This window comes from Vibrio sp. MM46, assembly GCF_027587135.1.
GTDB classification, from domain to species: Bacteria; Pseudomonadota; Gammaproteobacteria; order Enterobacterales; family Vibrionaceae; genus Vibrio; species Vibrio harveyi.
Genome location: NZ_JAPPTO010000005.1, coordinates 172,220 through 229,890 on the forward strand (window position 1 = coordinate 172,220; position 57,671 = coordinate 229,890).

52 protein-coding genes and 1 riboswitch (2 of these 53 running past the window's edge) are annotated in these 57,671 nt (G+C 44.2%); of the genes, 30 read left to right on the forward strand and 22 right to left on the reverse strand.

The genetic code is table 11. From position 1 onward, the window contains the following. The 4 genes from citX to OH459_RS07885 form a co-directional block, all read left to right on the forward strand. On the forward strand, positions 1-394 hold the 3' portion of the coding sequence (citX, locus tag OH459_RS07870; RefSeq protein WP_009702086.1) for a citrate lyase holo-[acyl-carrier protein] synthase. It extends 143 nt beyond the left edge of the window; 394 of the gene's 537 nt are visible here — the last part of the coding sequence; its start codon lies beyond the left edge, outside the window; its stop codon occupies positions 392-394. Further along, positions 375-1,334, forward strand: a complete 960-nt coding sequence (citG, locus tag OH459_RS07875; protein ID WP_269986303.1) for a triphosphoribosyl-dephospho-CoA synthase CitG — start codon at positions 375-377, stop codon at positions 1,332-1,334. Before citX ends, citG begins: the two co-directional genes overlap by 20 nt. Before the next feature lie 18 nt (positions 1,335-1,352). After that, a complete protein-coding gene (locus OH459_RS07880) occupies positions 1,353-2,180 on the forward strand; it encodes a DUF5718 family protein (RefSeq protein WP_269986304.1) in 828 nt (275 codons plus the stop codon). A 478-nt stretch (positions 2,181-2,658) separates the two neighbouring features. Then, a complete protein-coding gene (locus OH459_RS07885) occupies positions 2,659-4,170 on the forward strand; it encodes a lytic polysaccharide monooxygenase (protein WP_026000338.1) in 1,512 nt (503 codons plus the stop codon). Positions 4,171-4,446: 276 nt separating this feature from the next. On the opposite strand, the gene OH459_RS07890 is transcribed toward OH459_RS07885, so the two are convergent. Continuing rightward, positions 4,447-4,653 (reverse strand): hypothetical protein, encoded by a 207-nt coding sequence (locus tag OH459_RS07890; RefSeq protein WP_005446094.1) that lies wholly within the window; start codon positions 4,651-4,653, stop codon positions 4,447-4,449. 272 nt (positions 4,654-4,925) lie between these two features. On the opposite strand from OH459_RS07890, the gene OH459_RS07895 reads away from it, so the two are divergent. Continuing rightward, positions 4,926-6,446 carry a DUF1254 domain-containing protein gene (locus OH459_RS07895; RefSeq protein ID WP_050908338.1) on the forward strand — a complete coding sequence of 507 codons (1,521 nt, stop codon included), beginning with the start codon at positions 4,926-4,928 and terminating at the stop codon, positions 6,444-6,446. A gap of 131 nt (positions 6,447-6,577) precedes the next feature. Here OH459_RS07895 and OH459_RS07900 read toward each other — a convergent pair whose 3' ends face one another. After that, positions 6,578-7,489 (reverse strand): LysR family transcriptional regulator, encoded by a 912-nt coding sequence (locus OH459_RS07900; RefSeq protein ID WP_005446091.1) that lies wholly within the window; start codon positions 7,487-7,489, stop codon positions 6,578-6,580. Between the two features lie 342 nt (positions 7,490-7,831). On the opposite strand from OH459_RS07900, the gene OH459_RS07905 reads away from it, so the two are divergent. Continuing rightward, positions 7,832-7,969, forward strand: coding sequence for a hypothetical protein (locus OH459_RS07905; protein ID WP_005446090.1), 138 nt, complete (start codon positions 7,832-7,834; stop codon positions 7,967-7,969). Positions 7,970-8,032: 63 nt separating this feature from the next. Here the strand turns inward: OH459_RS07905 and OH459_RS07910 are convergent, their stop codons facing one another. Next, the gene (locus tag OH459_RS07910; protein WP_050902266.1) at positions 8,033-9,796 is read right to left on the reverse strand and encodes a sigma-54-dependent Fis family transcriptional regulator; all 1,764 of its coding nucleotides are present in this window, start codon (positions 9,794-9,796) and stop codon (positions 8,033-8,035) included. A 247-nt stretch (positions 9,797-10,043) separates the two neighbouring features. Between OH459_RS07910 and exaC the strand changes: the two genes are divergently transcribed. Then, positions 10,044-11,564, forward strand: coding sequence for an acetaldehyde dehydrogenase ExaC (gene exaC, locus OH459_RS07915; RefSeq protein ID WP_009697454.1), 1,521 nt, complete (start codon positions 10,044-10,046; stop codon positions 11,562-11,564). A gap of 263 nt (positions 11,565-11,827) precedes the next feature. Here the strand turns inward: exaC and OH459_RS07920 are convergent, their stop codons facing one another. After that, positions 11,828-13,204, reverse strand: a complete 1,377-nt coding sequence (locus tag OH459_RS07920; protein WP_005446084.1) for an alanine/glycine:cation symporter family protein — start codon at positions 13,202-13,204, stop codon at positions 11,828-11,830. 121 nt (positions 13,205-13,325) lie between these two features. Further along, positions 13,326-13,427, reverse strand: a riboswitch (glycine riboswitch). Between the two features lie 529 nt (positions 13,428-13,956). On the opposite strand from OH459_RS07920, the gene OH459_RS07925 reads away from it, so the two are divergent. Further along, complete coding sequence (locus tag OH459_RS07925) at positions 13,957-14,115, forward strand: hypothetical protein (RefSeq protein WP_269986305.1); 159 nt, start codon at positions 13,957-13,959, stop codon at positions 14,113-14,115. Positions 14,116-14,146: 31 nt separating this feature from the next. Continuing rightward, on the forward strand, positions 14,147-14,881 hold the full coding sequence (locus OH459_RS07930; protein WP_009702107.1) for a hypothetical protein: 735 nt from the start codon (positions 14,147-14,149) through the stop codon (positions 14,879-14,881). A gap of 113 nt (positions 14,882-14,994) precedes the next feature. Here the strand turns inward: OH459_RS07930 and OH459_RS07935 are convergent, their stop codons facing one another. Both OH459_RS07935 and OH459_RS07940 read right to left on the reverse strand, forming a co-directional pair. Beyond that, positions 14,995-15,378: a hypothetical protein gene (locus OH459_RS07935; RefSeq protein WP_005446079.1), complete on the reverse strand. Its 384-nt coding sequence runs from the start codon at positions 15,376-15,378 to the stop codon at positions 14,995-14,997. 246 nt (positions 15,379-15,624) lie between these two features. Beyond that, positions 15,625-16,401: an AraC family transcriptional regulator gene (locus OH459_RS07940; RefSeq protein ID WP_053052823.1), complete on the reverse strand. Its 777-nt coding sequence runs from the start codon at positions 16,399-16,401 to the stop codon at positions 15,625-15,627. Positions 16,402-16,502: 101 nt separating this feature from the next. Between OH459_RS07940 and OH459_RS07945 the strand changes: the two genes are divergently transcribed. Further along, positions 16,503-17,687 (forward strand): MFS transporter, encoded by a 1,185-nt coding sequence (locus tag OH459_RS07945; protein ID WP_269986307.1) that lies wholly within the window; start codon positions 16,503-16,505, stop codon positions 17,685-17,687. A gap of 49 nt (positions 17,688-17,736) precedes the next feature. On the opposite strand, the gene OH459_RS07950 is transcribed toward OH459_RS07945, so the two are convergent. After that, positions 17,737-17,877 carry a hypothetical protein gene (locus OH459_RS07950; protein WP_155243578.1) on the reverse strand — a complete coding sequence of 47 codons (141 nt, stop codon included), beginning with the start codon at positions 17,875-17,877 and terminating at the stop codon, positions 17,737-17,739. 69 nt (positions 17,878-17,946) lie between these two features. Here OH459_RS07950 and OH459_RS07955 point away from each other — a divergent pair, with 69 nt between their 5' ends. Then, the gene (locus OH459_RS07955; protein WP_269986310.1) at positions 17,947-19,608 is read left to right on the forward strand and encodes an SgrR family transcriptional regulator; all 1,662 of its coding nucleotides are present in this window, start codon (positions 17,947-17,949) and stop codon (positions 19,606-19,608) included. A 99-nt stretch (positions 19,609-19,707) separates the two neighbouring features. Here OH459_RS07955 and OH459_RS07960 read toward each other — a convergent pair whose 3' ends face one another. Continuing rightward, on the reverse strand, positions 19,708-21,645 hold the full coding sequence (locus tag OH459_RS07960) for an LTA synthase family protein (RefSeq protein WP_005446071.1): 1,938 nt from the start codon (positions 21,643-21,645) through the stop codon (positions 19,708-19,710). Positions 21,646-22,062: 417 nt separating this feature from the next. On the opposite strand from OH459_RS07960, the gene OH459_RS07965 reads away from it, so the two are divergent. Further along, the gene (locus OH459_RS07965; protein WP_269986311.1) at positions 22,063-23,157 is read left to right on the forward strand and encodes a hypothetical protein; all 1,095 of its coding nucleotides are present in this window, start codon (positions 22,063-22,065) and stop codon (positions 23,155-23,157) included. Then, positions 23,154-25,058, forward strand: a complete 1,905-nt coding sequence (locus OH459_RS07970) for a DUF3857 domain-containing protein (protein ID WP_269986312.1) — start codon at positions 23,154-23,156, stop codon at positions 25,056-25,058. Before OH459_RS07965 ends, OH459_RS07970 begins: the two co-directional genes overlap by 4 nt. A gap of 41 nt (positions 25,059-25,099) precedes the next feature. Here OH459_RS07970 and OH459_RS07975 read toward each other — a convergent pair whose 3' ends face one another. Then, a complete protein-coding gene (locus tag OH459_RS07975; RefSeq protein ID WP_005446066.1) occupies positions 25,100-26,503 on the reverse strand; it encodes an MATE family efflux transporter in 1,404 nt (467 codons plus the stop codon). A gap of 372 nt (positions 26,504-26,875) precedes the next feature. Here OH459_RS07975 and OH459_RS07980 point away from each other — a divergent pair, with 372 nt between their 5' ends. The 7 genes from OH459_RS07980 to OH459_RS08010 all read left to right on the forward strand — a co-directional run bounded on the left by OH459_RS07980 (position 26,876) and on the right by OH459_RS08010 (position 35,475). Beyond that, the gene (locus tag OH459_RS07980; protein ID WP_009703074.1) at positions 26,876-28,756 is read left to right on the forward strand and encodes a DUF294 nucleotidyltransferase-like domain-containing protein; all 1,881 of its coding nucleotides are present in this window, start codon (positions 26,876-26,878) and stop codon (positions 28,754-28,756) included. Further along, positions 28,753-29,502 (forward strand): 3'-5' exonuclease, encoded by a 750-nt coding sequence (locus tag OH459_RS07985; RefSeq protein WP_069218099.1) that lies wholly within the window; start codon positions 28,753-28,755, stop codon positions 29,500-29,502. The genes OH459_RS07980 and OH459_RS07985 overlap by 4 nt, the downstream gene beginning before the upstream one ends. Positions 29,503-29,727: 225 nt before the next feature. Next, positions 29,728-31,392 carry a BCCT family transporter gene (locus OH459_RS07990; protein ID WP_005446060.1) on the forward strand — a complete coding sequence of 555 codons (1,665 nt, stop codon included), beginning with the start codon at positions 29,728-29,730 and terminating at the stop codon, positions 31,390-31,392. A gap of 344 nt (positions 31,393-31,736) precedes the next feature. After that, on the forward strand, positions 31,737-32,270 hold the full coding sequence (gene ectA / locus OH459_RS07995) for a diaminobutyrate acetyltransferase (RefSeq protein ID WP_026000336.1): 534 nt from the start codon (positions 31,737-31,739) through the stop codon (positions 32,268-32,270). Between the two features lie 33 nt (positions 32,271-32,303). Further along, entirely contained in the window at positions 32,304-33,569 is a 1,266-nt protein-coding gene (ectB, locus tag OH459_RS08000) for a diaminobutyrate--2-oxoglutarate transaminase (RefSeq protein ID WP_269986314.1), read from the forward strand. Between the two features lie 14 nt (positions 33,570-33,583). Next, positions 33,584-33,970, forward strand: a complete 387-nt coding sequence (locus OH459_RS08005; RefSeq protein ID WP_005446054.1) for an ectoine synthase — start codon at positions 33,584-33,586, stop codon at positions 33,968-33,970. A gap of 80 nt (positions 33,971-34,050) precedes the next feature. Continuing rightward, positions 34,051-35,475, forward strand: coding sequence for an aspartate kinase (locus OH459_RS08010; RefSeq protein WP_009697467.1), 1,425 nt, complete (start codon positions 34,051-34,053; stop codon positions 35,473-35,475). 57 nt (positions 35,476-35,532) lie between these two features. Here OH459_RS08010 and OH459_RS08015 read toward each other — a convergent pair whose 3' ends face one another. Both OH459_RS08015 and OH459_RS08020 read right to left on the reverse strand, forming a co-directional pair. Beyond that, positions 35,533-35,868, reverse strand: a complete 336-nt coding sequence (locus OH459_RS08015; protein ID WP_005446050.1) for a hypothetical protein — start codon at positions 35,866-35,868, stop codon at positions 35,533-35,535. A gap of 424 nt (positions 35,869-36,292) precedes the next feature. After that, positions 36,293-37,279, reverse strand: coding sequence for a cytochrome-c peroxidase (locus tag OH459_RS08020; protein WP_017818076.1), 987 nt, complete (start codon positions 37,277-37,279; stop codon positions 36,293-36,295). A gap of 661 nt (positions 37,280-37,940) precedes the next feature. On the opposite strand from OH459_RS08020, the gene OH459_RS08025 reads away from it, so the two are divergent. Beyond that, positions 37,941-39,533, forward strand: a complete 1,593-nt coding sequence (locus tag OH459_RS08025) for a S8 family peptidase (RefSeq protein WP_269986315.1) — start codon at positions 37,941-37,943, stop codon at positions 39,531-39,533. A 102-nt stretch (positions 39,534-39,635) separates the two neighbouring features. Here the strand turns inward: OH459_RS08025 and OH459_RS08030 are convergent, their stop codons facing one another. Next, entirely contained in the window at positions 39,636-40,520 is an 885-nt protein-coding gene (locus OH459_RS08030; RefSeq protein WP_269986316.1) for a LysR family transcriptional regulator, read from the reverse strand. A 193-nt stretch (positions 40,521-40,713) separates the two neighbouring features. Here OH459_RS08030 and OH459_RS08035 point away from each other — a divergent pair, with 193 nt between their 5' ends. Together OH459_RS08035 and OH459_RS08040 are read left to right on the forward strand one after the other, a co-directional pair. Next, positions 40,714-41,610: an SDR family oxidoreductase gene (locus OH459_RS08035; protein ID WP_050939718.1), complete on the forward strand. Its 897-nt coding sequence runs from the start codon at positions 40,714-40,716 to the stop codon at positions 41,608-41,610. A 263-nt stretch (positions 41,611-41,873) separates the two neighbouring features. Next, positions 41,874-43,040: a hypothetical protein gene (locus OH459_RS08040; protein ID WP_269986317.1), complete on the forward strand. Its 1,167-nt coding sequence runs from the start codon at positions 41,874-41,876 to the stop codon at positions 43,038-43,040. A 133-nt stretch (positions 43,041-43,173) separates the two neighbouring features. Here the strand turns inward: OH459_RS08040 and OH459_RS08045 are convergent, their stop codons facing one another. Continuing rightward, positions 43,174-43,782, reverse strand: coding sequence for a LysE family translocator (locus tag OH459_RS08045; protein WP_045489164.1), 609 nt, complete (start codon positions 43,780-43,782; stop codon positions 43,174-43,176). A gap of 161 nt (positions 43,783-43,943) precedes the next feature. On the opposite strand from OH459_RS08045, the gene OH459_RS08050 reads away from it, so the two are divergent. Together OH459_RS08050 and OH459_RS08055 are read left to right on the forward strand one after the other, a co-directional pair. After that, on the forward strand, positions 43,944-45,302 hold the full coding sequence (locus OH459_RS08050) for an aminotransferase-like domain-containing protein (protein ID WP_009697474.1): 1,359 nt from the start codon (positions 43,944-43,946) through the stop codon (positions 45,300-45,302). A 127-nt stretch (positions 45,303-45,429) separates the two neighbouring features. After that, positions 45,430-45,945 carry a hypothetical protein gene (locus OH459_RS08055; RefSeq protein WP_269986318.1) on the forward strand — a complete coding sequence of 172 codons (516 nt, stop codon included), beginning with the start codon at positions 45,430-45,432 and terminating at the stop codon, positions 45,943-45,945. 89 nt (positions 45,946-46,034) lie between these two features. On the opposite strand, the gene OH459_RS08060 is transcribed toward OH459_RS08055, so the two are convergent. Beyond that, positions 46,035-46,955, reverse strand: coding sequence for a LysR family transcriptional regulator (locus tag OH459_RS08060; RefSeq protein WP_049535959.1), 921 nt, complete (start codon positions 46,953-46,955; stop codon positions 46,035-46,037). 148 nt (positions 46,956-47,103) lie between these two features. Here OH459_RS08060 and OH459_RS08065 point away from each other — a divergent pair, with 148 nt between their 5' ends. Next, the gene (locus OH459_RS08065) at positions 47,104-47,346 is read left to right on the forward strand and encodes a hypothetical protein (RefSeq protein ID WP_005446034.1); all 243 of its coding nucleotides are present in this window, start codon (positions 47,104-47,106) and stop codon (positions 47,344-47,346) included. 40 nt (positions 47,347-47,386) lie between these two features. Then, positions 47,387-47,938 (forward strand): carboxymuconolactone decarboxylase family protein, encoded by a 552-nt coding sequence (locus OH459_RS08070; protein WP_269986320.1) that lies wholly within the window; start codon positions 47,387-47,389, stop codon positions 47,936-47,938. Between the two features lie 80 nt (positions 47,939-48,018). Here OH459_RS08070 and OH459_RS08075 read toward each other — a convergent pair whose 3' ends face one another. The 3 genes from OH459_RS08075 to OH459_RS08085 form a co-directional block, all read right to left on the reverse strand. Continuing rightward, entirely contained in the window at positions 48,019-48,540 is a 522-nt protein-coding gene (locus OH459_RS08075) for a YgjV family protein (protein WP_017818086.1), read from the reverse strand. A gap of 98 nt (positions 48,541-48,638) precedes the next feature. Beyond that, positions 48,639-49,205 carry a Crp/Fnr family transcriptional regulator gene (locus OH459_RS08080; RefSeq protein ID WP_269986322.1) on the reverse strand — a complete coding sequence of 189 codons (567 nt, stop codon included), beginning with the start codon at positions 49,203-49,205 and terminating at the stop codon, positions 48,639-48,641. 77 nt (positions 49,206-49,282) lie between these two features. After that, positions 49,283-50,656, reverse strand: coding sequence for an MATE family efflux transporter (locus OH459_RS08085; protein ID WP_269986324.1), 1,374 nt, complete (start codon positions 50,654-50,656; stop codon positions 49,283-49,285). 272 nt (positions 50,657-50,928) lie between these two features. Between OH459_RS08085 and msrP the strand changes: the two genes are divergently transcribed. From msrP to OH459_RS08100, 3 genes are all read left to right on the forward strand, one after another. Continuing rightward, positions 50,929-51,933, forward strand: a complete 1,005-nt coding sequence (msrP, locus tag OH459_RS08090) for a protein-methionine-sulfoxide reductase catalytic subunit MsrP (protein ID WP_005446028.1) — start codon at positions 50,929-50,931, stop codon at positions 51,931-51,933. Further along, a complete protein-coding gene (msrQ, locus tag OH459_RS08095) occupies positions 51,930-52,547 on the forward strand; it encodes a protein-methionine-sulfoxide reductase heme-binding subunit MsrQ (RefSeq protein ID WP_038897895.1) in 618 nt (205 codons plus the stop codon). Before msrP ends, msrQ begins: the two co-directional genes overlap by 4 nt. A gap of 416 nt (positions 52,548-52,963) precedes the next feature. Continuing rightward, a complete protein-coding gene (locus tag OH459_RS08100) occupies positions 52,964-54,472 on the forward strand; it encodes a DUF3360 domain-containing protein (RefSeq protein WP_258455491.1) in 1,509 nt (502 codons plus the stop codon). Between the two features lie 124 nt (positions 54,473-54,596). On the opposite strand, the gene OH459_RS08105 is transcribed toward OH459_RS08100, so the two are convergent. The 5 genes from OH459_RS08105 to OH459_RS08125 all read right to left on the reverse strand — a co-directional run. Next, entirely contained in the window at positions 54,597-54,926 is a 330-nt protein-coding gene (locus OH459_RS08105; RefSeq protein ID WP_009697480.1) for a c-type cytochrome, read from the reverse strand. Between the two features lie 2 nt (positions 54,927-54,928). Continuing rightward, positions 54,929-55,405 carry a TlpA family protein disulfide reductase gene (locus tag OH459_RS08110; protein WP_009697481.1) on the reverse strand — a complete coding sequence of 159 codons (477 nt, stop codon included), beginning with the start codon at positions 55,403-55,405 and terminating at the stop codon, positions 54,929-54,931. Then, a complete protein-coding gene (locus OH459_RS08115; RefSeq protein WP_269986327.1) occupies positions 55,398-55,967 on the reverse strand; it encodes an SCO family protein in 570 nt (189 codons plus the stop codon). Before OH459_RS08115 ends, OH459_RS08110 begins: the two co-directional genes overlap by 8 nt. 11 nt (positions 55,968-55,978) lie before the next feature. Beyond that, positions 55,979-57,073: a YncE family protein gene (locus OH459_RS08120; protein WP_009697483.1), complete on the reverse strand. Its 1,095-nt coding sequence runs from the start codon at positions 57,071-57,073 to the stop codon at positions 55,979-55,981. Between the two features lie 110 nt (positions 57,074-57,183). Next, positions 57,184-57,671, reverse strand: partial view of an Lcl domain-containing protein gene (locus OH459_RS08125; RefSeq protein ID WP_269986328.1) — the 3' end only. 1,171 nt of this gene lie beyond the right edge of the window; only the last 488 of its 1,659 coding nucleotides appear in the window; its start codon lies beyond the right edge, outside the window; the stop codon is at positions 57,184-57,186.

Below are 57,671 nucleotides of genomic sequence, written 5' to 3' on the forward strand. Positions count from 1 at the left end.
AATGACGGAGTGCACGGAGCGAATCTTCGAACAGGGTGTGCAAGCGATTCAAGCCACTTGTCTCGAAAAAGGCTGGTCAATGGCAGGACGACAATTGCTGCGACAAGTCACAGGTCCAGAGGCAATTTTTGCGGTCCAAGCACCGAATGCCATGGCGCTCAAACGAGCCATGATTGAGATAGAGAATAACCATCGTCTCGGTCGGTTAATGGATTTAGATGTGATTGATGTCGATGGAAAGATCATCTCAAGAAAAGGGCAAGGGATGACGCGAAGAAAATGCCTTATTTGCGAACAAGATGCCGTGATTTGCGCGCGCTCGCGTAAACATGATCTTCAAACCTTGGTTTCTCACATAGAGTCGATGGTGTGTTATGACGAATGTTGCTCTTAAACTGTTGCTCGACCAAAATATCGAGCGTGTTCCAAGCGTTACGCATCGCTCTGCTGTAAAGGTGAATCTGTTCTCTTTGGTTTCTGAGTTAGCGTATCACGCGATGTTGGTGGAAGTGCACTTGTCCCCAAAACCGGGGCTTGTTGACCTTATTAGCAACGGTGCTCACTCAGATATGAATGTGCCGCTGTTTGAAGCCAGCGCGAGTGCAATTCGTCCTTTTCTCAATGGCTTTCTTAACGCTGGTCTTGCGCATTCAACGCACTCGGCAGAGACATTACTGGATGTGTTGCGTCCGGTTGGAATTCAAGCTGAACGCGCAATGTTTGCCGCGACTGGTGGTGTGAATACGCACAAAGGGATGATCTTTGGACTTGGACTGGTATGTGGCGCGATCGGCTGGTTAAAAGGCAAAGGCATTGCGGTCGATTCTTTGCACATTAGCCAAGTTATCAAGCGCAGCTGTGCGTTAATGGTATTTCAAGAGCTGAAAAATACCGACTCTAAAAAGGAAACTCATGGTGAGCGGCTGTATCGAGAATTTGGTTTAACTGGAGCAAGAGGTGAGGCGGCGTCTGGCTATCAAACGGTCATGACTTACAGTTTGCCTGCATACCAACAAGCGCTGTATGAAGGCGCGTCCGCAGAACAAGCATTATGGCAAGTGTTGCTCACGCTAATGGTGCACAATCAAGATACCAACGTGGTATCTCGTGGTGGGATGCATGGTTTGCGTTATGTGCAGAACATAGCATCGAAGCTTATTGAGAGTGGTGGTTGGCATAATCCAAACCTTGAAGAGCAGCTACTGGATTTTGACCGCCAGCTTATTGAAAAAAACCTTAGTCCGGGCGGCAGCGCTGATTTGCTCGCGCTGACTTGGTTGCTGGCAGAAATTGATGATTTAACGAGACATATCATCGCGAATAACGACGAATAATTAGGAACAAGTAAACGTATGCACAATTTTGAAGATGCGATGATCTTAGGTATCGCGGGAAACTTTGCAGGTCACCTGCAACAAGCTGGTGAGGCTGATGACTTTGCTCTCTACGGAGATGTGAACGCTAATAAGCCCCAAGCATTGTTCCCCATTTATGTGCCTTTTATCGAACATCCGTATTTGTCGACATATCCAATAAGTGCCGATACGACCAAGTTGCCAAATGATATTTTGAACTTACAAATTGAACCAGAGCTCGCTCTGATCTGTGATGTTACTTATGAAGGTGGTCAGGTCTTACAGCTCACGCCGACGCATTTTGGCGCATTTAATGATTGTTCGGTTCGACGCCCTGATGCGAATAAAATCAGTGAGAAGAAAAATTGGGGTGCAGCGTCAAAAGGCTTGGCATCCCAGCTTATTGAACTAGAACGACTCACTCCTGATAGCGATATCGGCAGATTTAGAATCGCGAGCTTTCATAAGCGAGGAGAGCAGGTATTCGCCTACGGGGAAGATTGCGCGGTAAACGAATACTCCTATTTCTATGCGGATCTGCTGGATTGGATACGTGATCAGATGAATCATCAAGTGGATCGTGGTCCGATGGAAAACATTCACGCATTACTCAAACAAGCAAATCTCCCAAGCCAGCTAGTGGTCGCAGTGGGTGCAACGCGCTACACCGAATATGGTGAGCAGAATTTCTTGGAAAGAGGTGATGAAAGTGTGGTTGTTGTGTATGACAGTCACCTATACCAACCAAAAGATGTGCTCGGCATGGTACAGAAGGCGCAGTATGAAGCGACAGGCTTTTCTTATGTGAGTCAAAAAGTGCTTTGAGTTTAAGTCAATAGAGAACAAAAAAGCCCGCAAATTAGCGGGCTTTTTAATGTCTTATTCGCTGGGTGAAATAAAAGGAGTGATATATATCTAGTGTTTATATTAGTGTTTGTCTTATTGATGTTTAATGTATTTTGTTCAAGTTTTAAAAGTGGACAGTGAATCACAGATTCGTTAAGTGCATTTAATGTTTATTATAAGTTTGTTTAATAACGTAATTACTCTAATTATAAATATGTTTTGAAGTTTTATAGCTTTATAAGTTGATGAAAAATAGGGTTATATTGCTTTGGTGATAATTCAGTTAGTTAATGTCAGGGTATTTAAAATTGTGATGTTAATTCCTATCAATAACCTCAAAACTTTCATTGATAAAATTTACGTATATTCTTTTTAACTGTTTCCAGATTAAAACTATAAACACGCAATAGGTGACAGTGGTTATAAAGTATCCGCTGTGGCTGACTTGCATAATAAAATGGTAGAGAGTGAAAAAGTGAAAGCAAATAAAAACATTCTTAAAGCAGCAGTAGGTATGGCAATGCTATCTGGCTTGCCAACAGCAGCCAATGCTCATGGCTGGTCAGAGTTTCCTAGTGCACGTCAAAACACGTGTTACGAGCAAGGCGGAATTTGGTCTGGTAACCCACCAAATGCAGCCTGTGCTCAAGCAAAAGAAATTTCTGGTACCTATCCGTTTGTTCAGCGCAACGAATACGCGAAGAACATTACTGATTACAACAATATGGCAGCAGTGAAAGCGGCGATTCCAGATGGTACGTTGTGTTACGCAAATGACCCTCAGAAAAAGGGCATGGGCGCACCACACACCGCGTGGACTCGCACAGAGCTAAATACGGGTACATTCGAATTTGTATTTAATGCGACGGCACCACATAACCCGTCTTTTTGGGAGTTTTACCTAACCAAACCAAATGCAGACCTAAGCAAAGCGTTGGCGTGGAGCGATCTTGATTTGATTCAAACCGAAGGTAATGTCCCAGTTGAAGGTGGTAAATACCGCATGAATGTGACCATCCCTTCTGATCGTTCAGGCGACGCGATTCTTTTTGTGCGCTGGCAGCGTAACGATGCGGCGGGTGAAGGCTTCTACAACTGTTCTGACATCACTATTGTGGGCGGCGAAACGCCTCCACCAGAGCCAACACCTCAACCAGATCTCGTGAAAGGTGAGCTATACATCCCAGTTAATTTTGTTGGTCCAGACCTTGGTGATACGGTTAAGTATGACATCATCAATAAATACGGAGATGTTGCACGTAGCTTCGATATTGAAGTGAATTCATCGAACATCAACGACTGGCAACGTCTATTGGCGTCAGAGATCAATGGTTGGCACGAAGAGTTCAAAGATGGAGCGGTGTTCATTGGTGATTGGCATGAAGAAATGTCTCATTACATGTACTTCCAAAACGATCCATCACGCAACTTCTTTAACTCGAAAGATGGTCGAGCGTCGGGTGTGATTTCAGTGATTGATGGTGATGACGGTAATGTTGAACCATTGGCAGGTGACATCTACGAGTTAGTGAAGAGCGACAAAGTAGTTAGCGCTGGGGACAAAGTGGTGATTTCTACCAGCGAAGCTGCGAACTTAACTCAAACTCAAGGCTCTTCTGTGAGTATTCAAAATAACGGCACTGCGTCGATTGTCGTTGATACTCGTGCGATTACGCAGAATGAGACCTTGTCGTTTGTTGCGAACGCAGTAAACAGCGAACGTGCAGAGACATTTACGTTTGAAGTGATTGTCGACGATGGTGGTGTAGACCCTGAGCCAACGCCAGATCCTGATCCAACACCAGACCCAAGCGATGACGCATGGGATTCAGCAAAAACTTACCTAGGTGGTGAAGTTGTCGCGTATGCTGACCAAAATTGGAAAGCACAATGGTGGATTAAAGGTGGTGATAACCCACAAGCGGCTTACCAAAAAGATAAGTGGGGCGTTTGGCGTCCAGCTAACTAATCATTGGTTGTAGCCAAATGGAATTGGCTAAGGCAAGCATGAAAGCCACTGTTTTGAGTTAAAGACAGTGGCTTTTTTACGTCGTTCATAAACTGACGGGGTAAGTGAGGTGATATCACCAAATGCAAATATGGGCAGAAAATCGTCCCTATCCCAAGTAACCTCGCCCTGAATTCTGGATCTTGAAGTCACTTGGGAATAAATAAAGACAATAGGCTGAAACGAACGGACAGAGTGATATTAGTGCTATGTAAGAGCTTGAAACTCAAAGAGCGCCTAAGCGCTCTTTTCTTTTGTACTGCCTTTTGGGTGATGACCGAATTTGTCATTCAAGTAGAGCAGTCCGCTGACGAAGAGTGCCACGACGGAAACCGTGAAGAGGGCATACATACTTAATACCCAAGCGAATGTGGCAGTCAGAAAGGCAATGAAGGAAAACATTCTGCTGAATGACATTACATGACCAAGTTTGTTACTTTTCATAACGCCTCCCAAAGCTTAGTGGGTAGAACCAGAGTGCTTTCACTCCGCATTCGTATTGTCTCTCTTCTAGGGGGAATTTACCCAAAAAACAGGCTAAATATTTCTCAAAAAAGATTAAATATTGACCTGGTAGACAGTTTTTTATTTGTGATTTTATATGAGTTTCATTGCTCATTGTCTATGCCAACATTTTTGATTCTGCTGAACGTCAAAATTGATTCCCATCTTTGGCTACAGTTAATGCATCCCCATTGACAAAGCAGGAAACTCTTATGTTCAAGACTCAACTTAAACGTGTCGTTGTTATCACTAGCCTACTGGTTTCATCATCTGTTCTGGCAAGCACGAATGCGTACAATACAGATATTCCTACCAGTATCATGACACCTGATAAGGTTGAAACCAGCATTGGTACTTTGAATTTCAAGGATGGCGTACCAAGCCAGAAGACGATGGATACGCTATACAACAACCTCGATACCATGCGAGCAACAGAAGTGTTTATGAACGCGATTCCTATGGCATCCCTGGAAGCGTTAAGAGTCGGGCATGAGAAAATGGGGTTAACCACATCCAATCAGGTGATGCTGTTTGATGATCTGATGGATTCGAATCCGCTGTTCTTAACCGGAAATACAGATACGGTATACGCGTCCGCATTTCTCGATCTCGAGCGTGATGGTCCAACGGTGGTCGAAATCCCACCGGGTATGGGACCAACGACCGTCAATGATGCATTCTTTCGTTTTGTGACGGACATGGGCGTTGTAGGACCAGATAAAGGTGAGGGTGGCAAATACCTTATTTTGCCTCCGAACTATGAAGGTCCAGTGCCAGAGGGGTATCACGTTTCTCAATCAACAAGTTACGTGAACTGGTTTATTGCTCGTGGTTTTTTGAAAGACGGTAAAACAGACGCGGCGGTGAATTCATACCATAGTGGTTTAAAGATTTATCCATTATCTAAGAAAGGTGAGCCGCCGAAGATGGAATTCATCTCTGGTAGTGGTAAATCGTTTAATACCATTCATGCAAATGATGAGCACTTTTACGATGAAATCAAAACGGTGATCGACAAAGAACCGATTGAGTTTATCGACCCAGAAATGCGTGGACTGATAGCGACCATCGGCATACAAAAAGGTAAGCCGTTTGCCCCAGATGCACGAATGCAGAGCATATTGGAAGATGGTGCAGCAATAGGTAATGCAACCGCACGAGCGTTGATGTTTAATCCTCGTACCCAGAACGCTTACATTTGGGATGATCGTAATTGGAAGACAGCGTTCATTGGTAATGATTACCAATGGCTGATTGAAGAAGGCAACGGTGGTCGCAACCTAGATGCGCGCACTTATTTCTTCTATATGGCGACGGTTAATACGCCGGCAATGGCGCTCAAAATGGTTGGTAAAGGTTCTAAGTACGCAATCGTTGATAAATCTGCTCAGGGAGAGTTCTTTGATGGCAGCAAAAACTACAAGCTGACCATTCCTGCGAATGTTCCTGCGAAGAACTTCTGGTCAGTTGTGGCTTACGATACACAAACGCGTTCGGAATTACAGACCAGTCAACCTTTCCCGAGTAAGAACGACAAACGCGACGACATGATGACAAATGCAGATGGCTCGATTGATTTGTATTTTGGTCCGAAAGCACCAAAAGGCAAAGAAGCAAACTGGATTGAGACTGTGCCGAACAAAGGTTGGTTCACTATCTTGCGTGTCTACGGTCCATTAGAACCTTGGTATGACGGCTCGTGGAAGCCTAGTGATATCACGGAAGTGAAGTAAGATAATTGAAGAGGCAACCGGTCAATTGATAGACCGGTTGCTTGTTTTTGGCTTGTTCTTATGGCTCTGTTGCGGCTTTGTCTGGTCTTGTTTGAGGGATTGTTTATTTGCGACGACAAGTGATAGTCGTTCTAATTTGTTTCTTGCAGTGCTTGTTTAATAAAGGCTTCTACCTGAGCAATGATCGGGTGCTGGTAGAATGCTCGGTGATATTGAACGCCCACATCAAACATCATTGGTTTAGCATTCAGCCTTAACGGCAATCGGAGAACGTCCTCTGGTAGGGCATCATCGTTAATGTGCATCCCGACAAATACATACGGGCTGACTTTTACGCAATCAAGCGCTGCCGCCATAGAAGAGACCGTTAGTTTCTGTTCCAAATTTACCCCAGTGAGTTTTCGCATTCGTTCATAGTACGCACTGACATCAAGAGAGCCCATAGACACGCGCACCGTCTCGAGGTTTTCAATGTCACTTAGCTCTAGCTCGTTATGTTGGCTAAGTGGGTGTTGATCATTCACGTACGCAAAGATGGGAACAGAAGCAACTTTGCGCTCAACCATTCTCTCATTGAGCTCATTTGGAAAACCGCCAATTCCAATGACGACGGCCCCTCGTTTTGGGTTTTCGATACTTTCTATCGACCAATCAATAAATGAAATCTTCGGCTTTTGATCTTCCGTTGTAAGGGCGGAGACTAAGGGGGTCGTCAACATGCCAGATAACGGATTAATGATGCTGAATATGTACTCATTGGCTTGCTGATTTGCATTGAAGCTTTGCGCCAGCTGGGGGATTTGCTCTAGGCGTTCTAATGGTTCGCTGATGACTTCACACAGCTGTTGGCAAAGCAGGGTTGGGGTATAAATGCCTTTTTCTGCATTGAAGAGTTCGTTATCAAATCTTTGACGACATTCAGCCAATTGTCGTGTGAATGTCGCTTTGCTAATGTCGAGGGTATGACACACTTTCGCCTGCGATTTTTGCTGGCTGAGTAGATAAAGAAAGCGATACAAATTCAAATCAATAGTATTTTTCACGAGCTCAGTACCTGAGGTTATTGAGCTTTAAGTATCGGTGTCTCTCATCCTCTGTTCCAATAAAATTTAAAACAATTTTTCCTTTTGTGACATGGGGTTAGCTTGTAAGAGTATGATGTGCTCAATCGGAAGGCGAAACTAAGATTGCGTAAAAGGTGAAAAACAGTACTAGGTAAGCCCTTGAACTCATCCTATAATTAGGTTGCATATGGAGGATGTTTGATGGTCAAACATCCTCTATTTTTTGAAACCTACAACAAGGATCCGGCATAAGTTGTTTTTGCTGGTGTTGTTTACATTTACCAAGAAGGTGATTTAACACTAATAATTGAGGTTCTTACGATGACTCTTAACAAGTACTTTGTTTTCATTCCGACTGATATGGATCAGGAAACGCACAAGGAACAGAAAGTGATATCTGAAACGGAAACTCAACGTCAGGCTTTAGTAAAACAGGCGCAGCAAGAAGGCGGACTGTAAGGCTAGGTTTCAAAATAAGAAGAGCACCCGAAGCGGTGCTCTTTTTTTATCTCTGAACATCTATCACTTGAGCATCCCAAGGCTTTTAAGCTTGCGATAAATGGTATTGCGGCTTAATCCCAACATGCGTGAGGTTTTGCTGATATTACCTTGGTTCGCTTGATAAGTTTTTACCAGCTTATCTTCGACAGTCGAACGCATATCTTTGGTTTTCGGCACGCTAACGTCTTCAATCATACTGGTATGACTAAGCTTCTTAGCAAGATGATTTGGCACATGGCTAAGTTCTAGTTGCGGCTCTCCTTGCGCCATCAATGAAGAGACTTTGATTAAGCTATCGAGTTCTCGCAGATTGCCAGGCCACACGTAAGTCATCATCAATGAAAGAAGGTGGGGACAAATGGTCTGTTCCGAATCAGAATGGCGTCGATGAATGTTCTCAATCAGTGCTTGCTTATCATTGCGCTCTTCAAAGCGAGGTAGTTCGACGATAAGTCCGTTGAGGCGGTAGTAAAGATCCTGACGAAATGCGCCTTGTTCAATCAACAACTCTAAGTCTTTGTGTGTTGCGGCGATGATTTGTGTATCAACTTGGATGGTTTGGTTTGAACCAACAGGAAGTACGGTTTTGTCTTGTAGTACGTGGAGTAGGCGGCTTTGCGCTTCTAGAGGCAAATCTGCAATCTCATCTAAGAACAAGATGCCGTTGTGCGCTTGGCGGATTTTACCTTGGTATCCTTTGCTGTTTGCACCAGTAAATGCGCCTGCAACATAACCAAACAGTTCAGATTCAACCAAGTCTTTGGGTAATGCCCCACAGTTAACTGATACCAAAGGACCACTCTTACGTTGGCTGTTTTTGTGTAACGCTTTGACGAATTCGTTTTTCCCTACACCGGTTTCTCCAAGAATAAGTAAGCTAATGTCTTTGTCGATAACGCGATTTGCTTGTTGCCAACAATGCTCGACCGTGGTGTCGCCATAATGAAGATCGTTGGATGCAGAAAGAGAGCGGGAAGACGTTTTACTCTCTGACAGAGGTTGAGTTTTAAACACCAGTGATTGACGGCTTAGCGAATTATCGAGTATCGAATCCAGAGATTGTCCAATCACATTCGGTTGATCAAGCAATTGCGAGGCGACTTGGTTATGCGCAAGGATTTGCCCTTCCTCATTGGCGATGATAATGCCTTGCCACCCACTGCTGAGTAACCCTTTTTCGCATGCTAAATCGACTCGAATATGTCCTTGAGGGATTTGATTGAGGAGTTGGTTTTCGACTTGCTGAACCATATTCTGGACCAGTACTTGCGTTGAGAAATCGTGCTTTTTCTCTTCGCTGGTAATGTCCAACACGCCCATTAAGTGACCCAAATGATCAAAGATTGGACTTGCTGAGCAACTGATAAAGCGATGATGTTGAATAAAGTGCTGATCACCAATAACAGACACCGGTTTGGCTTCTACTAAAGCAGTGCCAATGGCGTTGGTGCCTTTCAGTTTTTCTTGCCAGCACGCGCCAGAACTGAGCGCAATTTCGGTCAGTTTTTCTCGGAATTTAGGTTGCCCCCAGCTACCGATGATCACGCCATCCGCATCGGTCAGTATTAACCGACTGTCGCTGTGCGCAAACAACTGATTAAACAAAGGCAGGGCAAACCGCTTCACGGCATCGATTAAGAAGTTAAGCTGGTGGCGTCTGTCCTGCAGAAACGCAGAAGTGACGCGAATATCGTCAGGTCGACGTCGCTGTTTTAAACCCGCTTGTTCACTTCTGTCCCATGAAGTAGAAAGCCAGTTGTTGTTGGTAATGTGTTGAAGTTCCATGACTGTACCATTTTGTCACAGTGAGGGTGTGCCATTTTGGAACACTTGAACACTGGTGTTCACACCATACATCCGCTCAAACGTCACTCACTTAGTTTGTTATCGCTTGGTAATCATAGTTTTACATTTAATTAACAACAAGACGTGTATTGTTGGCATGTGACTTGAGTAATGAAGTGACAACATCGCTGAGTTGAACACTCGGTTGTTTAAAACAAAAAACTGAACGAGAACAAAAGGAAGAGTTATGATCTATGCACAGCCAGGTAGTGAAAATGCCGTCGTGAGTTTTAAATCACATTACGACAACTACATCGGTGGCGAATGGGTGAAACCGAGGGGTGGGGAGTACTTCGATAATACGTCACCAATCAATGGTCAAGCGTATTGTAAGGTTGCTCGTTCTAGCGAGGCAGACATCAACCTTGCATTGGATGCAGCGCACAATGTAAGAGCAAAATGGGCCAAAACCAGCGTTACTGAGCGTGCCAACATTCTACTGAAAATAGCAGACCGCATTGAACAAAACCTTGAAGAACTTGCGGTAGCAGAGACATGGGAAAATGGTAAACCTGTGCGCGAAACACTGGCGGCGGATCTTCCTTTAGTGGTCGACCATTTCCGTTACTTCGCAGGCTGTATCCGTGCTCAAGAAGGCAGTGCGGCTGAGCTTGATGAACACACTGCAAGCTACCATTTCCCTGAACCAATTGGCGTTGTAGGACAGATCATTCCTTGGAATTTTCCAATGTTGATGGCGGCGTGGAAGCTTGCTCCTGCGTTGGCTGCTGGCTGTTGTGTGGTGCTCAAACCTGCCGAACAAACGCCAACTTCGATTCTCGTTCTGATGGAAAAGATTGGTGATCTCTTGCCAGCAGGCGTGGTGAACGTGGTCAACGGTTTTGGCTCAGAAGCAGGGCAAGCACTAGCAACCAGTAACCGAATTGCAAAGCTGGCATTCACGGGCTCAACCGAAGTAGGTAACCATATCTTAAAATGCGCAGCAGAGAATCTCATTCCATCAACCGTTGAGCTTGGTGGTAAGTCTCCGAATATCTACTTCCCAGATGTGTTTGATCATGAAGATGAATACCTAGATAAGTGTATTGAAGGCACGCTGCTTGCGTTCTTTAACCAAGGAGAGGTGTGTACCTGTCCATCACGTGTCTTGGTACATGAATCTGTGTACGACAAGTTTATTGCCAAGGTTGCGGAGCGCGCGAAGACCATTAAACAAGGTAACCCATTAGATACTGACACTCAGGTGGGGGCACAGGCATCGCAAGAGCAATTCGATAAGATCCTGAGCTACCTAGAAATCGGACGCCAAGAAGGGGCCAAAGTCGTGTTTGGTGGTGATGTGGCGAAACAGGAAAACGACTTGGAGCAAGGCTACTATATTCAACCGACTTTGTTACAAGGTCACAATAAGATGCGCGTATTCCAAGAAGAGATCTTTGGTCCGGTCATTGCTGTGACTACTTTTAAAGACGAAGCAGAGGCGCTAGCGATTGCCAATGACACGGAATATGGTTTGGGTGCTGGTGTGTGGACGCGCGACCAAAACCTTGCTTACCGCATGGGGCGTAATATCGAAGCAGGGCGCATTTGGATTAACTGCTATCACGCGTATCCTGCACATGCTGCGTTCGGAGGCTACAAAAAATCAGGCATTGGTCGAGAAACCCATAAGATGATGCTCGATCACTACCAGAACACGAAGAACCTATTAATCAGCTACGACGTCAATCCGCTAGGCTTTTTCTAAAGCGAAGGTATCGCAGTAAAATGTAATATACCCAAGTAACCTCGAGATGCTAGGTTCAACGAGAATGACTTGGTTTGTAGACGCGGCGGCGATTTAAAGATCTAGTTATTACACTGCGTCGTTTTCCTTACTCTCGAATCAATGACAACGCTCTGAATCCTGCATCTTGAAGTCACTTGGGCATACCTATATAAGAAGAGCCCCCTAAGTCATTCAACTTAGGGGGCTCTTAATTAAAGTGAACTTCACGTTTCTAACTTGGATTAGGCTTTTACTGCATCAAAATCATCTGATTGAGAAGACGGTTTGAAGAACAGTTTTGTCTCTTCCAACACCACGTGGCGCAGAGCAATTAAACCAATTAGGTTAGGGATTGCCATTAGACCGTTTACGATATCAGCCAGTAGCCAAATCATATCTAGGTGAAGGAAAGCACCTGAAGCCACCAAACCAACAAAAATCAGTTTGTACGGAAGTACTGCTTTTGTACCGAATAGGAATACAACACAGCGCTCACCGTAGTAGTTCCAGCCAAGAATGGTGGTAAATGCGAAGAACATAAGACCGATAGACACCAGCATTGGACCTAATGTCTCTGCGTTAAGACCAACCGCAAATGCGTGTGTTGTCATCGCTGCACCTGCAAGGTCACTTTGCCATGCTCCCGTAAGGATCAAAGCAAGACCAGTCATCGTACAGATGATGATGGTATCGAAGAAGGTACCCGTCATAGAAATCAGACCTTGTTTAACACAAGAATCCGTTTTCGCAGCCGCCGCAGCCATAGGCGCACTACCCAAACCAGATTCGTTTGAGAATACGCCACGAGCGATACCAGATTGGATTGCCAGCATAATACTTGCACCCAAGAAACCACCAGTTGCCGCTGTCGAAGTAAATGCAGACACCAATACAAGCTCAACTGCATTTAGCAATTGGTCTGCATTCATGATGATCACACTCAAACACGCTAGCACATAAAACAGCGCCATTGCTGGCACGACTTTACCTGCAACGCTAGCGATCGACTTAATACCGCCCAAGGTTACGAATGCCACTAATAGCGTCAGGATGAAGGCAGACAGCTCGCGGTTTACACCAAGAGAAATCTCACTTGCATCAAGAATTGCATTCACTTGAGGGAAGGTACCGATACCAAAACAGGCTACGCCCAGTGCAAATACCGCGAACATGATAGCTAGCGCTTTCGAGCCAACACCATATTGCAGGTAGTACATAGGACCACCAATCATTTGGCCTTTGTCGTCAACACGACGGTATTTCACAGCAAGAAGACACTCAGCGTATTTGGTTGCCATTCCAAATAGGGCAGCTAGCCACATCCAGAATAGGGCACCAGGACCACCAAGTTTGATTGCTGTTGCAACACCAACAATGTTACCTGTACCAATAGTTGCAGACAGCGCAGTACATAGCGCTGCAAAGCTAGAAACGTCACCCTGTTTATCAGATGACTTATCTTTACTGAATACCATCGCTAACGCAGTTGGTAGGTGTTTAAATTGGATCAAGCCTAGGCTAAAAGTGAAGTAAACACCGGTTCCCACAAGCAAAAGCAGCAGTGGTGGACCCCAGACAAAGTTATCAATGGTTTGAAGTAAAGATTGTAGGTCGTTCATGATTTCCCCTTAATAAAACAACTAATAAGGAGAAGAGGGAAAGGACGAGATCAAGGATCTCTAATAGCTATGCTATTCAAAACAAAATAAGGCGGGAACGCCAAATAGTTAGGTTGTTACTTTCCACTCCTCTGTCCTTTTGCCTGAGAGTTTCACCCCGCACACATGTGCGGGACTTGCTCCTTCGGCGACCGATTTAACGGTTCTCTCCAGAGGTTCCTCCAACTACAGTCCCCGCTACCAAGGTAGCACCTGAAATAGTTAATTCTTCGGCGAGTTACCCTAACTAAATGTTAAGATTTAGTTAATAACCACTCTCCTGCAGTCTTCATTGGAACATTTACTCAATTAAATGAGTAACGGTTAGTTAATGATGCTGGTCACCATTAACGTGTGAACTCTATCATGTTTTGTTACCATTTCAACACCAAATGACGATTTATTTTCAACACATTATGCGGACTTTGTGGTCTTAATTTCATAGGTTTGTCGATTAATTAAACAAATGAGTCAATCTTTTGTTCATTGTTTACTTGTATGGATGGTCGAAATCTAATTCGATTGAACGATGGGCGAGTAGAGCTGTGTCGATAAGTTATTCAGTTTAGAATAGAAAATTGATCAAAACGGGAGCAATCGCTTCAAAATCTACGCTAAGTTGACCGTAAGCGACGTAGAAATAGGTTACAATGTTTCTTTGCGAAACTGTCTATGGAATCAGATAAGTTCACATTATTGGACAAGGAGGCGGTATGACTAGATTGTTAGCCATTGCGATATTGATTGGATTAGCGTTTGTGCTATTTCGTTATCGTACCAATGAAAAAGTCCAAAAAGCGACGGTCATTACGCTGATCAGCGCATTTTTAATTTATACCGCGTCAATCATGATTGCGGAACTCACTCGCTAGCAAACCGGTAGAGTCCTTGGAGTAAGATACGGTGACTTCTCAGAATAATATTGAAGATCAAGACGAAGTAGTTGTCATTGAGGAGCGCGATAAGCGTACCCACATTTATATTGCCATTGCGGCAGTACTGGGTTTGGCATTTGGTGGTTTGGCTGGGTCGGCAATGACAGCAAGTAAGTGGGAGTCCACTTACCAAGTGTTGGAAGAAAAGTACCAAGCACTAGCACAAGACAAGACGGATTTGGTTTCTCAAGTGAAAACACGCGAAGCGAGCTTGGATAAAGAAATCGATGCAAAAGTCGCGACGTTATTGGCAGAAAAAGAAGAAGCTCATAAAGCGGAACTAAAAGCGCTTCAAGCGCAGTTAACTGAAGTAGAAAAAGTGAATATTTCACTTGAGTCACAAGTGAAAGAACAGAAAGCGACGCTAAGTACCACTAAGAGTGAAAACGATAAGCTTAATCGCCAAGCCGATATGCAAGCGACCATCTTTGAGCGTTCACGTGAAGTGTTCCGTAAGGAGCTGCAAATCTCGCAAGAGTTGGAGTCTCTAGAGAAGGAGCGTGAATCGCTATTGCCTAAGATCGAAACGTTGAAAAAAGAGTGTGACGTTTTCCTAGAGGGCAAGTCTTGGGACGTGAAATCAGACGCGTGTGACCGACACGATGAAGCAAATTCTCGTTTAAGCCAAGTTGACCAACTTATTGAAGTTCACAAGATGGACCTAAAACAGATCAAAGACATTACGGCAGAGATGGGACTGTAGAGCAAGCGCTTTTCACTCCCCAGCTTGGTGATTCAGAAATACAAAAGGAGCTCTCAATGAGCTCCTTTTTTGTGTCTATCCGTCAGAACGGATTAACTCTAATTCGATGTCGATTAGATGCGAGAAGCGTCATAACCTGAAGCTAATAGCAATTCACGTTCATGTTTAATCAATTGTGCTCGGTCTTCAATCAGTTCATTCAACGCTTGAGACGGTTTACCAGCCAGTGATTTAAAGGCATCGAAAGACTCTGCGCTGTCGATTTGGTCAATCATACCACTGATAACATTACGTGCTTCGCAAGGGTTATCGTCAGTGGTGAAGTATTCAACTTGCTTTGCTGCAGACTTCATTTCGGTGAGCAGTTCTAGTGGACTACTTTCTTTTGCTACTGCCATGTAATTATCAAGTACACGTTTCGCATACAACAATTCTTTTAGTGGGATATCTCGGCCACTTACAATCAGCGATTCATTAAGGATCATACTTGAGCTCATGGGCATTCCTTTTTATCAATAATTCAAACTTCTTGGGCATTGATTTGAGTCTAATTTATTGCTGACTGAATGGGAATGCCTAAAATGCACATTTTTAACCGATCTTTCTGATTATTTACGTCTTTTTAGTGAGTAAATACGCAAACGGCGTATCTGGTAGAATCTTCAGATGATAAGGATGTCAAGTACTCGGAGTATCGACCGTTCGAACTCTGCATCAAATACGGGCTTTATTTGTCCTCAATATCAATTGATGAAGAAGCGGCCCGGTGTCACCCCAAAGCTTTGTTTGAATAGATGATTAAAAGCACTTACGCTCGTAAAGCCGCACTCAAATGCAACGGTAGTGACAGGGTGAGATTGCGCCAACAAAGTCAGAGAGTGGAATAATCTTGCTTGTTGACGATACTCGATGAAAGACATGCCAACTTCATTACGAAACAAGCGGCTCAAAGTACGGCTGCTGACGTTAATTTCTTCTGCCCATTGCTTTAGTGAACGATTGTCCGCAGGGGTCTCCAACAGTGAGTTACATACTTGTCCGAGTTTGGCGTTGTTGGGAAGAGGGATTTGAATGGACGCTTGTGGCGCGACTTTCAACTGATCCAACAAAACCTGAACAATACGCCAATACGGTTCCGTGGTTGCTTGATCGGCAGGTTGCTCAGAAAGATGAATGATCATCTCACGCAGCATTGGTGACACATTGAGAACATCACTCTGATTTGGCAGCTCAATATCGATGCTTGGCAACAAGTAAACGTTTTTCATCGCCGCATCCCCATACATGTACACCTTGTGTTTCTCATACGCTGGGATCCACACAGCCCTTTGAGGCGGAACGACCCATAACTTCAATTCTGTCTCGACCGCCATCACTCCACTGCTGGCGTACACCAATTGGTTATGTTGGTGGCAATGCCAGTCAATGACGTGCCCGTTGGGGTAGTGCTTGGGAATGACCACCGCCTCTAAGCGATTGATACTGGCGTCCAAACTGATGGCTTTGACGTTTTGGCTCATTTGAGCAATAACCTGTCTCAATGGAATCTATACGCCAAATGCTAGCCAGATAAACTGAGCTTGTCATTAATTAGCTTTCCGTTATTTTGTTTGGAGTCGAGATGAACCGCTCAATTCACGCGGGTGTCCTTAATGTGGGGCACTCACTTAATCATTATTTCTTGCTCATTTTTCCTTCTGTCGTACTAACGTTGCATAAAGAATGGAACATGAGTTACGCCACACTACTTCAAGTGGGAAGTGCAGCCATGTTGGTTTATGGCGTGATGTCGCTACCGGCTGGTTGGCTAGCGGATCGTTGGAGCAGAAAAGGCATGATGATCGTTTTCTACTTTGGGATGGGCATCTCTGCGTTACTTACCGCTCTCGCGCAAACGCCATGGCAAATGGGGTTGGGGCTTTGCGCCATTGCCTTGTTTGCCGCGATTTATCATCCTGTTGGCATTGCACTTATCTTCAGCTCTGCAAACAAAACAGGCAGGGCTATCGCGGTAAATGGGCTGGCAGGCAACTTAGGTTTGGCATTCGCGGCAATGGGGACCGCTTTGTTATGCCGTTGGTTCTCTTGGCAAGCCGCATTTTATATTCCAGGTATCGTATGTTTGTTAACTGGCGTTATGTACTGGTTTGCATCGAAAGACGTTACCGGTATCGAACATGTGAAAAATATACGTGACGACGTAACGATGCCTTTGCGACAACTCAAAGTGCTGTTCGCTTGTGTGGCGGTGATTGTCTTCTTCGGTGGTTTGGTCTTTCAATCTACTACGACCTCGTTACCAAAAATCATGGACGTACAGTTTAGCCAATCATTGAGCCTTTCAAGCACGTTGACCACCTCTATTTTTGTCTGTGCTGCGTTTATTCAGCTTGTTGTGGGTGAGTTGATAGATCGTGTTGATATCAAGAAGCTGCTCGCCTGCATTACTGGTGGGCAGCTGTTATTCCTGCTATTGGCGACGGTTACTCATGAATGGTCTTTGGTTCTGGTGTTTGTTGGTTTGATGTTGTGTACGTACGCGCAAATACCGGTGAACGATTGGCTTATTGGCCGTTATTCCGATGCGAAATGGCGCTCTAGGATCTACGCCGTTAAGTACATATTAAGCTTTAGTACCGGACCTATCGCGTATTGGCTTATTGCTTCTACTTATGCTCATACACAAGAGTTTGTATTGATGTATTTCATCCTTGCTGGCGGGATGGGGCTTGCATCACTGAGCGCAATGATGATGCCTTCGTCAAGCAAAAGAAAACCGGCTAGCACCACACTAGTGAAACAGTGAAACAAAAAGGAGAAGGAGCGCGTCGGGCGCTCCTTATCACGCTCCGTGCTTACACAAAGAGTAAGACCGAAAACACAGTTTGAAAGAATGAACTCACTCTAGATTGGTTGGTTCTTACTGGTTCTGGTTTTGGTGTATTTCGATGGCGCTCGGCACTTAATGTATAGTAAGAGTAGTAAATGGTATTCATATTGACCTCCTATATGACTTTAGAGATAGTATGAAAGTCTAATTGGGAACAAATAACGAACACATGAATATGGATAGTTCATCTTTTAAATCTACCTCGCATTTGAGCCGCTTACGTCAATTGAGTCGGCACTATCAAACTCAGGAGAGAAAGCCAGTCACCATCGCATCACTAGCAGAACAACTGCAATGTAGCGATCGAAATGTCAGTAAATTAATGGTGGCAATGGAATCATATGGTTGGGTGACTTGGGCTCCGGGTAAGGGGCGGGGAAACGTGTCCACGCTCACACTACTTGTGACGTTTGAAGAGGCGTTAAAGCAAGCATTAGAAGAGTGGGTGAAAGCGGGAAAAATCAACCAAGCACATCAACTTGCAGAGCAGTTTGATGGCGAATTGGTGTTTCAAGAAAACTTGCCTCTGTGGTTGGGTGATGCGCAAACCGAACTGAACAAGCAAAATACCCTGGTTTATATCGCACCTTATCAATTACCAGAGTGGCGACCACATCAAGCTCACTCTGTGCGTTCGGTGATGCTAATAGATAGCATTTACAATACATTGCTGCGTTTTGACCCTCACTCTCAAAGCATCTTGCCCGAACTTGCGCACGCATTTGAAAATAAGGGTGATCACGTTCGAATTCGCTTGCGTAGTGATGTGACTTTCCACAATGGCAAGCGATTGAGCGGCACTGATATTAAAGCGAACTTTGAGCGAAGATTAAACGAGGCTCATCCGTTTTCGGTCCTGTTTCGCCACCTTGATTCTATCAATGTCGAAGGGCAATGGGTGACGTTTTATCTACGTCAAAATGACCCTGTATTCCTCAATTTATTGTGTGACAAACACACGGCAATTATGGATTGTGAACAGCCACATAAGCCTATTGGAACAGGTCCCTATTATGCGGAACGATTGGAGAGTCACCATTGGACACTCAAAAGAAATCCTCGGTATTTTGGCATTGGAGGGTTGATTGATATGGCTGAATTTTGGTCATTGTCACCCTGTAGCAAAGTGGGTCATGCGCACATTCAGCAAATGCAGCGCGCGATTCATCTTGATAATGTCGGAGATGATCACAGTAAGCAAAATGGTTGTTCTGTCCTTCATTTTTTCTACCACAAAAACCAATTGAGCAAGCAAGAGCGTGCTTGGATTGTTCATCACTTTAGAAAGCATGCTGATCAGCGCGTAGAGTTAGCAAATAGTCTGATGAACGAGCACCAAGACAAAGGTTTTCACTTGTTTGAAAGCCAAATGACAAAGCCAAAGCGTCCAGTGGTGATCGAAATTCGTGAGAACTTGAAACCAGAGCTTGACCCTCTCATTGAGATATTTTCCGAGCTTGGTGTTGAGTGGACGATTCAAAGTCCAGACGACGAGAAACGTGCGATCGCTGATGTCGGTTATGGTTGTTACGTATTTGGCGATGACCGAGCTTATCAGTATTACGAGTGGATGCTTGCCAGTGACGCGTTTACTCGATGTTTGAGCGAGAAAGAGAAAAACAGTTTAGTGCAGTTCGTTGATGGATTGATGCGTGAAAGTGAAGACAGTCATGGATTGCTAGAGAAGCTATTCCGAGCGGAGGATTGGTTGATACAAAACTACCATTATGCGCCGCTTTGGAGAGAGCACATTGTCTACTCTCAATCTGAAGAACTGCATGGAGCAGAAACTGACCGAATGGGTGTGATGTCTTTGAAAAACATGTGGCTTGAATAGGGACTGCAGACACTAAGAATACAACAATGTGAGAAAACAAAAAGGAGCGCATTGGGCGCTCCTTTTATTCATTGAGCTATAAATGAATGTTTGGTATGACTACTGAACCGCTTTGGATGCATACCAGTTGTTTTGGTACGCCTTAGAGGCAAATAGTGCATTGGCTTTCGCGCGTTCAATAACGGCTGGATCAACGTCCATCGGCTCCATGGTTTGTTTATCAAAATCGTATTGCATTGTTGATACTTTCTCACCCGGAGAGAATACAACGAGGTTATCTCGGGTTAGGTAACCAAAGTTCTTGTCATATTGCATCATTGCACGTTCATCTTCACGAGCCAAAGGCTTAGTCAGGTCACGACCGATCATCGGTGTTTTTGCATCGATACCAATCAAAGACAGCAGTGTTGGTGGCATGTCGATGTTGTTTGCAATGCGGTCATCTTTGCGCGGTTTGATGTCTTTACCAATGATTAAAGCAGGAATGTGGAAGTGCTTCACTGGCACCAAGTTCGCACCGAATACACGAGCATCATGGTCAGCAATGACGATGAAGATAGTATCGTCCCAGTAAGAAGATTTTTTCGCTTTATCAAAGAACGTACCAATCGCATAGTCTGAGTATTTAACGGCATTGTTGCGCGTCATATGCTCAGCATCGTAAGGTTCAATCTTACCTTCTGGGTATTCGTATGGGCTGTGGTTACTCGAACTGAATACTAAGCTAAAGAAAGGCTTGTCAGTTTTTGATAAGCGCTCAAACTCTTGGTCCGCTTTAGTGTAAAGATCTTCATCACTTACACCCCAAGAGCCAACAAACTCTGGGTTCTCATAGTCTTTTTCTTCCACAATCTGGTCGAAGCCGTTACCGAAGAAGAAGGTTTTCATGTTATCGAAGTTTGCTTCACCACCATAAATAAACTCAGTGTGGTAACCGCGGTTTTTCAGTAAGTCAGCAATAGTAAAGAAACCTGTTTGGCTTTTGCTTAGTTTTACCACTGCGCGCGATGGTGACGGTGGGAAACCTGTTGTCACCGCTTCGATACCACGAACAGAACGCGTACCCGTTGCGTACATCTGAGTGAACTGCCAACCTTCATTCATCAACTTGTCGAAGTTAGGCGTAAGAGGAAGACCACCCAGAGAACCAACGAATTGAGCGCCCAAACTTTCTTGAAGCAAGATAACCAAGTTCTTTGGTTTTCCTTGATATGTTGCTTGGTTGCTGTTCATGGTTGGAAGTAAAGATGGATCAAAATCAGACTTAGCTGAAGAGGCGCGAACGATGTCGAGCATCTTCTGATCATCCATTTTTCCGTAAAACTGCTCTGCGCTCTTTTCTGACTTCATGTTGTTGACAGCAAACAACAGTGAATAGGAAGAGTTGAGTGCTAGATCGTTCATTAGAGGATCATTCGAAAATGCCACCATTGCAGGGTTAAGAGGGCGGTGACCCAAAGATGAACGAGCGCCAGCGACACCAATCAGTACCACTAAAATTGCAAGAACAGGACGCCATTTCCAGTTTACTTGCTGAGCGTTATCCGTCAGTTTCTTACTCCATTTCCAACCTAAGAAAAGCGTAATAACCGTACCAAGCGTGCCGATGAACAGTTCTAACTTGTAGCCAGTCCAAAGCATGCTGAATACTTCTTTCGGATAAATGAGGTATTCCACGAACAAACGGTTCGGACGAAGATCGTATTCTTGTATAAATGGAGCGGTAGCAAGCTCCATGTATACCAAGATCCATAGACCAGCGACCATCCAACAACGGAGTAACCATTTCCAGCACTCACCAATCTTACCGGTCACCGGTAACAGCGCAGATAGTAAGCCTGGCAGGATAAACAACCAACAAATCGTTGCAAAATCGACGCGTAAACCCTGACCAAGAATGTAAATAAGGTCGTTAAAAGATTCGATCCGGTCAGAGAGCCAAAAGGCTAATAAAATCCGCGAAGTGGACAAAAAGACAAGCGAAAATAGCGCAAATACAGCAACAGGCTGTAAAGGCCCAAAGGTGGGCTTTTTCATAAATATTCCCTAATTTACTGATGTGTTTGGTTTTTATGATGCGTCTTGTATCAAAGAAAACGTGAAACAAACGTGAAATATAAGGCTTATCTATAAATTTAATTGTAATGATTGGTACGACTTTGTAAGGGGGCGTAATGCGATACTCAACTATACGAGTAGTGATTTTTTGAAACTCAACATTTGGAAGTAAAAACCAGCAGAGAAGAGAATAATTTGCGTTAGTTATTATTTAACGTTAATCACAAAAGGAGATGCGTTAAGCCTCTTTCATTCGTGTTTTACTGCATCTTTGTTAATATCGCCGATTTATAAAATATAAATATAACGAGTGAGTTAGAAATATCTTTCGAGCTTATGACTGAAATGCAATGTGACGCAGTCGGATCAATGTACGTTTTGGCTTTGAATTAAAATATGGATTTAAAAATGCAAGAAACCAGCAGTATGCCTTGCGAAGAAGTGTTAGATAAATCGTCTTCTGATGACGCGCCTACTCAAAAAATGAAAGTGGCGTATCCAAGAAAACCAATTTTTGATTGGTTTTTAGCTTTCAGTACTCTCGGCTTTTACACAAACTTTTGGCTCTATCGCCGTATTAAAGAAATAGACCAACTATCCGCTAGAAACTTCAAACCGTTTTTATGGTTTTTTGTTCCTTGGCTGGCGATTTTCCAATACTTCGCATTTCGCAGCTTGGATCGCACGCTTTGTGAACTCGAAGAGGATAATAAGAACCTCAATGTTCGTACCGTTTATTATTTAGGTGCATTAGGGTTCTTGTTATCAACGATTTACTTCTCCCTAACTTCGCAGTGGGCAACACCCTTATGGCTAGATTTCGTCGCATATTTACTTACTGCTACTTCATTTACTGCTTTTTCTTATCGAGTAAACAATTTCAAACGTCAGCGAAGCGATATTGAGTTTACAGGCAAAAAAGGTGGTTACCATCCTTTGGAATGGTTGGTCGTAATCATTATGATACCGGGTGTGCTGTTGATGTATGGCGTGATGTACAACAATTCCGTAATGAAAGACAGTTTAGAAGCGTACCCAGATCAATCTACTTACATTGAACAGGGACAGGATTTTCAGCTCACTTTCCATGGTGCTAATTGGCATCGTTTAGAGATTGGTACGTACAGTGATGGCTCAGCGTTAGCAGAGTTTGCGAGTGAAGAGTTTGGTTCTTACCTAATCGTGTTTAATAACCGAGAGCTCCAGGATATTAACGAGCACATGCATGAGCGTCGTCAATGGATTGATGAGGAGATTGGTGCGTCTCGTTGTGTAGAGTCACGCAGCTTTGTCGGTAACGATTTTGCGCTCAAGGTAGAGTTAGTCTGCACCAAGGAAAGTGGCTCAATGTTAGCTTCGGGTTACGTGACTTTGCTTCACTCTGGTGATAATAGCTATGAGCTAATGGGAATCCTAGATCAACCCGCTAAAACTTACTCTCAGAGAAAACCAGAGTTTGCAGCGATGGCAAAGGAGTTCACATTACAATGAATTTAACTCAGTTATTTAGCCTAGTCGCTATTGCTGGATCGTTAGGTGTGCATGCTAACGAGTATCCCCAAATCGACTGGAAGTTATCACAAGACGGTCTACGGGACGCGTTAGCTCTCATCCCCAAAGATAAATCACATTCTGCAATGGCTCAGCTTTTACGTGAAACTAAGTTTAATGTTCGAGCCGACGTTGTTAGAAAAGAGCAAACATTAGTCAACTACTTTCCAAGGTTTGTCGACGTTGAATCGCATGGGACGATGGGGCTGTACTTTGACCCTAATTATGAAAAAGTGATAATCAAAGCGGCTGCATCAGTTTCACCAAACGGAGTGATAAAGCAGATTGACCCATCTCAAATTCAGGTGCTAGGTACAGGCGTTTATAACACCTTTTCCAGTCAAAAAGAGATCGCTTTAGCAATCCCAGGCTTGGAAGAAGGTGGTATTGCTGTCTTGAAGTACGAAATCATTACTCAACGTTCAATGATGGAACATGATTGGGCTGAAGAGCTACATACACAACGTAGCTACCCAATGGATAGTTTCCGACTCGACGTCGTGTGGGATGAGGCTTCGCCAGTTTATTGGGCAAATGACAGCGAAGATGTGAATTGTAAACAGACCAATTCAACTCTCTCATGTTTGGGGCACAATATCGCTGCTTTTGATGGTGATTATCAGGTTAAGTGGCGTGATGCTATTAGTCGCATTGCTTTGGGGTCTATGAGAACATGGCAAGATGTCGCGGATCGCGCGTCGACCACCATGAACACAGCGTTTAGAGATCAATCGGGCTTAGAGCCGCTGTTTCAAACATTGACTCATGGCGCAATCGACACTGATGAGAAAATCAAACGCATTTTGAGCTTTGTGTCTCGTGATATTCGTTACGTTTCGCGTTCAAAGTTCGGTCATGCGATGACGCCGCATGACCTTGCCGAGACGATTGAAAACCGCTTGGGCGACTGTAAAGATAAATCTGTTTTGCTACTCGGATTATTGAATAAACTGGGCTTGGACGCTGAGTTAGTTTTGGTCGCAACAAAGCAAATCAAAACAGAAGGGGTATTGCTGCCAACAATGACGGCATTTAACCATGTAGTTGTTTGTTTTGAGTATGGTGAACAGCGTTATTGTGTAGACCCAACTGATACACAAACCAATTGGCAGTACACACCTGAGTGGATTCAAAGCAAAGTGTCTCTTCCATTGACGCAAGACGCTCAACTTGGACAAATGCAACAAAGCCGTTACCGATGGAAAATGAATACTGACACCGTGATTTTATTTGATGATTTGGGTGGACAAAAAGAAGTTCAAGAAAGGGTTTACGTCGGTGAATATGCAGGGTTGGTGCGCGCCAATTTGTATGAACTGGGTGAAGCTGAACGTATCGAAAAATTAACGGATGAATATTCCGAAGTGGTAACAAGCATCGGTAACCCCGAATTTCAGGTCAAAAATCTCGACACTATGGCGACTCGAACCGTTGTCCGGTCTGAGTCGGTCATCGAGCCGTTTCTAGGCGTGGAAGAAGAGCTTCAATATGAAGAGCATGATGCATGGATCAAGAAGGAATTGGTTGACCTGAAAATGTACAATGAGAAGTATCCTGCACTTTTCCATGGAGTGAGAGTTGTGTCTGATGTGTATTACGATACCAACAATTTATGGGAAATTACGGATATTCCTCCGACTCTTGAATTGACCCATTCTTTGGGCTCGCTAACACGCAGCGCAGAACTGATTTCGCCGACTGAATTGTCCGTAAGAACAATACTTGAAGTGAGGTCTACAATGGTCGAAGTGTCTGAGAGAGAGCGCTTCAATAAGATGCTTAATACATTTGCAGAGCAGTCTCTAATTAAGTTCTATGGCAAAGTGTTAAAGCAGCCCTAACTAAAAATGAACAAAGGAGCTCAAGTGAGCTCCTTTGTTCATCAGTTCAATACAAGTTCTTTAGCATCAAGTTCATTCGTAGTTTGATTGTACTTCTTAATCACTAGCGCCAAGCGAATCAGCATTGCAATTGCCGCGGTAGTTAATCCTGTCACGATACCAATCCAGAAGCCTTCTTCGCCCATAGCAGGGACGATTTCATCGGTGATACCCAGCAACATACCCAATGGAAGTGCCAAGCCCCAGTAAGCAAGAATTGCCAGAATCATTGGGATCTTAGTATCTTTGTAGCCACGCAGAGCGCCGTTTGCAGAGGTCTGCAGTGCATCGCTGAATTGGTACATCGCAGTAAACATCAGCAGCGTAGCCGCTGTTGCTGAAACCACAGGATCTGTGGTGTACAAACGAATGATCCACTCTGGGAACAGCAAGAAGAAGCCGACTGAAATCAACGACAGTAGCGCGGCAGTAATAATGCCTACCAAACTGCGGTGAGAGGCCGTTTCAAGCTTTTGTTCACCCAATGCATGACCAACGCGAATCGTGATACCAAATGAAAGACTCATTGGGATCATGTACGTCATGCTAGAAATATTCAGTGCTATTTGCGCCGCTGCAACGTTCTCCGCACCGATACGACCAATCAACAGGGCAATCACCGCGAAGATACTGCCACAAACCGCAATGTTTAAGCCAATCGGCATCCCGAGTTTGAACAGCTGTTTGATCTCTTGCCATACTGGTTTTAATTCTGCGAAGTGAAGAATGTTTTTATAGTGGTGATGGCTCTTGATGTAGCTAAACAGCAGGGCCGACATCAGCCAGTAAACCAAGCTAGTAGCCCAGCCACAACCAACCGCACCCAGAGCCGGCATGCCGAATTTGCCGTAAATCAGAATGTAGTTAACAGGGATGTTTACCAACAAACCAATCACAGAAATCAACATCGGTGCGCGAGTGTTGTTCATCCCTTCGCAGAAGCCATTCAAAGTGTAGAAAAGCGCAATGCCTGGAACACCAAACGCCAACGCGACAACGTAATCACTCGCGATAGGGATGATCTCAGGTGCAACACCTAAGCCAACGAGAATGGTTTCCCCAAGTAGTAAGTAAACAATCAGAATCGCACTGACAAACGCAGACAACCAAAGCATCTGAATAAACGCGATACGCACGTTATTTAAACTTTGTGCGCCGCGGTGGTAAGCCACAACAGGTGTTAATGCCATGATGATGCCGCGAAGCAATAGCGAAACGGGTAGCCATAAACTGGTGCCAAGTGCGATCGCAGCAAGGTCGGCAGCACTCACTTGTCCTGCCATTGTGGTATCGATAAAGCCCATCGACTGAGTGGCAAGTTGCATCAGAATGATAGGGATCGATAGGTGTAACAAAGCGCCCGATTCTTTAAAAAAGCGAGAAAAAGAGGAAGGTTTGTTTTGCATGGAAGTAATTAAACACCAATATCAATGCACCAGTGGAAGCAGGATAGCGTTGTGCATTGTAGGGTGTGCCGCGTAGGCACGCGCAATATACGGATTTTTGTTCTTGCGTTCAATATGTAATTTAGATCACAAGAAAACGATTGCGAGAGCTTTTAAAGTAAATATTTATCGCGTGAATGCATTGTATTTTTTACTGCTGATTTTTAGATGAAAACAAGCAATTTTAGACACACTCGTTTCAATAATCATCAGTCATTATTCCGCTTTTCGACGGTTGCACAGCTTTTTATCTGACGTCTCAATTTATTTATTGTCTGATTATTTTCTTGGTGATATTTATCGCCTTAGTTTAGGCAATGCATGGAATAAAGAATGGAAGCCGAGCAATTAGAAGTACTCAATTTCATTAGCCAATACCCACCTTTTGATGATTTACCGGAAGAGCACCTAAGAAACATCGCAATGAATGCCGAAGTCGCCTATTACCGCGCAGGGACGGACATTCTCAAGAAAGGCGATGACATTCGTGATTTATACATGATCCGCAGTGGTGTGGTGGAAATCTTCCGCCGTAAAGGGGAGTTGTACAACCGTATTGATGCTGGTGGTTTGTTTGGACAAATGGGGTTGTTGATGAACAACCGTGTCCGTATGCCAGCCAAAGCGATTGAAGACACCTTGGTTTACTGCATTCCAGAGAAGATCTTTACGGAGCTATGTGACGAGTTTGAGAACTTCGCCGATTTCATGGAGTTGGAAGACAGCGCGAGGCTGCGTACCGCTGTATCAAACCACTCAGATGGGAATGACTTTACGACTGCGAAAGCGCGCAAGATCTTAAGTCGTGAGCCAGTGACGCTAGAAGCCAGTGCAACGGTTCGTGAAGCGGCGATCTTAATGGCAGAAGAGGGCGTCACTGCGCTTTTGATTGTCCGCGCGCAAGAAGACATTACTGAAGACGACGATGACCAACTGCTTGGTATCTTGACCGAGAAAGATCTGTGCGTTCGCGTTTTAGCTGAAGGTCGAGACAGCGATATTCCTGTAAGTGAAGTGATGAGCTACGACGTTGTGTCGCTCGATTACAGTGCTTACGTGTTTGAAGCTATGCTGACAATGCTGCGTTACAACGTCCATCATCTTCCAATCCTAAAAGATAAAAAGCCGATTGGCGTAATCAGCATGACGGATATCGTCCGTTATGAGTCGCAAAACAGCTTGTTGCTAGTGAGCTCTATCTTCCAGCAAAATTCGGTAGAAGATCTCAAAGCGGTATCTAAACAAGTGAAAGACTGCTTTGTCCGAATGGTGAGCGAAGACGCAAATGCGCACATGGTTGGACGAGCGATGTCGGTTATTGGCAGCAGTTTTAAGCAAAGATTGGCAGAGCTAGCAGAGCAAGAAATAGGTCCTGCGCCCATCCCGTATTGTTTGTTGGCGATGGGCTCCATGGCACGTGATGAACAGCTTATCGTCACAGACCAAGACAACGCGCTGATTCTAGACAACAGCTACGACCCAACATTGCATGGTGAGTATTTTGCTCAGTTCGCGAAATTCGTTTGTGATGGATTAGCCGAGTGCGGTTACACCTACTGTACTGGCGACATTATGGCAACTAACCCACAATGGCGTAAAACGCGCTCAGAATGGGAAGAGTGCTTTGCGAACTGGATTGATAATCCAACGCCAGAACGTCTTCTGCATAGCAGTATTTTCTTCGATTTACTTGGTGTACATGGACGCGTGAAATGGGCTGAGCAATTGAGCGGGTTCATTGTCCGTCGTGCTAAGAAGAACAATCGTTTCTTGGCTTGTATGGCTTATAACGCAATCCGTCGTACACCACCACTGGGCTTCTTCAAAGACTTTGTGATGGAGAAAGACGGACGTCATCGCAATTCCATCAACTTGAAGCGTCGTGGTACCGCACCAATGGCGGATCTGATTCGGGTGCACGCGTTGGCGATTGGCTCTCGTTCGCAAAACTCGTTTGAGCGTTTGGATGACATCAACAATGCGGGCATCTTACCGAAAGGTCGCGGCATGGATTTAAAAGACGCTATGGAGTTGATCTACATGGTGCGAATCCGACATCAAGCGCTGGATATTGAAAATGGGGAAGAGCCCGATAACAACATCGAGCCAGAAGAAATGTCGGAGTTTGAGCGTCGCAACTTAAAAGCTGCATTCCAAATCCTAAGCAACGCACAGAACTACATTAAGTTCCGTTACCAGAGAAGTGGCAAATGATGTGGTTTTCTAAACAGAAGCAAGATAGTCGAGATTTGCTTGATACCAGCCAGCCCCCCGATTGGGCGGTTTTCTTCGAGCAACTTTCCGAACAAGCGAAAGATACTCGATTAAAACGTTATTACTCTACGCCTATTGTGAATGGTGATACGCCACTAAAAGAGGTACCGTTTGTCTCCGTCGATTTTGAGACTACTGGCTTAAACGCAGAGGAAGACGCCATTCTCACCATAGGCTTGGTACCATTTACCCTAGGCCGCGTACAGTGCAGTGGCTCTCGTCATTGGGTTGTGAATCCAAATCGAGAACTGAATGAAGAGTCGGTGGTGATTCACGGCATTACCGATTCTGAAGTGAAGAATGCACCTCAACTTGAACAAATTCTTGATGCCATTCTTGATGCGTTGGCAGGTAAGATTGTGGTCGTGCACTACAAAAACATTGAGCGACAATTCTTCAATAATGCCTTGTTAAACAGTATAGGTGAGGGGATTCAATTTCCAGTCGTTGACACCTTGGATATCGAATACGCAATTCAGCGTCGACAATGTGAAGGTTGGTTAAATAAACTCAAAGGTAAAAAGCCTGGGTCTGTGCGACTCGGACATGCGCGTGAGCGTTACCATTTACCTGTTTATCAGCCTCATCATGCCCTTACGGATGCACTTGCAACCGCCGAGTTGTTGCAGGCACAACTGCAGTATCACTTTGACGGTGACATGCCATTGTCCGTGGTTTGGCAATAGTGGTTCGGTAAATTGACAACAAAAATAATTAGTCGTCCTGATAACAAAATGCAATGCGATATCATGGCGGTTGAGGGTAAAATTATAAAGTAGAGCAACCCTTCTAAAAGCGACACAACGATCGCACATAAGCTTTGCAGCAAGTGACACAAGAAAGTCATCACTCAGCTTCCTACACAAGCTTAATTTGAATTTAATCTAGCCACGTTTTTAAGGAGATAAATCGTGAGCACCGACAATAATGGCGGTATACAGCGCCCCGACGGTAAGGTGAACCCGATCGATACTGATTACCAGATTGGTCAGGACAACGTCGCGTTAAAAGTAGGTCCTTTCGGACTTGATATTCACAACCGTGTGTTTGCTATTTCAGGCATGTCGATCATCCTGTTCGTAGTGTTAACACTGACTTTCCGACAACAAGTAGAACCGTTTTTTGCGGGTTTGCGTGGTTGGCTTGTATCTAACCTTGATTGGTTCTTCCTATCTGCGGGCAACGTGTTTGTCGTGGTGTGTTTGATTCTGATCGTAACGCCACTTGGTCGCGTTCGTATCGGTGGTACAGAAGCAACACCAGACTACACTTACGCGGGCTGGTTAGCGATGCTATTCGCGGCTGGTATGGGTATCGGTCTGGTATTCTTCGGCGTATCTGAGCCTATGTCTCACTTCAGTGCTGCACTTGGCGGCGTGAACGTTGAGAATGGTATCCGTACTGACTGGGCTCCATTAGGCGCAGCAGAGGGGGATACCGCGGCGGCATCTGCACTAGGCATGGCAGCGACGATTTACCACTGGGCACTTCACCCTTGGTCAATCTACGCACTGTTGGCTCTTGGTTTAGCGATCTTCTCGTTCAACAAGGGCTTGCCTCTAACGATGCGTTCTATTTTCTATCCTCTTTTCGGCGAGCGAGTTTGGGGTTGGGTTGGTCACGTTATTGATATCCTAGCCGTTGTTGCAACTGTGTTTGGTCTTGCGACTTCTCTTGGCTACGGTGCATCACAAGCAGCAACAGGTCTAAACTTCTTGTTCGGCATCCCGATGACAGAGACAACGCAAGTCGTGCTTATCGTGATCATTACGGCGTTAGCGTTAATCTCGGTAGTTGCGGGTTTAGATAGTGGTGTAAAACGTCTGTCTGAAATCAACATGGGTTTAGCAGCACTATTGCTATTGTTCGTGATCATCGTGGGTCCAACGCTCGCAATCATGACGGGCTTCTTTGAGAACATCATGTCATACCTTGCGAATGTTCCAGCACTATCGATGCCATTCGGTCGTGAAGACGTGAATTACTCTCAAGGCTGGACGGCATTTTACTGGGCATGGTGGATTTCATGGTCACCATTCGTAGGTATGTTTATCGCGCGTGTTTCTCGTGGTCGTTCCGTTCGTGAGTTTATCGTGTGTGTAATCCTGATCCCATCAACCGTGTGTGTATTATGGATGACGGCATTCGGTGGTACGGCGATCAGCCAATACGTGAACGATGGTTACCAAGCGGTATTTGATGCAGAGCTTCCACTTAAACTGTTCGCGATGCTAGATGTGATGCCTCTGTCTCAAATAACCTCTATCGTGGGTATTATTCTGGTTGTGGTGTTCTTCATCACATCAGCGGACTCTGGTTCTCTTGTAATCGATACGATTGCAGCGGGTGGTAAAGTGGACGCACCAACACCTCAACGTGTGTTCTGGTGTACATTCGAAGGTTTAGTTGCAATCGCGCTAATGCTTGGTGGTGGTCTAGCGGCTGCACAAGCAATGGCGGTAACAACTGGTTTACCATTCACAATCGTATTGTTGGTTGCAACGGTATCTCTAGTGAAAGGTTTAATGGATGAACCTCGCCCAACATCAAAATCAATGAAGAAAGCGAAAGCGTAGTTTGAGCTTCCTTCATAACAACTAAAAAAACGGCACGTCTCAACGTGCCGTTTTCTTTTCTGAATTCTTCATATCTAGCCAGAAATTGGCTACGACTTTCTTCCTGTTCAAAGCTTTTTTTACGCCACAATATCGATAATGTGCAGCGCATCTGTCTAAAAATATTCTTAACCCTATAAATACATTAGAGCTCAAACTATTTTTAAAGTCATCTGCACTTTGCCTTCGTGCGATCTAGATCAAATAAACGGGCATTTAGAGCTGGTCAGTTTGATTTTTATGCACAATCAGTGTGCATAATAAAAAGGAAATTTAATTAGTGTACGAAGGATATGTATCTACATATGATTACCTCAGCACCTTGGGTGATGTATCCAGAAATTGGAGAAGACCCAAGCAAAAAATGGATTTTTCGTGAACCTGTCGTGTCTGATGGCGACGACATTTATGGTTTAATCGCAGATTGTCCGCCGCTCGATATGAACTCTTCATATTGTAACTTCCTCCAATCTAGCCATTTCAGCAAAACCTGTGTTCTCGTCGAGCACAAAGGTGAGATCGCTGGTTTCATCTCTGGTTATCAGAAACCGGATGAGCTCAATGTATTGTTCATTTGGCAAGTCGCCGTCGCACCGCGATTTAGAGGCAATGGATTGGCTTTCAAAATGCTCAAAAACATTCTTGACCGAGAAGGTCTCGAAAATGTTACTGCCATTGAAACCACGATCACCAAGGCAAATGATGCATCTTGGGCATTATTCAAAAAGCTTGATGCGCAAAATGGCAATGACGGTGAAGTGACCACCTTCTTGGATGAAGATAAACACTTTAAAGGCAAGCACGATACTGAATATTTGTATCGTATCCCCCTCAAATAAACCCACTAATAGGAATCAAATAACGGTCTTATCATGGATATTTTTAAAAAGCAGGAATCCAACGTACGTTCATACTCAAACAGTTTTCCGGTTGTTTTTCGTAGTGCGAAAGGTTGCTGGTTAGAAACAGAGCAAGGTGAACGTTACCTCGACTTTCTTGCTGGAGCGGGATCTCTCAATTACGGTCATAACAATCCAGTACTTAAGCAAGCGTTGCTTGAATACATTGAAATGGATGGCATTACACACGGCTTGGACATGCATTCAGAAGCAAAAGCCGCCTTTCTTGAAGCGTTAAACCAATACATTCTTCAACCAAGAGCGCTGGACTACAAAGTTCAATTTACAGGTCCAACGGGAACTAACGCTGTTGAAGCTGCCATTAAACTCGCCAAAAAAGTAACGAGTCGTAGCAGCATTGTGGCCTTTACTAATGGTTTTCATGGCTGTACGGCAGGTGCGCTTGCAGCGACGGGTAATCAACACCACCGTCAAGGAGCGGGATCAAGTTTAAACAACGTCACGCGAATTCCATTTGAAGGCTATGCGGGTATTGATGGTCTGAAATTATTTGAAACCATGCTGACTGACAATTCGGCAGGCATGGACAAGCCAGCGGCCGTTCTACTGGAAACCGTGCAAGGCGAGGGCGGTTTGAATGTTGCCTCCAACGAGTGGCTGCAACGACTTAGTAAGCTGTGCGAAGCTCACGATATTTTACTGATTGTTGATGACATCCAAGCTGGGTGTGGTCGCACAGGTACTTTCTTTAGCTTTGAGCCATCAGCTATCAAGCCGGACATGGTGACGCTTTCAAAATCTATTGGCGGTTATGGTCTGCCAATGGCGATTGTTTTGCTCAAACCTGAATTAGATAAATGGAAACCAGGCGAGCACAACGGAACGTTTCGCGGTAACAATCATGCTTTCATAACGGCAACCAAAGCGTTAGAAACCTATTGGTCGACGAGTAACTTTGAAGCTCATATCAAATCTTGTTCCAACAAAGTTGAGAGCGTGATCCAACGTTGCGTACAGCGTTATCCTGAGCTGTTCGTGCAGCGTAAAGGTCGCGGCATGATGATTGGTATTGAATGTAAGAGTGGTGACATCGCGGGCAACATTGCAAAAACCTGTTTTGACAATGGTATGGTCATTGAAACCGCAGGCCCAAATGATGAAGTGGTGAAGTTTTTCTGCCCATTGACCATTTCTGAAGCCGAACTTACCCAAGGGCTTAATATCTTCGAGGGCTCGGTAGAAGCCATCGCAAACAAACATTTCAAACAAGCATCATAAATAAGGAACAGATCATGATCGTTAGAACACTCGACGAGTGTCGCAATAGCGAAAGGCGCGTGGTATCGGATAACTGGGAAAGTGTCCGTATGCTCTTGAAAGATGACAACATGGGCTTTTCATTTCACATCACGACCATCTATGAGGGTACGGAAACGCACATTCATTATCAAAACCATTTGGAATCTGTATTTTGTATGAGTGGAGAAGGTGAGATCGAAGTAGTCGGCGGTGAAACGTACCCAATTAAACCGGGTACGCTATATATTCTAGACAAGCATGACGAGCACTATCTACGAGCTTATAAAAACAAAGAAATGACCATGGCTTGTGTGTTCAACCCGCCCATCACAGGCGCAGAAGTTCACGATGAAAACGGCGTTTATCCTCTCGTTGATTAACCCATTAAGGTTTTAAAGGGGCGAGGCTTCGCCCCTTTTTCTTATCCATTCTTTCAAATTACCAACCATTAAGGTCCATCATGACACTTACCGTAGAAAAGATCGGCGGTACATCGATGACAGCATTTGATGCTGTGCTCGACAATATTCTCCTTCGTCCACAAAATCCATATAACCGTATTTTTGTTGTCTCTGCTTATGGCGGAATGACCGATGCACTATTGGAATGCAAAAAGACCAGTAAACCGGGTGTCTACCAATTGATTGCCAAACGAGATGAAGCGTGGCAAGACGCGTTAGCGTATGTTGAAAGCCGTATGCTCCTGACCAACGAGCACATTTTTGCTGACCCGATGAATCGCATGAGAGCTGATAAGTTCATTAGGTCTCGCATTTCAGAAGCAAAAACTTGCGTGACTAACATCCTAGAAACTTGTCAGTACGGGCAGTTCTCTCTGCGTCATTACTTACCTCAAATCCGTGAGTTTCTCTCTTCAATTGGCGAAGCACACAGTGCCTACAATACGGCATTAAAGCTCAAGAATATGGGGATTAATTCGACTTTTGTTGATCTGTCTGGTTGGGATAATCAGCAACCTCTAAGCTTGGATGACACAATACATGAAGCCTTTGAAGGGATTGATGTTACTCAAGAACTTCCAATCGTGACAGGTTATGCGTACTGCAAAGAAGGGTTGATGCATACGTATGACCGTGGTTACAGCGAGATGACTTTCAGCCGAATTGCAGCAACAGTCAAAGCCGATTTAGCCATTATTCATAAGGAATACCACTTAAGTTCTGCCGATCCAAAAGTGGTCGGTGTCGACAGTGTCAATCCGATTGGATTTACGAATTATGATGTGGCTGATCAATTGGCAAACCTTGGTATGGAAGCCATTCACCCTAATGCCGCCGCAGGTCTTCGCGAAAGTGGTATTGAATTGCAGATCAAAAATACCTTTGAACCTGAGCACAAGGGTACTCTAATCTCTGCGGATTACCGTCCGGAAAGTGACCGCATTGAAATTATTGCGGGTAAGCAGAAAGTATTTGCGCTTCACCTGTTTGACCAAACCATGGTTGGAAAAGTGGATAATGTCAGTTACGAACTGATGGAAATCATTGCTGATGCCCGCGTCAATCTTATCGGTAAAGAGATGAATGCGAATTCAATAACGTATTACCTAGGTGGCAGTGTCGATAGCTTAAATAAAGTGCTCTATAAGGCGGAAAAACGCCATCCACGAGCTTCTATTACTGGTAAAATGGTTGCGCTGATTTCTGCGATTGGCTCTCAAATTGATACTAACAAAACACTGGCGAAAGGCGTGTTAGCCCTGATGAATCGAGGAGTCACACCGATAGCACTCCATTCATCAATGAGAAACGTGAATGTGCAGTTTGTCGTCAGTGATGATGAATACCAACAAGCGATTTGCGCATTACATGGCGAGTTTTTTGAACAAGACCGCGGAGCGAAAAAATCGGTGAATGTTGCTTAATCGACTTGCCTGATCATGTTGCAGTTTTAAATACGGGGAATCTCTATTTGAAACTGCTTAACTGAATACATACTTTAAACTTCGCATGATAGTAGAGAATACAAGTGTAAATAATGACTTTGAGCGTCGTTTATCAATCAGTTCTTCTATCACCACGGTGGCGTCTTTAGTTAACCTTGCTCGCCAAATTAAGCACCAAATGACCCTAACACGATAACACTGGTTGTTAATGGTCATTGGGGCATTTCTAAACGCAATAGCATAAAGCCGTTTTGAATAGAGGATCTCTTCGCCAATTCGCAAGGTAAATCTTGTCGACAGGCGGTGATATTCAGCAGTGACGAGTATGCCATCGACATAATGTGATTGTGTTTGAACGGTTTTGAATCCCATCTTGCTCTATCCTTAGACCTCGAACTTAATCCAACGAATCAACATATTATTGGAAGTTCGTACAAAAAGATTCAATTACATTGTATTTCTTAATAAAAGTAGGGTGAGCGCATGCGATGAGATATGCAACGGTTAGGAGTGGCGGCATATATTGAGTCGACGCAAGGCAGCTTAGATGCAATCGCCCCACGAGCTTTTGTATGCAGTTATCTTGCGGGCAATTGGCTGACAAAGCGCTTGAAAATGGAGAGTTCTCGATGAACCCATTTGGGGATTATTGAGATAAGATAATGCCTTCGGGGTATCAGCATGAAGGTCAAACTGAAAAGCCTTATTTTTGCTAGATGAGACGGTTTGTTGGAATGGTTTGATAACCAAGCAAAGGAGCCGATCATGGCTCCTTTGTTATTCATTTACGACCGAGTTAGATATTCGGGCGAGCAGTCTCGTTAGTTGAAGGAGGTAGGTGAGGAAGAGTCACCTCTGGTTGATCACCGGTTAACGAACGTAAGAATTCAGTGATTTTAACCGATTCCTCTTTCGTCAGCTTCTGACCAAGCTGAAGGTCAGCCATCATTGCTACTGCTTCTTCTAGATCCCAAACAGAGCCGTCGTGGAAGTACGGGTAGGTGAGTTCGATGTTACGCAGTGTCGGTACTTTAAACACAAACTTATCGAAATCATTCCCCGTGATCGCTTTGCGCCCTATGTCTGGGTTGTCTGTTGCAAATGGCTTCACTAAGCCCATTTTTTGGTACATTTGCCCGCCAGCCAATGGACCACTATGACACGCTGTACAACCTTTTGCCTTGAATAAGTTATAACCCTCGACTTGCGCTGTTGTTAGTGCATTGTCGTCGCCTTTCAACCAAAGATCGAACGGCGCATTTGGTGTACGTAACGTTTGCTCAAACGTCGCAATCGCATCGGTTACATTATCGATGGTGATTGTCTCACTGCCGTAAGCTTCTTTAAACCACTCACGATATTGAGGAATCGATTTTAGCGTATCGATAGCCAATTGGTGAGTGAATGCCATTTCGAGTGGGTTCTCAATTGGACCTGCTGCTTGTTCCTGCAAATCTTTGGCGCGTCCGTTCCAAAACTGAACGAAGTTTAAGTCTGAGTTAAACACCGTTGGTGAGTTGATAGGACCAATCGCCCATTTATGACCAATGGAACTTGGTAGGTTATCGACGCCACCTTTTGCGATGTTATGGCAAGAGTTACAAGAAATGGTGTTGGAGGCGGATAATCGAGGTTCAAACCACAACGTTTTACCCAGTTCTACCTTTTTCGCATCAAGACCAGCAACCGGTTCAATCACCTTAATGGGTTCTGCGGATTGGCGCTCAGCATAAGCACCGAAAGATAGGACTGACAAGACGCTCACTGCTATAAGAGTTTTCATAATAACTTCCTTTTTAAGTGATTTTTTCACTCTCACTAGGGCGGCGTACTTCTTATTGGTACGCTCTGGAAGTCACGGTATAGCAATCGTTTTTTTCTATAAAATGCAAAAAATCGATGGTTTTTATGGCAAAAAACGATGTTAAAAGCGAACAAAGTTTGCACGATTTGATTTTGCTTGCTTTCAGCGGTGGTGGTTACTTTTTATTTACAAATATGTAAAGAATATAAACGAATGGTTCGTTGATTTAGGTCAATTATGCAATTAAGTGAGAACCATAGGAGGGAGTCCCTAGCAAAGTCCACGATTGAAGGTTTTATCTCGCTAGCTTAGGTTGGATAGAGGATATTTAACAACTAACAACTAACAACTAACAACTAACAGCTAACAACTCCGATGTTTAGAGTTATTCCATTTTAGGGATTTTGCTCTAAATCTAGATCGGCTTTTACATTTCAATTTCAATAAAGCTTGGTCATTGATCATGTTTTTGAGTATGCGAATTATTATCAATTGTGCATGTTGTTGCTTATTGTCTAATTTGATGGTGTAACGTCACTGCAGCACGTATTGAGCGTACTACGCTGATTGTCTGTCTTTTCGTGTTGACAGTTTGGTACTAGGTAAAAATCAACAAGACTATGATTTCAAGGAACATTCTATGTTAAAGAAACTACTAAGTTGTTGTATCACCTCGGCACTCTGTTTCCATTCTTCTCTCACTTTTTCGCAATCGACAGAACTCCCAAATGATGCGGATTTAGCGCAGACACCTGCGTCACTGATGCTTGCGCCTGAAGACGTCGCCATCGCTGATCGTTATATCGTTGTATTTCATCAACCTCAAATGATGATGAATAATTCACTTGAATTACAGCAGTTCACACAACAATCTGTGGACCGAATGTCTGGTTTGTACTCAATACAAGTGGAATCAGTATTCGACAATTCGATCAGCGGTTTCGTTGCGACGTTAGCTCCTGAACAGCTGAAAGCGTTACGTGCTGATCCACGTGTTGAATACATCGAGCAAGACAGAATTCTTACACTAGACCCAATAGTCTCGGCAGAAGTAAACCAAAGTAATGCAATTTGGGGGCTAGACCGAATTGATCAACGTAGTCTGCCTCTCAATAACAATTACAGCGCCAACTTTGATGGAACGGGCGTAACGGCTTACGTTATCGATACGGGTGTGAACAACTCGCACGTTGAATTTGCCGGACGCTCCATTTCGGGATATGACTTTGTCGACAATGATGCGGATGCCAGTGACTGTAATGGACACGGCACACACGTAGCGGGCACGATCGGCGGATCTTTGTATGGCGTGGCAAAGAACGTGAGCATTGTTGGTGTCAGAGTGCTTAGCTGTTCTGGCTCAGGTTCAACGTCCGGCGTTATTGCGGGTGTTGATTGGGTAGCTGCCAATGCTTCTGGTCCTTCGGTTGCCAACATGAGTTTAGGTGGTGGGCAATCTGTTGCTCTTGATAGCGCAGTGCAAAGCGCAGTTCAGTCCGGCGTTAGCTTTATGCTTGCAGCTGGTAACTCCAATGCTGATGCCTGTAACTACTCACCTGCGCGTGTTTCTTCTGGTGTTACTGTCGGCTCGACGACGAGCTCTGACGCACGTTCTAGTTTTTCAAACTGGGGTAGCTGTGTCGATGTTTTTGCTCCAGGATCACAAATCAAGTCTGCTTGGTATGATGGCGGTTATAAGACGATAAGTGGTACTTCAATGGCAACCCCACATGTTGCTGGTGTTGCTGCGCTTTATCTCCAAGAAAACAGTGCACTTTCACCAAGCCAAGTGGAAGCGCTGATCGTTGAGCGCGCAACCAGTGGCAAAGTCACGGACACAAGAGGCAGTGTGAATAAATTGCTTTACAGTTTAACGGATGCTGATTGTGGTCAAGATTGTGGTGGTCCTGATCCAACGCCAGATCCAGAAGGTAAATTGACCTCAGGTGTGCCAGTGAGTGGCTTGAGCGGTTCAACAGGGCAGGTAGCTTATTACTACGTAGATGTAGAAGCAGGGCAACGTCTAACGGTACAAATGTATGGCGGCAGCGGTGATGCAGATTTGTATCTACGCTTTGGCTCTAAGCCAACGCTTAATGCTTGGGATTGTCGACCTTTCAGATACGGCAACAGTGAGACATGTACAGTTAATGCCACTCAAAGCGGACGTTACCACGTAATGATTCAAGGCTATTCAAGCTACAACGGTGTAAGCATCCAAGCGAGTTACTAGTCACTGTTACGCATAGTAGAAAGTATCGATAGCAGTAAAATACAAAGCCCACTTGTCGGTGGGCTTTGCTTTATGGCGCTGTTTTGATGACTCGTATTGACGTTATTCAAACGCATCGCTCTTTTGTTTTAAGAACTCGATCAGTGTGCGTACTCTTAGCGGCATTAGCGCTTTCTCTTGGTACACCGCATAAATCGGAATTTCTAAATCGTGCACATCAGGTAGGATACGTACGAGATCTCCTCGCGCTAACTCTTCCTTCATCATAAAGCTCGGCATGATGGCAAAACCAAGATGATTCAGAACGAACGCTTTGACTGTCGCAGCGGTTCTCACTTGTACCTTTGGGCTGTGAATCAAACGTGTCACCAGACCTTTGCTATTGGTCATCGTAAGCTGCTTATCACCGTGAACGATATGGTGGCTAATCCAATCCAGTGTTAAGAGATCTTCAGGTGTGGATACCGCCTTAACTTTGCTTAGATAGGTTGGGGTAGCGCAAAGCATATCTCGGAAATAACCAAGCTTGATTGCATATAAGCTCGAATCTTCAAGGGCGGAAGAGGCACGCAGTGCAATATCACAACGAGATTCAATCAGGTTGCTGTAACTGTCACTCTCAATAATATCGAGTTTGATTTCCGGGTAGAGGTGCATGAACTCACTCAGTATATCCACCATCGCTGAGCTAGGTGTGGATATCCGAATCGTACCGCTTGGAATCTGGTTAGCATCTTGCGTTTCTGCATTCGCTTCAGATGCAATATCGCTAATCAGTTTGCATTTCTCATAGTAACGCAACCCTGCGTCGGTCAATGAAAGAGAGCGAGTAGTGCGATGCAGTAAACGTGTATTTAGCGCTTGCTCAAGTTTAGAGACGATCTGCGATACACGCGCTTTACCGATATCAAGCTCATCCGCTGCTTGAGTAAAGGATTGTTTCTCTGCCACTTTAGCAAAGACCATCATGTCATCGAGTGAAATCATATAGTTTATTGTCCGGAAGTTCTTATTATCCACTATTGTTTAGTAGTAATTAACAATCAGTTTAATCAAAGGGTAATTATCTATCAATCATCAAACGATATAGTGTCTCCATCGACAGCGGGGAGCCACAGCAGCTTGGTCATCTCCGCGTTATTAAGAAGAAATTATTTAAGAATTGAATGGAGAAACCATCATGTCAGATCGCAAAATTCTAGTAACAGGTGCATCAGGTAAACTAGGTTCACAAGTAGTAAAAGCACTGCTTGAAGAGCTAAATGTTCAACCAAGCCAATTGATTGTAACTACTCGCCATGCAGACAAACTGCAAGCGTTAGCAAGCCAAGGTGTGGATGTTCGCGAAGCAGACTTTTCTAGCCCAGAGTCACTAGAGAAAGCATTTCTCGGCGCAGACAGCATGCTGCTTATTAGCATCGACGCTTCTGGTCCTCGTACTCAAGCACACTTGAATGCTGTAGCGGCAGCGGAAAAAGTAGGGGTGAGCCATATCGCTTATACGTCGATGCCTTCTGCAGAAAGTTCGCCAGTGATGTTTGCTCATGAGCATGAAGCTACTGAAAATGCGATTAAACAAAGTCGCATCCCTCATGCCACCATCATGCGCAACAATTGGTATTTTGAAAACTTGGCAGAGTACTTCGCAAGCATTCTACAATCGGGGCATTGGTTGACGTCGGCAGCAGAAGGTCGCTCGGCTCAGTTATCACGTAGAGATTTGGCTTTTGCAGCGGCATCTGCATTAGTAAAACCAGCGCAAGGTAAAGTTATACTTCCAATGAACGGTGCGCAATCTATGACACATGCGGAAATGGCGAAGGTGATAGATAAAGTGTTGGGTACATCGACCACCATGGTGAACTTGTCTGATGAGGATTACCAAGCACAGTTAGAGTCGTTTGAATTGCCTGCACCAATCGTAGAGTTATGTGTAACAATGGACAAACACAACCGTGGAAACTATTCAGACGGCACAAGTGAGGCATTTGAAAAGCTAACTGGTAAGCAGCCACAAAGCTTTGAAGCCTGGTTAGAAGCAAACAAAGCAGAGCTACAAAAACTAGCGAATGCTTAAGATGATTTGAAACTAAAAAGGGACTCATTTGAGTCCCTTTTTAAATGTCGTTGACGAGACCTTAACTATAAATTATTTAGTGGTTTTAACGTATTAATAGCGAACAGGTCGAAGAGAAAATAAATGAATTTTCCCCTTCATAATGAGCTTTTGTTTAGTAATAATACCTTATTGAACGGTTACTTCATCACCGCTCTTTATTCTAAGTGTCAAATTTATCATATTGTAACAAATTCTTACATTTGGTAATTAGGGCAAACTTAATGCGATATCAATCTCCTCCAAGTGACCACACCGAACAAGCACAACAATCCGTCCAAGAACGCGCTGAACAACAGCGTATAGCTCGAAGGGAAGAACTAAAAGTTACGCAAGCAGACAATAAACGCTGGGCTGCTAACCGAGAAAGAGTCCTTGCTGAGCGCAACAGCGAAAACACCGACGTCGCACTAACGCCATTAAAAGAAAAAAAGAAAAAGAGTGGTCTCAGTTCATTGTTGTGTGCAAAACCGAGTTTTTCCAAACTACCGACCAAGACAGTTGCTTATTGCTGGGTCAATACAAAAGCAGAAAGTGGCGAAGACAATGTTATTCCAAGTGTTGAAAAAGAACATGGTCTGCTGAATGTAATTAGTAATGCTAAAGTCACTCCAAAGGTGAAACACGTTATTTATGTCGATAGACGTACGAAAGGTCGAACCTGTTACGACTCACGTGTAGAGCTTCCTGAGAATGTTAAATTCGTTTCAGTTGATGAATTACTGACGAAGAAAAACATGACAACACCTGCCATTGCGAAGAAGATGACAGAGCTGTATGAGGCAAGCATCAACTACGGTAGTCCTGCCTTTGCAAAGAACATGGTCTCCTTACTCGCCCTAAATGCCGGAGATTACTTCTTCGATATCGGTGTCAGCATCAAGCCAGACGGCAATTTAGCTAAGCATCTCAACGGCGAGAGCAAATTTTCTGGCGGTGCAGTAGGTAACGGAAGCTATCTGATGGGTGGACACGACAAAGAAGCGATCGAAATGGTTGTCGAGTTCCTCTATGGATTGTACACCTGTGAAAGAGCGCCAACTGTGCATCCTAAAAAAGCAGTGGAGATCTTAGACAATCTCGATAAATCACTAACGCCAAATGAGGTGATAAGCAAGGTTGTAGATAATGCGAAATTAGACGAGCAAATCACGCCGGCTGAATTCGTTACTTATTCTCGTAAGATGGAGAAGGAATTTGCTGAACGTGGCGTTAAGACAACGATGTGTGAATATGCCCGCCACACTGACGCCGTTTTTGGTAACACCATTACAATACTGACAAATAGCGTGAAAAAGAAATTTGCGGATGGAACAGATTTCGTTAATACCCATAAGATGAGCCATATTCATAAAACAAAAGTGGAAGCGCACCACGTCCCAGTTTTGTAGAGCGAGCAGAAGAGTATTGAGCTCATCCAGTTACTCGGTACGGCGCCAAAATCAAAAACGCCCACACTTGTTCAGCAGTGTGGGCGTTTTATCTCTTTTGATTCACCAGCCAGTATTACTTAACCGTTAGTACTCAGATTGAGTGCTCCAACACTGGTAACAATGATATGAATGTTATCGCTGCTAGGCTGATATTGAACATACGCTGCTTTAATGTGGTATTGAGATAAACACGGATTTTTTGACCAACCCAGACCCAAGTCATATTGGCAAACAGTCCGAATGTCGTAAACACGAAAGTAATCAATGCGACAGATAACCAATAGCTAGAGGGGAGGCTATAACTTGTGACCAAAGCAAGTGATGCCATCCAAGCCTTCATATTACCTAGTTGAAACAACGTAGCCTGAGTTACGTTGATTGGTTTGCTTTTGGTGGCTTTACCCGCGAAAGAGTTGGTACACAATAGCTTTATTATCAACCAGAACATGTAAGCCAGACCGATGTATTTTATGGCGAGATACCAACTTGGATGAGTCTGGAGAGCAACGCCGGCACCACACGCGCAAAGCAGAATTAACCCGATAACACCAATACGGATACCAATTAGGTGTCGCCATGATTTCCGGACACCAAATTGTGCCCCTGAGTTGGCGAGCAATAAGTTATTTGGACCGGGCGTGATGGCGGTAACAAACGCAAATAAACTCATCGCTGGCATTAGGTCCCATAATGTTGTCATTTCCTTTCCTCTCAAATAAGTGCTGCTGAGCCAAGAGTAAAGGGGCGAAGTGAGAGAGACCTACATTTAATGCGTCATGGTGACAATTCTTTGATTTCATTTTCGTCAGGCCTTATTTATCCTGAATACAAGAATTAATTGTACCCCTTCGGAGAGAGACAATGTTAGTCCCTGATATATCGGGTCGTTCCGGACCTAAGTTTATGGCACTGGCTGATGCGATTGCTGAGGTGATAGAGAGTGGTGAACTTGAACCAGATACGAAATTACCCCCTCAGCGTATTTTGTCTTATCGCTTGGGTGTGACGGTTGGAACGGTGACAAGGGCGTATCAGGAGCTTGAGCAGAGGGGCTTAACAGAGCCAAAAGTAGGAAGTGGAACTTATGTTCGGAACAGAGAAACTGAACTGAACCATTTTTATCATCCGGTATTGGAAGAACAAGGCATTGATTTAGCGCGCTGCCGACCTTTGTTATTATCGCAGCCGAAATTTCTGGCGAATGCGTTGAAAGAGTTATCTCACGAGGAGATCGCGCAGGCAGCCGTGCTGGATTACTACTCCGCTGATGGCATTCAGGGTCATAACGAGACTCTTCGACAATGGCTGATGAGCAAGTTTAATATCGATATTGACGCACGGCGTCTAATGTGGACTCATGGAGGGCAACACGGGATCTCGCTGATTATTCAAGCATTAAGCCGTCCAAAAGATACTATTCTTGCCGAAGGGCTGTGTTATCCAGAGTTCATCTATGCATGTCAGCAATCCGAACGAAAGCTAGTGCCAGTAAAAGTCGATGAACATGGATTAGATCCAGAAGATCTGGCATTGCACTGTAAGAGGCATCGCCCAAAACTGCTTTATCTCACGCCGGGAATACAAAACCCGACCGGAGCTCAATTAACAGATAGCCGAAGACTAAAAATCATAGAAATATGCCGTCGTTACAATGTGTTGATTATTGAGGACGACGTTCTCTACTGCCCGCCATCCCATCGAAAGAGTCCTTTAGTCGCTATTGCTCCGGATATTACCTTATACGTGGGCAGTTTTTCTAAGTACTTCGCGGGTGGATTGCGACTGGGCTTTATCATTCTTCCATTGTCTTTCAAAGAGTTACTGCAACGAGCGCTACGAGCCAGCTGTATGTATGTTAGCCCTTTGATAATCGATCTGGTTTGTCGTTGGTTAACCAGCGAAGCGATGCAGGCGGTGGACGAAGAGATCGCGATGGAACTCAGTGCGCGTCATCGGATCTGGAAGGCTGTATTTCCCGAAATCCAGATTGGCGTCCCTGGCTACAATGTATGGTTACCTTTGCCTGAGCCATTAACAGGGTATCACTTTAACCAATCGTTGTTGAAACATGGAGTCAGAGTGAGAGAAGCAGAAATGTTTGCCGTGGGTCGGTATGAAGTGCCAGCAGCGGTGAGGATATCACTCGCTGGTCCACTAAGCCGCCCACAATTGCAGTCCGCTTTAGAGACCGTAAGAGAGCAAATCGCACGGCTCACTTAAAGGCTCTAGAGGTAATATTTAATCTTGCATTTTTGAACGGATAAAAATCAAACCTGTCTATTTTTGAGGTTTATTGTGTTTCGTAGAATAGCGCCATCAACTTGCTAACACATAATGAAGGTTTGCTATGAGCACATCACAATTAGTTCTTGAATTATCTCTTATCGGCGCGATGCTACTCGTTACGAGTGTTTTTTTGGTTCGTAATTATGACAAAGCCGACAGCGCAGGAACAACAGTTCAAAAGATCCTAACTGGTCTTCTCGGTGCCTTTATGGTGATGGCGGGAACCGTAAAATTCTTTGACCCGTTTGCGACTATGTTCGCAAAACAGATTGCGTTAAGTGAACTGCCTTTTCCTACTTTGTCTCGATGGATGGGTCAATTAGGTGAGATTTTTGCAGGTTTACTGCTACTTGTGGTGATGATTGGCAATAAGGTACTCGCAGCACCAATTAAAGATAAAGCCATGCAGTTATCAGCGCTGTTAACTACCACAATTATGATTGTCGCGGTGTATGTTCACCTATTGCCAAATGTGCCAGCCGAAGTGCTACCACTTCAGTCTAAGCCACCTGTAATGACGCTGATTATTCTTGGGTTAGCTTGGTTAAATGCATTCCTATATTTTCGTAAAAAGTAATCGTAAAAGTTACAAAATAAACGCCAGATTAGTTCGTCTAGCCTGGCGCATTTCATTTATAAATAGGCATTTCATATATACAACAACTACTAATTTCGCTCTGAGTGAATCGAAGCCAGAAATTCTGCCGATTGCCCAAACCTTTCAAAAATCATGTCTCTAAAGGCAACCACTCTGGTCGCTATCAGCTTTCTGTCTGCCCACACCAAGAATGCTTTACCCGTTGGGTATTCTAGTTCTGGCAATACTTCTACTAACTCTTTTCTTTCTGCATGCTTTTCAAAGGCAGCTCTTGGCATCATGCAGATCCCAGCTCCTGCTATTGTCGCATCAATATTTAACCGCAGACTGCTGATTGAGTAACGAGGCTGATAAGGAATACGGATCGCTTTGCCATCTTCTTTTAGCTCCCAATACGGCAAGTTATTACCTGAGAGTAGCTGATGGTTAATCAACTCTTCTGCTCGTTCTGGCTGACCATGTTTTGCGATATAACTGGGTGATGCTGCGAGCATTAATGGTGATTCAAATAACCGACGCTGTATTAAATGACTGGCATGAGGTGGGGTCGTTACAATCGCAAGGTCAATCTGCTCATCAAAGAAACGCTCAGTGCCTGCACTAAATTGAATGGTTACGGATACCTCTGAGTGAAGCTGCATAAACTCAATCGCCATCTTTTGCAGGAAATTATCAGCAAATGGCTCAGGGCAAGAGACTCGGATTTCACCCGTCAATACTGGCTGGCTATTCGAAAGCTGCGTCCATTCATCATTTAACTGCATAAATAGGGCAGCGAAGCGTTGGTAGTATTCGTCGCCTGCCGTCGTGAGTTGGAACTGTTTTGCATTACGGTGTACCAGTTTTTCACCCAGTTTATCTTCGAGGCTTGCCACCGCCCTTGACAGCGTTGGGGCTGAAACGTGTGTTTTGAGGCTCGCCGCAGCAAAGCCGCCACACTCGACAGATTGGCAAAACAGATAGAGGTTGGAGATGTCTTTTGCTTTCATAATTGAACGCTCTTGGGAATGACACTTTGAGTTAATCATTCAAATATGAAAGATTCAAGTTCAATGTTGTCTATTTTTGATTGCGATGGTCGGGGCTAATATAGCCCCATCAGTTAGCCAATCGAAGTAATGTACAAGAGAGTCAAATATGAAAAAGTTTCCGCGCAAGTTCCAGTACCCATTAATGGTTTCTATGGTTCTACCAACTATGCTTCTTAGCATGCCAGCTATCATGGTTGCTAAGACGTTACCTACAAACGGTATGTTCTTCGATGCATGGTTAAACGCAGTTTCACAAATGGTGCCATCTGCACTGTTAGTTTTAGCCCTTGTAGCGCCAGCGGTTCGTTTGTTTGTAACCAAAGTCCTGCTAGAGCCAGAAGTGAAATAAGTCAGTAAAGTTAATAAGTTAGAGAATGGGAAAGAGAAAAATGAACGAATTTAAACTACACACTGTTGAGTCTGCACCAGAAAAAAGCAAAGCAATCCTTGAAGGTGCACAAAAGCAAATGGGTATGATTCCGGGTCTTTACGCGGTAATGGCTGAGTCTCCTCAAATCCTAACGGCGTACACGCAACTGCATCAGCAATTCACTAATACATCATTCGACGCTGAAGAGCTAACAGTGGTATGGCAAACCATCAACGTTGAGCACGAATGTCACTACTGTGTTCCTGCACATACCGGGATCGCGCACTCAATGAAAGTAGACCCAGCATTGACTGAAGCATTGCGTAATGATGAAGCAATGCCAACTGAAAAGCTTCAAGCACTAAAAGACTTTATTCTTGCTGTCGTTCGTGAGCGTGGCAATGTATCAGAAACAGAACTAGCAGCGTTTTTTGCAGCAGGTTACGGTCAGCAACAGGTTCTGGAAGTGATCCTTGGTCTATCGCAAAAAGTGATTAGTAACTACGTAAACCATGTTGCTCACACCCCAGTAGATAAAGTATTTGAAAAGTTTGCTTGGTCTAAAGAGTAGTCCAATGAGCTAGATGCCATAGAGCGAACGACTAAGTTCGCTCTTTTTTCATGTTGTTTGTCGTAAATATCGGCATATGTTTATACAGATTTGTTCTGAGTCAACAGACCTTGGCGTATCCCATAATAACGATAATAGCCGATAAGATTGCTGCTAATAAACAACAGCTCCATTAGTACAGCGGTAGGAGAGCCTGCAAGGTAATTGTGTATTAGCCAGAGCAAAGTTCCGACAATCATTAATTGCCGCAAACGTTGATCACTTTTACAAAATGCAGCTGTGGTCTGAAATAGCGTTCCGCCAAAACTAAGCAAATTGATTAAGTCAACAAAGGTCATCACAGTGATCATTAACGCAGAGGTTAAATACAGAAACATCCACCTTTTCGATGTAGTAAAGATACTAGTGAAATAGCGGATACTAGCGAGTAACATTAAGCTTGCGGCGGTCCATTGCTCTAGTAGAACAAAGTGGGTGCTAATCAAGATGCCAGATGCACATAAGCAACAGACAATTTTTTGCCTTTTTTTAAATTGAAATGATATCAGATCGAATACGATGGCGATTGCTATCAATATTTGGGACCAAAGAAATGCCGACATGCTTCCCTCCTACAAAATTTAGAATAAATATGGAGGTGGGATTATGCGTATGTATCCTAAGGTAGGAATTAACTTTAGTTAATTCCTACTTTTTATATTTAGCTTTTAATTCTGGCTTTCAATCTCGATAGGCTGACAGGGCTAATACCGATATAGCTGGCTATCTGAATGTTATTAAGTTTGGCTAACCAATGTGGCCAATACTGCAGCAAGTGCCGATACCTTTGCTCGGGTGTGTGGAGTAATAGAAGGGCTTCTTTCTGCTCCTTGAATATTAATTGTTGCTGTAACAGTGTGACTTTGGCTTGTGAGAACGAAGGCAATGCCAGTAAATTCAAAGGGATCCTTATTACTTCTGCTGTTGTAATAGCTTCAATTTGATATTGGGCAGGCATTCCCTGCAACCAACTTGAATAGAGGAAGCATAGCTCATCTTGAAAATAAAACTCTTTGCATCGTTCAAAACCGTTCTCACCGTAATGACAAGCTCTAAGTATTCCGGACAGGATAAAATAGCCATAGTCCTGCTGAGATCCCTGTGCGAGCAAAATATCTGATGGGTTTAGTGAGAGCAATTTAAACTGAGTTGACAAGGGTTTAACCGTTTGAGGTGGAACACCCATATCAGAGAAATGGTCAATCACCTTAGTGAATTTACCCAGCATAAAAACAGGTTCCATATTTGCTTTATTTCACCAAGACTAACACATTTAATCACTCGAAATATCCAAGATACTATTGATTATCGGTGTTCTGCTGTTTTCACTTTCATCATGGGGGCATGAGTAGCGGATAAGTTTTGTTTTGCATAGCTCGTTAACTGTAACCATGAAAACAATCCAGCGAGTACATTCGCTATTGTTGCCGCAATGATGATAGTAAAAATGTCACCCTGTAACGAGCCAATCGCAATCGCTGGGATGTACAGAACCAGCAATCTAACAAAGCAAACGAAAAGGGCGGTTTTGGGTTTACCCAATGCGTTGAAGATTGAAGTGACAACCATACATAAGCCTAAAGGACCGTAGCTAAACGGAATCACCCAAAGGGCTAGCTTCAACCAATCTTGCATTGTGTTGTCCGCCGATAGTAGAGGAACAACGATTGGTAAACTTACCACCAACAAAGTTGCGATGACCAAGTGGAACAAGATCACAAAGCGAGAAGCTGATTGAACAAGCGCTTGGATTGAATCGAAACGTTCGGCACCGAGCTCACGACCAATCATCGGTGGTAACGACATGGTGAGCGCCAATGTGAAGATTAGCAAGAAGCTCTCGACTCGATTGAGCAAACTCCAAAACGCAATTTCATTGGTTCCAAGATGAGCGATGAACATCACAGTCACGAACGCGCTGACTGACGGTAAGATTTGGTTCATCATGGTTGGAATCGTGGTTTTGATCAGTAGATTGAAATCCTCTTTGCTGGCTAAAGCACAAGATAAAGGAGCGAACCAATGGCGACCTTTGGCTCTTTGCATCATGTAAGCCGCGCTGATGGCAAAACCAAGCATAGATGCTAGCGCTGCACCTGCGATCCCCATGTTAAGAACGAACATAAAGATTGGATCAAGTACGAGGTTGATAAGGCTTGCGATGACAAAAACGGAGCCAGTGACTTTAGTGTCACCATTCGCACGATAAACACAGGTCATCAAATACAGCACAGCACTCGATAGTGCGCTCAACAACCACAAGCCCCAGAACTGACCAAATAACACTTCAAGTTGCTGATACTGGGTGCCGCCGTCTTCCACAGAGATAAATGCGGAAAACACACTTTGTTCCATCAACCACAACGTAACTCCAATAAGTGCGATAAAAGCGCTTCCAACAAGCAATGCAAGTGAAGCCGTATTGGTAGCTCGTCGTGTGTCATTTGCACCAAAAGCATGAGAAATGATCGATATTGCCGCGACACCGATGCCGACTTGAATTCCGATAAATGCAGCTTGGAAAGGCATGGTAATACCTTGCACCGTAAGCTCGTTTACACCAAGCTTGCCGATAAACACTGCATCAATAAGTTGTACTGACATGATCGCAAAGAGACCGACCGTTAACGGCAGTGTTTTTTCGAGAACGGATTTTAAAGTCGTGGAAATCGCTAGCATCACAAGGCTCATGATTGGAAAGTTTGGGAACAATGCCAGTATAGAGTTGTGATTGTTAATGATAAGAGGGGTAATCCCTAAATCAGTTTTTAGATTTGGTTAATAATGAAGTCGTTGCGTGTTCCACCGTGCGGCTGAATAGTAATTGCAAACTTAAATGCATATCGGTTTTTCGTTTTCTATGAAATAGAACTGCCATTGCTACGGTCTGTCTTAATCAACGTATTACCAGTTCGCTATTTACTAAAGTATGAACACATTCGGGGAAGATTATGTGGATTAAGAAGAATCATCGCTGGGCTTTATCTGAAAACGAAGCGACGCCAGAGTCCGTCTATAAAGAGCGTCGTGAAATATTGAAAAAGTTAGGCATTGCGGTTGTCGGTATGCCACTCGCTGCGAATGCACAAGCTGGTATTTTGGACATCTTCTCGTCAAAGGAAAAGCCAGTCTCAGATAATCGAATTGATCTTAGTGTGACTAAGCCACAGCAGTATCAAGCGGATCTTTCTCTTACTCCTGAGAGCAAGGTTTTGAAATACAATAACTTCTATGAGTTTGGTACCGATAAATCTGACCCAGCGAAAAACTCTTCTGAATTTGTGTCTGACCCATGGACGGTTGAGATCGATGGCTTGGTGAATAACCCGATTAAGCTCGATTACGATGACATCTTTAACAAGTTCACACTAGAAGAGCGAATCTATCGCTTACGTTGTGTCGAAGCATGGTCAATGAACATTCCGTGGATTGGTTTCCCTCTAGCAGACATCATCAAAATGGCGGATCCAAAAAGTAGCGCGAAATACGTTGCTTTTGAAACCCTCTACGACCCGAAACAGTTCCCAGCTCAAGGCTCGTTTAGCAGTATTGAATATCCTTACGTCGAAGGGCTTCGTCTTGATGAAGCAATGAACCCGCTCGCACTGATTTCTGTCGGTTTATACGGTAAGACGCTTGCACCACAAAACGGTGCGCCACTTCGCTTAGTTGTACCGTGGAAGTATGGCTTCAAAAGCATTAAGTCTATTGTTCGAATTCGTTTAACTGACCGAGAGCCGCCAACAACGTGGAATCGTTTAGCACCAAATGAATACGGTTTTTACGCTAATGTGAACCCAAATGTTGACCACCCACGTTGGAGCCAAGCTAGCGAGCGTTTCATCGGCGAGGGCAGTGTGCTCAGTACTCGCAGACAGCCAACATTGATGTTCAACGGTTACGAGGAAGAGGTGGCGCATCTCTATAAGAATATGGACCTGAGGAAGTTCTATTGAGAAAGCTGACGCCAAAACACATCATTGCGCTTAAGGTCCTTATCCATCTTGTCTCTTTAGGCTTTTTAGGTCTGCTGGTTATTGCGATTAATACCGACAACTTAGGTGGCGACCCTGTTCAAGGCATTATCCATTACACGGGTATTAGCGCGCTGAATACGCTGTTTATTACCTTGTTGGTTTCTCCGCTTGCGCGTTGGACCAAGCAGGGATTGTTAGTTCGAGTCAGACGACTACTCGGGCTCTACAGCTTTTTCTGGGCAGTGCTTCATTTGGTTGCGTTTGCTGTTCTTGATTTAGGGTTAGATTGGAGTTTGCTTGCCTCTGAAATCGTCAAACGCCCTTATTTGACCGTTGGTGCGGCAGTGTGGGTGATCTTGTTACTTCTGGCGGTGACTTCGACTCAATCTATGCAACGCAAGATGGGTTCCAAATGGCAAAAGCTGCATAACTGGGTTTACTTAGCTGCGATATTGGCACCGATTCATTTTTATTGGTCGGTGAAGTCTGAGGTTGCAGAGCCGACGATCTATATTTTAATCGCTATTGGTTTGCTTTTTGCTCGATGGAAGACATTAAAACAGCGAGTGTTTCGAAAACTATTATCCAGTTGATGCGCTGTTAGACTAATTGCGACACATGAATCGATAAATTAAAAGGGGCTACGTGAGCCCCTTTCTTCATTGGACAAAAAGCCGCTAACCCAAGCTTTCTGTTGCTGTTGGCTCACCAGGCTTCCACACCTTTCGTTCGCTTTCACCAAAGACTTTGAGCTAGGTCTATCAAATCCCATCACAACGCTCATACCGTTAGCCCGAACCCTACGACTAATGTCTAACCACCTGAGACTATTTGTATTTTTTCGTTTGGTATAAGGTACTAGCAACTGAATTTTAAGAGTTCATAAAGATCAGTTATCGAGTTCTTGTCGCAGAGAATATAGAGACAACGACTTGCTTAATCTTCGTTTATTGAGCAAACAACGTTGGTTGGAAAAACACACCTTAGAGTGTGAACGAAAGGAATCACAATGAGCAGCACTTTAGAGTCCGTACATATTCGAACAGATAAGCCTAAAGCCAGTGAGGATGAACTCACTTATGAACAACAACATAAACCTAGCTCGGAGTTTGAGTCCCGAGAACAATATTTAGAGCACGAGTTGCAAATCATGGCGCCTAAACGTTGGCGTCCTAATTTGCCGTTTAAAGATTATCGATTCGAGGTAGAAGACACCATTCCGGCGATGGCCGCGACCATTGGTAAAGTTGTTATGGTGGGAGCCATTGCAGCAACCTTTGCCGGAGCGCTAGGGTTGAATGAAGGCTTTGTTTTAGAAAATGTACGTTATGAACTACTCATCGCCTCTGTTTTCATTATTCTTTTCTCAGGCTTTCTGTTGCCGACCGCAAACCTCGCGGGTACACACGGCCCGCTCATCCCATTAATTCCTATCGTCGTTGCAGCAGGCGGGCACCCAATGGCCTTTGGTCTGCTGATTGGCGCTTTTGGCATACTGTTAGCCATCAGTAAAGGTGGCAGCATGTTGGCAAATCTCACCAGTAAAGGCGTGTGTGGTGGTTTATTGCTCTACCTTGGCTTTGTTGGAACCGTCTCTCAAGTCAAAAAGCTGTTCGCGTGGGCAGAGGGAATAGGGATGAGCCACATTGCTTTTGTCGTGATCTTTTGCACCATTATTTTATATGCATTACTGGAACACTTTCGTAAGCGTTGGCTAGCGGTTCCTCTTAGTTGCTTGCTAGGCGGTACTTTAGCTTTTGCTATGGGCGCTCCGTTTTCTTTTCAAACCGAGCCCGGCTTACCTAATATGAATCCGATGTATTGGTGGGGGGAAGATACGGGTTGGATGCTAGGTTTACCTACGATTGAGCATTTCATGGTGGTATTGCCTTTTGCTATTTTAGCCGTAGCCATGTGGTCGCCTGATTTTTTAGGGCATCAAGTGTTTCAAAAAATCAGCTATCCAAAACGTACAGAAAAAGTACATATGAACATCGACGATACCATGACCACCGCTTCCATTCGTCAGACGTTCGGTTCTCTGCTCGGTGGTACTAACTTTACGTCTTCGTGGGGAACTTACATCGTTCCGGCGGCTATCGCTAAACGCCCAATTCCTGCTGGTGCTTTGCTAACAGCACTGTTCTGTATCATCGCCGCGGTTTGGGGCTACCCAATGGACTTAGCGATCTGGCAACCTGTACTTTGTGTTGCGCTCATTGTTGGGGTATTTGTGCCTTTGCTAGAAGCAGGAATGGAAATGACGCGTGAAGGGAAAACCACTCAATCGGCAGCGATTGTTGTATTTTCTTCAGCGTTAGTTAACCCTGCATTTGGCTGGTCTCTCACCATGTTGCTAGATAATTTAGGCTTAGTCGGCTGTAAAGAACGTAGTGGGGAACTCAGTAAAATGAGTCGTTGGGTATTGCCTGGCATTATGTTTGTTGTGCTAACGAGCGTAATGGCATTGGTGGGCTTACTTCCGGGGATTCCAGCAATTATCCCAAGCTTTCGTTAGATAGGCTCATTGTACGATTTATGGTTTGAAGAACCTTTTTCTAACCTGATAGAAACGGTTTAGTTCTGTGGAGCTAAACCGTTTTGGCTGAATACTTCTGGCAGAATTTCTAAGAGCGATGCCCTTAGTTGCTGCTCACTACGCTTAAGTATTTAGCCATAAGGCGAATTTCTTCGTCGGTGTAGTGTTCCATTGCTACCTCCATGGTCATGAACAAACCGTTTTTACGTTTTTTCATCTTGTAATCCTTCATTTGATTGAAGAGGTAAAGTTCACTTTGCCCGCCGATTTTCGGGTACATAGGCATCACTGGCTCATTTCCGGTTTCACCATGGCACGTGGCGCAACCACCTTTCCCAGGGGCGATGTATAGCGCTTTGCCTTTTTCAGTCTCAGGGCTGGCAAAAGCAGAGAAGCTGATGGAGAGAATAAGTAAGATAAGCGTACGTTTCATGATTACAGCTCCTTTCTTAAGCAAGTTAGCCAGTCTTGAATCACTTCGGGGGAGTGCTTGATATACCCAGAATAACGAAACTTAGTTTCACCATTGATCACTACCAATGTGGCTGGCAACCCTTGAAAACCAAGTGCATGAATTGATCCCATGTCTGGTTCAATGGTTTTCGGTAAATGATGAATCCCCAATTTAGAAAAACGCTCATCGATCGCCGGAAGATTGTCCCCAATGTGTACTGTTTCAACACTATAATTTTCGTTATTCGCTATGCTGTCGAGCGCAGGCAACTCCTTTAAACAAGGAGGGCACCAAACCGCCCATAGATTGACCAAACTTACTGGGCTTTTTAACTCGGTAAGCTGATAAGTAGCATTTGCTAGCTTAAACCCCTCTGGAGTGGTGCATTCTTTTGCTGTTATAGAGAAGCTCAAGCATAGCGTTACGCTAACCAGTGCAAATGAGGTCCATTTATTCATTGATATACCTCTTCAAACTTTGACCGATTTTTGCACCACCTTCACCATAGCCAAATACATCGATAAGCTCTCTGTCTGGTCCGTAAAGGTAGATGTAGGCAGAGTGGTAAACTTCATATTGTTTTGGGAGAGGGGGATAAATCGGCTTGCCTTCAAGAGAATAGCCATAGGTTGCTTTCATACTCTTTGCTATTGCTTTGATCTGCTCTTGAGTTCCGGTTAATCCAACCATTTTGGGATCAAAGTACTTTACATACATGTCCAAGTTTTCAACGGTATCGCGGTTAGGGTCAACAGAGATGAAGATTGGCGTGACCTTATCGGTCTCCTCTTTTAACGAATTCACCGCTGTCGCTAAATCGATGACAGTGGTGGGGCAAATGTCTGGGCAACTGGTGTAACCAATACCCATTAATAAGAATTTTCCTTGCCAATTTTTCTCGGTCACCCTACCTAAGGTATTCTCTTGCAGTTCAAACTTTAAAGGTTTAGCCGCGGCGCTAAAACTCAGCAAGCATGCCGCTAGAAAAGCGTAGATAGTATAGGAAGTTTGTCGTCTCATTGTTCGTTCCTTTAGTGACATACAGTATTTGTAATGCCCATCGCTAGCAGGTGGGGCTTGGCGAGCTTGGTGTCGATCTCTTTCAACACCTTGTTGGTGCGGATGTCGTATACGAAAAGTTTTGAAGAGCCTTCTTGTGTTGCAAAGAGCGTCTTTGAGTCTGAAACCACAACCACTTCTCGTAAGTCATTTTTTAACGAGACAGATTGGACTGGTGTATTGGTCGAAAGCTCAAAAATGTCCAGAGCTCCCTTTGATTCAATGATGCCCATTGTCTCGATCCAACCAGTACGAATAGATTTTGGAGCCCCGGTAAGCTTGAGTTCCTTGACAACTTCACCTCCCCAGGATTCGATAACTTGCGCTTGACCACTTTCACTGGCAAGAACAATATATTCAGAATCTGAACTCACGTAAGGACGCCAAGGTTGTGAGTCGAAATGGAAGGTGTTGAATTCCATTTCCATAGAGAGATCCCAAACAACCACTGAATTATCTTTATATTGGGAGGTAAGCGCTAAGCGCGCGTCTGGTGACAAAGTCAGTTCAGATACGTTACCTTCGCCGACATTGATATAGCTTCTTTGACCATCGTGATTACGATAAATAAGTGTTTTTCCTGACTTGCTTTCTGAAACATACAAGTTGTAGCCGCCGTTATCAAAGTTCATGCTAAACGGCGATTTGATGTCGGTAATCGTGGCGATGTATTCACGTTTTAGCGGTTTAATAATGTCTATGCGATCCTTCATGGCCACTGCCAGTTGGGCTTCATCAGCATGAAAGGTAATTTCTGTAGGAACACTTTCCATCTCCATCTGCCAATGTGTCTTTTTAACTAAGTCGTAGACATAGACGGTTGGAGTTTGTCCGTCAATGTAAACGAGAACGTCTTGTACGTCTGACACTTCAAGATGAATCGGTTTTGCCTTGAGTTCGATCTGGTCTGTGTAGGAAAACGTAAAGGTGTCAATAACGGCGACGTTTTTTGAGTCATCGTCAGAAATGAATGCCCAACGAGCACCATCGTCATATCGACCTTCGATATCGGCGTACGCAGAAAAGGTAAGCAAAGAGGTAAGTAGGGGAATTAAAATCTTGTTCATAGTAACCTCGAACAATAGAAAGCATCATCGCAATCGAGCCATAAATGATTTTTTGGGCGACATTCTTGGTGTGGAAGTAAAGAAGCCCTCAAGAGGGCTTCATTGAAAAACTAAGGGTTGCGAACACAGCGAGTATAGAACTCGGAGTCTTTTGACATACCGAAGCCTTGTCCTGTCAAATAGCCATGCGCCCAACCTTCGTTATCACCAGTAAACCTCAAATCCAATTGCTCAGGCGTTTGGTTTTTCTTACGAGCCGATAGCGGTCTTACGTGAAGCGTAGGGCCGGCAACATCAGAGGTGCTGGTCCAGAAGAATGATTTCACTGGTGTGTTCGGGAAAAACTCTTCATCAATAGCTGGAGAAACTTTGTTGTAGTTAACAATTGAGTTCATCTCCTTGATATCTGGAGTGCGCCAGTCATCATAGCCAGCATATTCTAAGTCTTGGCAGTACTTCAGGGAGTCATCGAACTTGCGTTTCACATAATCAATATTTTGCTGCCACATTCGATTGGTCACTTTTTCTGTTACAGTACCGTCACCGTTATCCACGTATTGCATGTTGTGGTATGCGGCGTCGTTATCCGCGCGAACAC

Bases quoted from the DNA above. Each gene is read 5' to 3' on its own strand.
- ectA (WP_026000336.1), top strand. From the start codon at position 31,737: ATGATTACCTCAGCACCTTGGGTGATGTATCCAGAAATTGGAGAAGAC.
- OH459_RS07950 (WP_155243578.1), bottom strand. From the start codon at position 17,877: ATGAATACCATTTACTACTCTTACTATACATTAAGTGCCGAGCGCCAT.
- ectB (WP_269986314.1), top strand. From the start codon at position 32,304: ATGGATATTTTTAAAAAGCAGGAATCCAACGTACGTTCATACTCAAAC.
- OH459_RS07895 (WP_050908338.1), top strand. From the start codon at position 4,926: ATGTTCAAGACTCAACTTAAACGTGTCGTTGTTATCACTAGCCTACTG.
- OH459_RS07940 (WP_053052823.1), bottom strand. From the start codon at position 16,401: ATGAGCCAAAACGTCAAAGCCATCAGTTTGGACGCCAGTATCAATCGC.
- OH459_RS08075 (WP_017818086.1), bottom strand. From the start codon at position 48,540: ATGTCGGCATTTCTTTGGTCCCAAATATTGATAGCAATCGCCATCGTA.
- OH459_RS08005 (WP_005446054.1), top strand. From the start codon at position 33,584: ATGATCGTTAGAACACTCGACGAGTGTCGCAATAGCGAAAGGCGCGTG.
- OH459_RS08080 (WP_269986322.1), bottom strand. From the start codon at position 49,205: ATGCTGGGTAAATTCACTAAGGTGATTGACCATTTCTCTGATATGGGT.
- OH459_RS08025 (WP_269986315.1), top strand. From the start codon at position 37,941: ATGTTAAAGAAACTACTAAGTTGTTGTATCACCTCGGCACTCTGTTTC.
- OH459_RS08050 (WP_009697474.1), top strand. From the start codon at position 43,944: ATGTTAGTCCCTGATATATCGGGTCGTTCCGGACCTAAGTTTATGGCA.
- OH459_RS07970 (WP_269986312.1), top strand. From the start codon at position 23,154: ATGAATTTAACTCAGTTATTTAGCCTAGTCGCTATTGCTGGATCGTTA.
- citG (WP_269986303.1), top strand. From the start codon at position 375: ATGACGAATGTTGCTCTTAAACTGTTGCTCGACCAAAATATCGAGCGT.
- OH459_RS07890 (WP_005446094.1), bottom strand. From the start codon at position 4,653: ATGAAAAGTAACAAACTTGGTCATGTAATGTCATTCAGCAGAATGTTT.
- OH459_RS07920 (WP_005446084.1), bottom strand. From the start codon at position 13,204: ATGAACGACCTACAATCTTTACTTCAAACCATTGATAACTTTGTCTGG.
- OH459_RS07905 (WP_005446090.1), top strand. From the start codon at position 7,832: ATGACTCTTAACAAGTACTTTGTTTTCATTCCGACTGATATGGATCAG.
- OH459_RS07960 (WP_005446071.1), bottom strand. From the start codon at position 21,645: ATGAAAAAGCCCACCTTTGGGCCTTTACAGCCTGTTGCTGTATTTGCG.
- OH459_RS07880 (WP_269986304.1), top strand. From the start codon at position 1,353: ATGCACAATTTTGAAGATGCGATGATCTTAGGTATCGCGGGAAACTTT.
- OH459_RS07975 (WP_005446066.1), bottom strand. From the start codon at position 26,503: ATGCAAAACAAACCTTCCTCTTTTTCTCGCTTTTTTAAAGAATCGGGC.
- OH459_RS07945 (WP_269986307.1), top strand. From the start codon at position 16,503: ATGAACCGCTCAATTCACGCGGGTGTCCTTAATGTGGGGCACTCACTT.
- OH459_RS08120 (WP_009697483.1), bottom strand. From the start codon at position 57,073: ATGAACAAGATTTTAATTCCCCTACTTACCTCTTTGCTTACCTTTTCT.
- OH459_RS08070 (WP_269986320.1), top strand. From the start codon at position 47,387: ATGAACGAATTTAAACTACACACTGTTGAGTCTGCACCAGAAAAAAGC.
- OH459_RS07965 (WP_269986311.1), top strand. From the start codon at position 22,063: ATGGATTTAAAAATGCAAGAAACCAGCAGTATGCCTTGCGAAGAAGTG.
- OH459_RS08045 (WP_045489164.1), bottom strand. From the start codon at position 43,782: ATGACAACATTATGGGACCTAATGCCAGCGATGAGTTTATTTGCGTTT.
- exaC (WP_009697454.1), top strand. From the start codon at position 10,044: ATGATCTATGCACAGCCAGGTAGTGAAAATGCCGTCGTGAGTTTTAAA.
- OH459_RS07985 (WP_069218099.1), top strand. From the start codon at position 28,753: ATGATGTGGTTTTCTAAACAGAAGCAAGATAGTCGAGATTTGCTTGAT.
- OH459_RS07935 (WP_005446079.1), bottom strand. From the start codon at position 15,378: ATGAGCTCAAGTATGATCCTTAATGAATCGCTGATTGTAAGTGGCCGA.
- OH459_RS07980 (WP_009703074.1), top strand. From the start codon at position 26,876: ATGGAAGCCGAGCAATTAGAAGTACTCAATTTCATTAGCCAATACCCA.
- OH459_RS08055 (WP_269986318.1), top strand. From the start codon at position 45,430: ATGAGCACATCACAATTAGTTCTTGAATTATCTCTTATCGGCGCGATG.
- OH459_RS07955 (WP_269986310.1), top strand. From the start codon at position 17,947: ATGGATAGTTCATCTTTTAAATCTACCTCGCATTTGAGCCGCTTACGT.
- msrP (WP_005446028.1), top strand. From the start codon at position 50,929: ATGTGGATTAAGAAGAATCATCGCTGGGCTTTATCTGAAAACGAAGCG.
- OH459_RS08015 (WP_005446050.1), bottom strand. From the start codon at position 35,868: ATGGGATTCAAAACCGTTCAAACACAATCACATTATGTCGATGGCATA.
- OH459_RS08030 (WP_269986316.1), bottom strand. From the start codon at position 40,520: ATGATTTCACTCGATGACATGATGGTCTTTGCTAAAGTGGCAGAGAAA.
- OH459_RS08040 (WP_269986317.1), top strand. From the start codon at position 41,874: ATGCGATATCAATCTCCTCCAAGTGACCACACCGAACAAGCACAACAA.
- OH459_RS07910 (WP_050902266.1), bottom strand. From the start codon at position 9,796: ATGGAACTTCAACACATTACCAACAACAACTGGCTTTCTACTTCATGG.
- OH459_RS08115 (WP_269986327.1), bottom strand. From the start codon at position 55,967: ATGAGACGACAAACTTCCTATACTATCTACGCTTTTCTAGCGGCATGC.
- OH459_RS08105 (WP_009697480.1), bottom strand. From the start codon at position 54,926: ATGAAACGTACGCTTATCTTACTTATTCTCTCCATCAGCTTCTCTGCT.
- OH459_RS08010 (WP_009697467.1), top strand. From the start codon at position 34,051: ATGACACTTACCGTAGAAAAGATCGGCGGTACATCGATGACAGCATTT.
- OH459_RS08065 (WP_005446034.1), top strand. From the start codon at position 47,104: ATGAAAAAGTTTCCGCGCAAGTTCCAGTACCCATTAATGGTTTCTATG.
- OH459_RS08100 (WP_258455491.1), top strand. From the start codon at position 52,964: ATGAGCAGCACTTTAGAGTCCGTACATATTCGAACAGATAAGCCTAAA.
- OH459_RS08060 (WP_049535959.1), bottom strand. From the start codon at position 46,955: ATGAAAGCAAAAGACATCTCCAACCTCTATCTGTTTTGCCAATCTGTC.
- OH459_RS08085 (WP_269986324.1), bottom strand. From the start codon at position 50,656: ATGCTAGCGATTTCCACGACTTTAAAATCCGTTCTCGAAAAAACACTG.
- OH459_RS08110 (WP_009697481.1), bottom strand. From the start codon at position 55,405: ATGAATAAATGGACCTCATTTGCACTGGTTAGCGTAACGCTATGCTTG.
- OH459_RS07885 (WP_026000338.1), top strand. From the start codon at position 2,659: ATGGTAGAGAGTGAAAAAGTGAAAGCAAATAAAAACATTCTTAAAGCA.
- OH459_RS08020 (WP_017818076.1), bottom strand. From the start codon at position 37,279: ATGAAAACTCTTATAGCAGTGAGCGTCTTGTCAGTCCTATCTTTCGGT.
- OH459_RS07925 (WP_269986305.1), top strand. From the start codon at position 13,957: ATGACTAGATTGTTAGCCATTGCGATATTGATTGGATTAGCGTTTGTG.
- OH459_RS08035 (WP_050939718.1), top strand. From the start codon at position 40,714: ATGTCAGATCGCAAAATTCTAGTAACAGGTGCATCAGGTAAACTAGGT.